The organism is Bacillus sp. FJAT-27225 (genome assembly GCF_001685025.1).
Taxonomy (GTDB): Bacteria; Bacillota; Bacilli; order Bacillales; family Cytobacillaceae; genus Bacillus_D.
The window spans coordinates 687,700-745,370 of sequence record NZ_MAYU01000012.1; the positions used below are offsets into that span (position 1 = coordinate 687,700).

The following is a 57,671-nucleotide window of genomic DNA, read 5'->3' on the forward strand; positions in this document are numbered from 1 at the left end:
TCATCAGTCCATAAAGATAAATCGTGTCCATAGGCAAACCGTTCAATAAATCCATCTCTGCCATCACCCCCCGATTGTCTTCCCTTTTATTGTACATTAGGGTATACGGGTAAAAACAGAAAAAGTTTCAATAAATGAAAAATTTGTAAACATTTTCTAAAGATTTCATCCTCCTTTTGCCGCATTTTAGTGAATCTTGAAATGCACAGTTTTCCTGCGGAGCATTTGATGCTCAATTTCATAACGGCCCGTCCCTGTTTACTTGCAGTTCATATCGGGTAAAGAATCAATAACACATCCGAAGGGAGTGCAGCGTGATGGAACCAATTGATTATTTGGCATGGGTTGTGCCAACTCTGTTGGGGGTTTCGTTCGTGGCATCGCTCTATGTCGTATCAAAAAAGCCGAAATATTTGACCGAAAAAGTATCGCGACGCAAAATTACAGACTAATATAAAGAAACGCGCTGGCCACCAGATTGGCTCAGCGCGTTTTAGTTTATGAGTTTTCCAATTGTTTTTTAATGTTAATATAGTACATATAGCGAAAATGTGTACAGGGGGAGAACGGCTTGAGGTTATTAATTGTAGAAGATGAACAAAACATCCGTGACCTGCTTAAACTTTATTTAAAAAAACATTTTGACATAACCGAAGCTGATAACGGCAGGGACGGGCTGCGGCTCTCCCTTGAGCAGGACTTCGATTTTATTATTCTGGACATGTTCATGCCGGAAATGGATGGCTTGGAAGTTTGGAGAAACCTTCGCATTCAAAAAGATACACCAATTCTCATCCTGACCGCCCAGTACTCCGAGGAACTTGAGGAGGCAGGAAAAGAGGCAGATACGCATTATATCCTAAAGCCGTTCAGCCCAAAGAACGTAGCCGCACATATCCTCCAAACCCTCAGTTTAACGGGGAGTTAATTCTATTCTTCAATTCCATTCTTTTGAAAGACAAACCAGTTAAAATGGCAAAACGAAGAGCCGGCCAGTAGTGGCCGGCTCCTCTTTTGATTCGTCTCACAAGCAGCGTCCACCTCACACGGACAAATGGAGAGAAAAGTCACGGCAGGGGTCTGACCCCTCTCCCCCGTCTACAACTCCGGCTGGATCATGTTGAGGAATTGCCTGGTCCGTTCGTGTTTTGGGTTTGTGAAGATGTTCTCGGGTTTGTCGCGTTCGAGGACGACACCGTGGTCCATAAAGATGACTTCATTGGCTGCTTCCCGGGCGAAACGCATTTCGTGGGTGACGACGATCATCGTCATCCCTTCAATGGCCAAGTCCTTCATAACCTTCAAAACCTCACCGACAAGTTCAGGGTCAAGCGCGGATGTTGGTTCATCGAATAGCATCACTTCCGGCTCCATCGCAAGCGCCCGGGCAATGCCGACACGCTGCTGCTGGCCGCCAGACAATTGATGCGGATAATAATCGAGCTTGTCGCCGAGCCCTACTTTTTGCAAAAGCATTGCAGCCTTCTGGCGGGCATTTTCTTTGTTTTCGCCTTTGACAACAACCGGCCCTTCCATGACATTTTCAAGGGCCGTCATGTGCGGGAACAGGTTGTAACTCTGGAACACCATCCCGGTCAGGCGCCGGAACGAAGCGATTGCTTTGTTCGGTACAGGTTTACCGTTAAAATCGAGTGTCTGCCCCGAAATCGAGATGCTCCCCTTCGTCGGTGTTTCCAGCACATTCAGGCAGCGAAGCAAGGTTGTTTTACCCGAGCCAGACGGGCCAATCACGACTACTACCTGCCCTTTTTCCACTTCCAAATCAATGCCTTTAAGCACTTGAAGGTCGCCGAATTGCTTATGCAAGCCTTTAATTGATATCATTTGCCTTCCCCCTCTCCATTATTTGACATACCGGTCAAACCTCGCTTCCAATTTCCCCTGGAAGATGGAAAGGATGAAGCAGACAATCCAGTAAAGCAGGGCAGCCTGTAAGTAAAGCAGCAGGAATTCATAATTGGTTGATGCGATTTCCTGCGCGCGCCGGAACATTTCCGTAACGAGAATCGTCGCGGCTAGCGACGTATCCTTCACAAGGCCTATGAATGAATTTGATAATGGCGGAACGGAAACCCTGGCGGCCTGGGGCAGGATGATTCTTTTTAAAAGCTGCGGATAGGTCATCCCGATGGAATAACCGGCTTCCCATTGTCCCTTCGGAATCGAGAGGACCGCAGCCCGAATGATTTCGGACGCATATGCACCGACTGAAAGTGAAAAACCGATAATCGCTGCCGGGAATGGGTCAATGACGACACCCATTGTCGGTAACCCATAAAACAGGATAAAGAGCTGCACGAGAAGTGGCGTGCCTCTAATCGCAGAAACATAGACTCGCGCTATATACTGGAGCGGTTTGATATGCGAAATCCTGGCCAGTGCAGTCAGCACGGCCAGGACCAGCCCGATGACGAAGGAAATAAGCGTCAGCGGGATTGTATATTGAATAAGCCCTTCCAGAAGCGGCATCCAAGAGTTTTTCGCAATGTTGACAAGCCGGTCCATCCGTTCAGGGTCGGCAAAAATACTATTTAAGTACATTCTCACCAAACCATTTCTTGGAGATTTCGTCGTACGTACCGTCTTCAATCATTTCGTTCAGCGCCTTGTTGACTTCTTCAACAAGAGTCTCGCTTCCCTTGCGGAACATCAGGCCGCTCTGGGAAGCATCTTCAGATTCAGCTCTCACTTCAACCTGTGCATCCGGACGGTTCTTTTTAAAATCAAGGAACGCGATTTTGTCATTGATCGTTGCATCGACTCGCTTAGAGTTCAGTAGCTCAACCGCCTGGTTAAAGCTATCTATCCCAACAACCTCGGCGCCAAGATCCTTTGCCAATTGCCCATAATTACTAGTCAAAGTCTGGGCAGATTTCTTTCCTTTAATGTCTTCAAATGATTGTATATCTTTATTGTCAGTCCGTGTAATCAGAACCGCTGCAGATGTAATGTATGGTTCAGAGAACAAATATTTCTCCTGGCGGTCAGGACGGATCCCTACCTGGTTTGCAATCATGTCAAAACGTTTCGCATCAAGTCCCGCAAAAATTGCATCCCAATTCGTTTCCTGAAATTCAACGTCAACTCCGAGACGCTTTCCAACCTCGCGGGCAATTTCAACGTCAAAGCCAGTCAGCTCGCCTTTATCATTATGAAATGAGAACGGAGCATATGTACCTTCCGTACCAACGACCAATTTGCCTTCATCCTTAACCTTCGCCAGCAAATCGTCCTTGTTTGCAGTTTCTTCTTTATTCGTATCGCCTTTATTGCCGCCGCCATTGTTGGCATTGTCATTCGAGCCGCACGCAGCAAGCACTAACACCATGCTCAATAGCAGTACAAAAAACAATGATAATTTCTTCAAAAGTAAAACCCCCTAAATCATATTGGATTGGTCAACATTCCTCATAATAGTACACGCCCAGCCACCTTGTCAAAGAAATTATTTCTGTATATTTTACCCTGCTTGGTCACAGTTAATCGTTTAATTTGGAAATCGGATCTTCGTGCTCTAAATATGGCTTTTTTATTGTTTATCTACATGCCATTAGCCGGCCTGGCCTCAAAGACATTTTCATTTTTTGACATAGGGTTTTGTCCTGGAAATCGCTGCTCGAGGACATGATCACACTTCTGACACGGGGTTTGTCCTTGAAACTCTTGCTCAAGAACATGTTCACATTTCCGACATGGGGTTTTGTCCTTGAAACTCATGCTCAAGGACATTATCACATTTCCGAGACGGGGTTTCGTCCTTGAGCCCCTTCAAACTGCACCATTTTATTTTCCGAACTTGTTTGCTTCGTCATCCACAAAAGCCTATTTTTTGAAATTTAAAGAAAAATTATCCATTTTTGGTATCAATGTGATATCATTATGATAACAAGCAAATAAGGAGGAGATCGGAATGCAGGAAAAAGATGTGTTTAAGTTGAACGGTTTTGCCGGGTTGGGGATTTTTATCCTGGTTGTTGCCGCTGCGGTGTATTTTCTTGTCCAATTCGGAATGACAGGAAGCCTGGTCTGGGCAGTAATCGGCATAATCCTTGCGGCTGCTGCTTTTTTAATTATGACCGGCTTCACGATTATTCAGCCGAATCAAGCGATGGCACTGACATTGTTCGGAAGTTATCTCGGTGTCATCAAGAAGGAAGGCTTTTGGCTAACGGTTCCGCTAAGTGTCCGTAAGAAGGTGTCACTTAGGGTACTCAACTTCAACAGCGACAGGCTCAAAGTTAATGACCTCGAAGGAAATCCAATTGAAATTGCTGCAGTTGTCGTTTATAAGGTTTTTGACACAGCGAAGGCCGTGTTTGATGTCGAAGATTATAAAACATTTGTCCACACGCAAAGTGAAACGGGCCTCAGGCATATTGCCAGCCAGTATCCGTATGACAACTTCAACAATGACTACGAAATTTCGCTCCGCCAGCATTCGGACGAAGTAGGCGAGGAGCTCACAAAGGATTTGCAGGCACGGCTTAAGGTTGCCGGCGTTGAAGTAATTGAAGCACGGATTATGCACCTTGCATATGCAAGTGAAATTGCGTCTGCCATGCTGCAAAGGCAGCAGGCGAAAGCGGTCCTGGCAGCAAGGAAGGTGATTGTCGACGGAGCGGTCGGCATGGTCAAGTCGGCGATTGAGCAGCTGAGCAATGAGGGCGTTGTTGAGCTGGACGAAGAAAAGAAAGCGCAAATGGTCAATAATCTGATGGTCGCCCTCGTTTCCGAAAAAGGCAATCAGCCAATCGTCAATACCGGATCGATTTATTAAGGTTGTGATGGCATGGCGGATAAGAAAAAGTTCCTTCTTCGGATCGACCAAAAGACATATGATGCACTTGAACGGTGGGCAAGCGATGAATTCCGGAGTGTGAACGCCCAGATTGAGGTCATTTTAAAAAATGCACTAAAGGAAAATGGCAGACTTAAGAAGGAAAAATAATGAAAGGGCCAGTCCGCACTATTAGCGGCTGGCCCTTGTTATTTAGGCTGCACTTAACTTAGCAGCAATCGCCTTGAAGAAGGCGGCTACTGACTTTCGAAGCGGGCCGTAGAAGAATATGCCGCTCACGAGCAATAGCATGCCGAACATGAATGTCTTGATATCGGCTGTCCCGGCAGCAATGATCCAGATTGAGTAAATCGTTGAAACCACGGCAATGACTCCGTCGGTTATCCGTGCCTTTTCACCAATCGCATACGTATCTCCGGTGACCACCAGCTTCAATTGATACATAGAAGCAATGAAGTATGGAATCAGGTACGACAGGGTTGCGATGAAGATGATGAAGTCGAACGCCTGTGAGATCGAGTTTGATATGGTTGAAAAAATAAACAGCTGTCCGAGTGAGTTCGTGATGATTAACGAACGGACCGGGATGCCCTTTTCATTTTCTTTTAAAAACGATGGCAGGAAGATGCCCTGTTTTGCGGCCTGGTATGGAACTTCGGCGCTGAGCATCACCCATCCAAGCGTCGAGCCGAACAAGCTGATCAAACCTAATACGGCAAGTGCCTGGCCGCCAATCGGGCCGACAAAAGCAGTAATTGCATCAATCAATGGTTTTTCAGACGCAATCAATGCATCCTGGCTAAGCATGCCCATCACAAGCGCTGAAATTCCAACGTAAATCGCAAGTGCGATCAACAGTCCAAGAATTGTGGCGCGCTTTACATCAACTTGCTTTTTCGCGCGTGATGCAAACACCATCGCGGATTCGACCCCGATAAACGCCCAAAGCGTCGTCAATGCCGCTGAGTTGACCTGGCCCAGCAAGCCAAGCGAATTCCCCTGCGCGTCTATACGAGGTTCAACCATTGGCAAAATATTCGTTTTGTCAAAAGCAAACAGGCCGATCAAAATGAAAATGATGAAGCCGGCTACTTTTGCGGCAGTCGCCAAGAAATTCAGCCTGCCGGCATTTTCAATACCGCGCATGACAATCGTATGAGTTGTCCATAAAAGCAGTGTACAAACAATAAATGTCAGCACGTTTCCGACTTTAAGCGTAAAACTTCCAATAGTAAACCAGTCAGCCTGGCTTGTTAAAATCGGGAAGAACGTTGACAGGTAGCCCGCAAACGTTGTAATAATGGCAATGTTTCCGACGAGGTTCCCAATCCAGTAGCCCCAGCTTGCCATGAAACCTGAAAGCTTCGATGCGTGTGTGCCCTGCTTGAACAAGTCTTTCGCATAAATTTGCGGACCGCCGCCAAGTTCAGGCTTGCGGATCGCCAGGTTCCCAAAAACGAGCGCGACCATCAGTACCCCAAATCCCGTCAGTATCCAAGCCATCAGAACGCCAGCCGGACTTGCTGCTTCCGAAAGTGAACGCGGCAGCATAAAGATGCCCGAGCCCACCATATTTCCAACGACTAAAGCCGTCAACACCCATAATCCTAATTTTCCGTTCTTGCCCATCTATGATGTCCCCTTCCTTGTTGTATGTTCGGAGCTATCTTATTTGTTACAGCGAATTGCCGATTTACTGCTAATGCTGTTGGCAGAATGATTTGTTAATCTACGAACTAAGCGTTGGTGGACTTTTTGTAACCCGCCAACTGTCAATTAATCTACGAACTAAGCGTTGGTGGAGTTTCTGAAACCTGCCAACCGTCAATTAATCCACGAACTAAGCGGTGGTGGACTTTTTGTAACCGGCCAACCGTTAATTAATCCACGAACTAAGTGTTGGTGGACTTTTTGTAACCCGCCAACCGTCAATTAATCCACGAACTAAGTGTTGTATTGAGCCGGCAGTTACTCCTGGCAGGGCACCAACCAAGACTGAGAGTCAATTTCATTCTATCCCGAGGACTGGTTTGTCCTGAATTTCTGTAAATCTGTCCTGTATCTTCCGGGAGATGTCCTGAATATATAAAGTTGTCCTGTCTCAATTGAGCCGGCAGTTACTCCATAATAAAAATAAAAAACACACCCTGATACGAGTGTGTTTGCGCCGCATCAGACAAAACGGATAGTTCACCATGGCGGTTGCCATGACAGTCCTGCACCTGTTCGGATACAGTCCCAGCCGACTGCAGGCAGGTCCCTGCAGCGCTTCGGCGGTTTTTCCTTTTGTCCAGCCTCGTTGGGAATTCCTGTCCCTCTTCTGGAGTACTCTTAAAAACCGCGACCTCTACCTCATCTTGAACTGATGAGGATTATTGAATTAAGTTGTTGTTCCGGACATATGCCCAAATCAGTGCGCTATCAATGTGGATGGCGCTCCCAGAGTAAGCCAGGAGGCACATCTGTGCCAAACTCGATGGCGTATGCGGACAATAGGCACTGCTTTAAATGACTATACAATGATAAAGCCCTCGCTCTTCTCTGTCAAAGGTAATTTCTGTATGCAGGCTTGGAGCGTAGGCCCATTTTTCCAAAAGGAAGGGGTTAAAGGGCTTGTTTCTGTTTGGTGCTCTGGTTGATAAATTGGGTTATTTCCGAGACCGCTCCGGTAATTTCGATGGTGGCACCCTCCTCGATTACCGGTGTGAGCGAGATCATGTAATAACGGTGTTTGATTTGGACCATGAAAGTATGGCTTTCGGAATAGTCCCAGCTGGAGGTGCAGTAATCCATGATTTCACCGCCTGTGGCCGGAAGCAGATCCTCGACGGGGGTTCCGGGCAATTGGCTCGGAGGGAAGCCGAACTCGCGGATTAATCCGCCCTCGATATACGTAATAGTGAAGATGCCATCTTTTTTTGTAAAAGAGAAGACAGCGCCCGGGTTTTTCTTAATGATTGATTCCGCTGCAGCGGCTTCCTGTTTGTATTCATCTATTGGCAGAAGGATTTCATAGACTCCTTTAAGAATGAAATAGTAGCCGAGCACCTTGAAGATGTGCCCTGAGAAGTTGTCGAGGTCGAACACGCTCCGGTAGACGGTGAAAATGAGTTCGGACAGGAACAACAGGGTGAACGCCATTCCAAGGTTCAGGTAAACTGTATGTTTGTTCAGATAATATTTGTACAGGCAAATGACAAGTGCCGCTAGATGCATAGAAGAAATGATGTATTCGAGTATATTTTTGAGTGGCGTTGTACCCCGGCCTTCAATGACCAGCTGGGGCAGCGACTGTTCAAATGTAAAAACAAATAGTGTGATAAGAGCGGTTGTCGCGAGTGACGCCGCTACAGTTGGCCAGCGCCAGTCCCGGGTCAGCTTCCGGTCTTTCATGAGCATGATTATGACCATAAGCCCGGCCTCAAGCGCCCTCCCTGCAATCCAGAAATAGGTTGCCTTTTGGACGGAGCTTTCGGTGATGAAGAATGGCATGCCTTTGAAGGTCAGCGTATGGAACAAATCGACAAGCCCGACTGTGTAAAAGGTGAACATGAGCCAGAGTGCGGCCATGGATTTGCTTTTCTCGTATGTTTTCCAGCAGTACAGGAAGATGGTCATTGACACAGCGATACTGAAAAATTCCAGGACGGTATGGAAAGAAACATAGTTGACTGGGTCATAAATTTCCGAGAGCTGCGGGTGGAAGACGTGAATCATCATCAATGCGACGATTGCTGCGGTTGCATAGGTGAGAAATCTGGTTTCGGCTAATGAATTTTTCAAACTTGCCACCTCCCCGTGGGCTGGTTTTCTTTCATTATAAAGGTTGGAATGACGTACAAACGTTTGAGAATATAGCATCTTTATGAATTTTGAAAAATTTGGAATGATGTTCTAGTTTCCATGTTTGCAATAGTGCCCATTAGTTTAGCGTTTTTTTGTGTATGAGGTTGGAAACTGCTTAAAGAAAACGTTTAGGAATCTGAAATTTTGATTATTTTAATATAGTTTTATTCATCCAATAATGCTCGGATTTCCTCAATTCGGGTCAACTTCTGTTGCTCGGTCGTTATTGTTTCACGTCCGTAAGCTGCATAATCCAGTACCCGCCATCTCAAGGACCTCTCCTATGAAAAAATAGTATCAGCTGCTCGGACAAGGGTTTTGGGATCGGAATAATTGGCATCATACGGATAATCACGAATATCCATCTCAGCCGAAGCTTTTGAATCGAGGAGAAGGGTATTGGATTTTATTATAAAAAGTGCGGCTGCTGCTGCCAGGAGAAATGCAGCGAGGATAAGTGGCTTCTTTTTCATGGATGTGTTCCTTCCTTAGATGCTTGTTTCTCCATTATATCCGGAAGGAGATTTGGTGGATGTGAATTTTTTCGGAACGTTGTCGGGGAGTGGGATGTCTCTGGTATACGAATTGTTCAGGAGGCGGAGAAGAAAGCTTTACGGCTTCCATACATCGGAAAATTTCCCATAAGAAAGGCCGTCCCTCATGAAAGCGGACGGCCCCTTTATTAGCGAAGCTTTGAGCCAAGTCTCTTGAAGATTTTTCCGACAGCATTCGCTTTTTCATACTCGATTTCTTTAATAAGGTCCCTGAATTTTAGTTGGCGGATTTTTTTCAGGCGGCTGCGGTATTCCTTGTTTTCCCATATCGGATTTCCTTCACGGGAAAGATAGTTTTTCAGGACAAGCAGGAGGGCTTCATTGTCCCTATACTGGAAGACAGCCCAATGGATAAAGTCCATTGTTAATTCGTTGTTGGCTTGCTTACTGATGAAGCGGAGCATGTCTGCAAAAATAGGAACTCCGTCTGCATCGAAAGCAAGGGCTACGAGAGGAAAGTCTGCTTTGCCCATCTTCTTTGAAAGAATGTTCCGGAGCGCTTCCCTCGCTTGCTCCTGTTCCTTCCAGGAGAGCTTGTCAAAATCGCTGATGTCCCTCCTTATCACTGCTGAGAGGACTTCCAAAATGCTGACTTTTGACATTAGTTCGCTGTTGAGTTCCTTTTTGTAGGAAGGCGGCTTCTGGCCAAACAATAGTGTAAATTGCTCAATTTCTTTAATGGTAACCTTCCGGGAATCAATCGCTTGCAGCAGGTTTTGCAGCATAAATTCTTCGACCTGCTCCGTAAACCTTGAGATGCCGCCGATGGATTGCTTCATTTCCTGAACAAAACGAATTGTCTCAATTACTGTGTCAAACGGTGTACGCGCACCTTCCAGAACGTCACCCAGTTTGTTCAGTACCCATCCCGCCATTACCGGACTCTCTGCAAGTGGCGGCGCCAATTCAAGCGTATTCCTCAATTGATTTAGAATATCCTCAAGCCTTGTGAGCGGGCCGAACCGGCCTGATAAGTAGGAAGCGAGATGCTCCTCGAGATTTTCTTCATCAAAATGGTTCAGCAGCCCGCTTAAATAGACAGAATCCTGTTCAAGCACCGACCATAGGCCGGAAATGGACGGTTTTCCAAGATGATATTGAAGCGTATCGACAATGAATTGCTCAACGGCGTGATGGTGGATGTGCCCTGAAAAATCCAGTGCCAGGCGCAGGATTTGCGGCGCATCCTCATGGTCTTCCGCCCGTTTTTCGAATGCAAGCAATGCAGGGAACATCATTAGTAGTTCCCGCTTCCTTTCTGTTTCGGCAGACAGGAAGTGAAGGAGCGCCGAAAGCATGCCACGACGATTTCTTTTATAATAAAAGGTGTTTTGATTTTTATAGTCCGCATAGATTGCAGCCAGGCTGTAATAGTTGGCCATTTCGAGCTCTTCGTTCGGGACAAGCCCTGAGAGTGCTTTTTCACAAAAAGCAAAGAACTCATCCATACTCCGGCCTGATTTCTCGTAGGCCGATGCGAGTTCAAGAAATTCATGGGTCTGGCCGCTGATGTTGACACCGGTTACGCTTCCTGCAGCGAGGTCGAACAGGTACTGCTTGTCGAGCTCAGGGCTGTTGCTGTTCAGGATGTCCCTTTCAATAAAAGAAACATGTATGTACTTCCTGCTTTCGGCCGCGCTTGAATAAGTGGTTGCTCCAAGCCTTCTCCGGACTGGATAGGGAAGGTAGTGGGCAATCAGCTCAAGCAGCTTCATTCCATAGCGGGCATACTCACGGACGTCACAGCCGAGTGAAATAAACACTTTCTTCTTGCCTGTTGCAGCTGAAAAAACAGCAAACAGCAGCTCTTTGAAAAGCTGGTCGTTCAGTCCAAGTGCCGAGAACAGACTTTCTCGTTCGGAAATGGCGTCTCCTTCTTCACACGGAATATCGAACAGTTCAGCGAGCTCGAGCGGGTAGTCCGCAGAGTAGTTGGTCTGGAACCCCTTGGCCCTGAAAAGCTTTTCCGGTTTTTCGATAAAAATCTCCTTTTCGCTCCTGGGAACAACATAGTTATGGACAAAGTAGGTGCTGCGCTGGCCGGTAAAATCAGCTGGCACATAGACAGATTTTCCAATCACGATCTCCCCTGTTTCGGGCTGGAAAAAGGTGATGATTTCCGGATAAAGGGTTGTATCTTTTTCCCGCCGTCTTGCCAGGGCTGCGGGCGGGTCGTATGTACAGAACGAATGGATGGTCTTTTTAACAAAGTTCTTATCAAGGCTTGGTGAAATCGAGACGGTGTCATACCCATCCGATTTTAAAAAGATGCCTCCTCGCGCTCGAGTGTAGTATTGCTGCTGAATCATTGACTGCGGCCTCCTTCAATATAGCCCAGCTTATGAAGAAGCCAGACGAACGGCTCATCGACCCTGATCGGGTTGATGACCCCGGTGACCTGCTGGTCGATTGGATTGCTGCCAAGCGCGGACACCGCGAAATAAGAGGCTTCATTGAAATAGACGTCCATCGTATCGACAAACGGACTGTCAACCTCTTCGAGAAAGCGGCGGACCTCGCCATTGATATTTTCATATTCGTCCAAGTTAAGGAAATCTCTGTGAACGACATTCCGGAATACATTGCTGTTCGGGCGAATATAGTCGCCATCCTCTTCCTTCAGGGCATGAAGGAGATCGCTTTTGGTGAGGACAACTGCTGTCGGGATGCCGGTCTTGCCATTATCCTCGTGGGAAATGAAATTTTCATAAAGCGAAATCGCAACATCGCGCGGGTCTGCACCCTGTGCGACGACTTCGCCAGGGTTTTCACCCATTTTAAAAAGCAGCCTGCTGCGAATCGAGCGGATTTGCATCGGGTCGACGAGGAACAGGATACCTGCCGAGTTTTTAATATGGGCGGCATGAAGTTCCATGTAGTCGGTATCGGTCATTGCCTCACCGGCAACGTCAAAGAATACAAGCGTCAGCGGGGCTTTCGTGTCATCCTTGAATTTGAATTGAAAAATAAGCGGCTCCTGCCGTTGGGTCGAGCGGGTCGAAGTAAGCAGTTCACCCTCCTCAAAAAGCGGGAGTTCATAATTATTCCTGAAGCGCTCGCTAATTTTATTATCAAGCGGAATACAGGCAGCATTGAAATTCCTCGCTGTTGTATTCTGGATTGTATGGATGAGCGATGCCAGGTAAACCGATTTGCCGACGGACGTGGCCCCGACGAACGAGACAATATTGCTTGGGAATTTTCCGGCCGTTGATGGCAGGTTGTTGTGGCAGTTCGGGCAGAGGCGTTTCCTTGTCACAACACTGTATTTGTCGGAAATCCCGGTCAGGACGTTGTCTGTGTAGATTTTATTTTCCTGGGGGATGGTTGCCGGGTTGATGACAGCTTCCATGTCGCCAGTCCGGTCGAGCTGGAATTTTTCCCTGTAGTCGCTCAAGAGTTCGTCTTCCTGGAGCATATACGCTTCATCGTCTGTCCGGTGATGGGCGGCCCGGAAGACGACCTTTTCCGGATGGAACTTTGAAAAGCAGTACGGGCAGACAATATCATAATAGGCGGGCCGTTCCTTGACTGCCTTCTTTCCGCCAAACAGTTCTTTTAATTTTCCAATCATCAGTTCTCCCCCTGTTCCGGTATCAGCTCGAAATGCTGCGCCGATTGTTTGCCATTTGTAAAAAAGATACGAATATAATCATGTTTGTCCAGCGGGATTTCCGGCTGCGGGTTGAGCCCTGGCTCGAAATCATGCTGAAACGTATAGACTCTGCCATCTTGGAGGGAAGCAGGCGGTTCCCCGCTTTTTTTTACATAACAGATGGAGTCCCTCGAGACTGGGACCTCGGCCCTTATGACAATCTGCGCCTGTTTTCTCGAACTGAACAGCTTTCGTTTATAGTGAATCGAATAGTAAATCTTCGCTTTTCCGGATGTGAATGTGAGTGTATTCCGGTCATTTTCCTGCTTAAGCAGCTGCAGCGTACCTTCCGTCTTAATGGCGGGGAATATCCGCACTATGTATCTGCCAATGGTGTCTGCCTTTGTTGTATAAGCTTTCCTCGCTTTGTACTCTTCTCGGGTATACAGCTTAAGGTGTTGTTCGGTTAAATCTTCGGCGGGAAGTGCGGCTTCGGTGTTTGCCTTGTAAATGTAGACGAAGTCAATCCCTTTCGGCCACTGCCAGGTCAGAACGAGCTCCCCGTCACGGAGTTCGTGCTGCAGGTTGTAGATTTCATATTCCGTTGATGGGATCTCGGCCCAAATCATAGTGGTCCTCCTTTTTTGGGTAGGCGGTATTTGAAACTTTTTCCGGCCCTTGCATGAATGTGGCTACGCTCGCAACGCCTGTTTATTCAGCTGATGAACCGTTCCGTTTTCTTGAATGAGGGTCTCGTTTCCACTAAAACCCCTTCCGTTCATGTCCGCCTTGCACGCCATAGCTTTTGTCGTGTATATCCGGGCCGCCGCGGCGCATCAGTGAGCCGCTGCTGAATTTTTCCCGGACAGGGATGATCAGTGTTCCGAATCCTGCTACGATGGCCAGCAGGATATTCGATGCGAGCCTGATGAAAATTCCTGTTTCCGGGATGAGTTTGAACCCGATTTCCACCAAAAGTCCAGCGAGCAGTCCGCAGCCGAGTCCGGACAGCGTAAAGCTTTTAGCAAGAAAGCGGTTGTCAAACACAGCGCCTAGCGCAAGTCCGATCAGGCCGCCAATCAATGTGTAAAACAGGACTCTGAGCACCGAAAGCCAGGTGCTGTCAAGAAGCGGTCCGCGCCTTTCGTCAACGAGCAGCCGGTCGGCGTTGTTCAAATAAATCGTTTCAAAAACGTTCGAAAGTTCATCGGCATTTCGTACGTCATAATAAGCTCCGCCGGTTTCAGCAGAAATATCCCGGAGAAGTCCGGAGCCTTCAATGTCAAAGCGGCTCATGCCGATCGTGTTCACAGCAATATCCGCATCCTTATACGGCTTCAATGCTGAAGGAAGATTCACTTTGCTGTAACCGTCCGAAAACAGGATGACCATCGGCTTCCTGCCGCTTTCTTCATTTGCCTTAATCTCATCCATTGCGGCCGCCAGCGCTGCTTCAATATTCGTTTCACCGACTGCTTGAAGCTCGCCAATCCGTTCCACTGCTTCGGCCCGTGCGCCGCTGTCCGAAATTGGGAACATCTGCTGAGTAACGGCTGCCTCGTCATTGAAGGAAATGACCGCTGCCCGGTGGGTATCCTTCATGGTGGAAATCAAATTCTGTGCAGCCTTGAAGCTTTTGCGGTCAGGGTCTGTATTAAGCATGCTCTCGGAAATGTCGAGGGCAACAACAATGTCATCAGGAGGCATTTGTTTTGATAAATTGATTGAATACAAGAATTGAAAGAGTGTTCCTGCTAAAAATAATAGGATAAACGTCGCGGGTACGAGCACTTTCCAGGAGAAGCCGGCGTATTCAGTGCGCCAGCCCCGGCCATTAACCACGGGTGAAATTAGTTCGGCAAGCAGCGCGAAAAGCCCGACAAGCAGGGCAAGCACGCCAAAATAGATGCCAATCAGAATCGGGCTCGGTACAACTCCGTAAAGGCCGGCCAGAATGAATTCCCCGGCAACCGTACCGGCTATGCCAGCCGCGATGCTAAAGATGAGCAGCAATAAGCTGAATTTACGAATGTGCATGATTGCTAGTCTCCCTGCTTTTCAAAGATTCCGGCTGCGCCGGGGTGGATGTATAGTTTACTTTGTGACAGTATTAAGATTTGTTTAGCCGGGTTGTGTTGGCAAGGCTCATTTTAAGCCTAATCTCTACCTAGTATAGTAAGCCGTTTGATTGCGATTTCGCTTATCTAAGCTTCAGTGGCCGTCTGATTTTCGCCTTCCTTGGCCACCGTTTCCGCCAAATAATCCGGATGCAGCCCGAAGCCCATTTTCCGATAGCCATCATAGTACTTCATATTGTTCCGCCAATACATGAGATCAGATGAACGAAAACCGCCTAACAGGGACAGCTTTGCGATGCCGCTGCTCTTTTTCTGATGAATGCAGCCAACCTTGTATTGGCGAAGGTCACTTTCCTTACCGACCGCGTACTTGACGAAGTTTGAGTAAAAGTCACCGAAGAAGTATTTTTCCTCGTATTGATGAGGCGTCATTGATTGCAGCTCAATCTGGACGGACGATTGGGAAAGCAAGCGCCTGTATAGCTCTTTAAATAAATCTTCCTTTGACAAGATATCCCGATTCCCATATTCAGTCTTTGCATTTGCCCGCTCCAGCAACTCGTCCTCGAAGCCGCGATGGAATTCGTCTTCAGTTAGAATTTCGTCCGAACAGATAGCCAGAAGCCTCGCCATGAATGCTTCCAGTCCCTCCTCCAACTTGCCGAAGAAGCGCTCCTGGGCAAGGAATGAAGTTCCCCTTCTTTCCTTCAGCCTTTTCACGACTGCTCCTACAACTGTTTCATAGTATTCAGGAACATTTTTTCCAAGGTATTGGTCGGCTTCATGAAGGCTATCATTAGCAGCTTCGGACAAGATTTGGCCGGCTTCGTTTAGCAGGGCCATGGTTCTCGCAAGCTGCCTGTTTTTTCCAATCAACGCTTCCTCATATTGGGTTAGAATCTCAAGCCTTGCGTTTAGGGCAGCCTCCGCAAGCTTTGCCCCGTAAATAGCGCTATATAGGTACTCAATGAAATTTCTGATGTTCTTTTTATCCGAAAATGGGAGGTGGATTTTCTTGAAATCACTCATGTCCACCGTTTGCATGTAAAGCTCCGAGACTCTGTAGCCCGCCTCCTCCGCCTGACGCCTTGTTGAGCTTATCAGCTTTCTTACTGCCCTTAGTGCACCTTCTTCGTTTTCCTCACTCGTCCAGCTGTAGGCGCAATACAGGCCATAACTGTTGTTATCGACAATACTGCTATCAATCCTGGCATTCAGCCGGGCCGCAAAATCCTTTTCTGCGAGGGTATCACGAAGCGGTGTTTCAACATTTGCGGTAAAAAACCTGCGGGCTGCCTCTCCGGCTATCTCTTCCTCTGCATCAAGGACGGTCAGCCGTTTGATAGCAGAATATGAGCCAGGCAGCTGGATTAAGATCGACTCCATATCGGCGAGGATTTCCCTGCCTGGCATAACTTCTGCAACCAGCCTGTTTAGGTGTTCCTCATCCAGTCCAAATAATTTCAGGATCCGCTCCTGAGGCTGGCTGGCCGCTTGCCGGAACGAATCCGAGGCTATTTTGAAAAAATGCCATGCTGCATGCAGGGCAATTGTTCGATTCGGCCGTTTTACCTTGGAAAAAGCAGCGCTCGTATATGCAGGCGTATGTTCATTTCCCTGGACGGCTTTTCGGAATTGCTCATTGTTATACGAGTCCATATGTTCATCGTACTCGGCAATGATTTTTCGGTTTTTCAAGAGATTGATATAAGAGATGATTTCGCAATTTTTCCAGTTTGCTTCGGGCAATATCCGCCCGTTTTCGTCCTTGTCGCTCAGCAGGTAAGCAAGATTGAATAGCGGAAACCCATGTTGATGCTTAACCGGCAGCCTTAAATCACCTGCGGCAAGCTGGATGTCCTTTTCAAAACTGAAATTTCCGGATTGATAATAGTCCAGCTCCTTCAGGAAGCTTATGCCGAGCGAAGTTGCAAAGTCATCGCCTTCGTACTTTTCTTTTATAAGCCCCAAAAAATCAACCTCGACCATCTTAAACGAATCGTTGAGGATGCTCCTGAATAAAAGCGTCAGCTCGGGAACAAGCGCATTCAGCGGATCATCGATATGGGTAACGACAGAAATAGTGACCTTCTGCAGAGAGGTGTACAGCCTTCCCTGCTCAGCAACCTTGTTCGCAAGCATGCGGAAGGACCGGTTCAGCTCAATGAGGACAGCTTCATCATGGTGGAACGCCTGATACACTTCCTGCCTGGCATTCCTTTTGTCCTCAGGAGCTCCCGGCATTTTGACGGACACCGTTTCCCTGTAGTTTGCCGGACTAGTCTGATACGCATGGAAATACGCTACACCAGGGGAATTGTGCCAATTCACATCGTTGATTTTGGCTGTCGCCTCCAAAGCCCAGCCGGCCTGGTCACCAATAAACATGAAAATGACTGGGTTGTTGATGCTCCGCTGTTCATCCTCCGCGCGATTTCGTTTTTCCTGCCGGCCTGAATAGTCATCTATGTATTTCTGAAGCACCCTGTCCATGCTGTCCCTCCTTGCTGCTCTTTTTTGACTGGAGCCGGCCACAAGGCATGTGCGTTGCGGCCGTTAATCCATTGGGTTTATAACTTTCTATTTTTTCTTTTTGATAAGATGAACTTATTAGTTTTACATTTGATTTCCGCTTCAGGCGCTTCGCTTTCCGCGGGCGGCCTGGGAGCCTCCTCGGCGTGAGCGCCTGCGGGGTCTCCCACTGACCTTTTCTCCCGCAGGAGTCTTCGCGCCTTCCGCTCCAATTATATTAGATTCTTTAGTTCATCTTATATAAGAGTTTTTTCGATATTTGATATCTGCCCAGGACACTTCCTGTGCTCGAAGCTTGTTTTATCCTTGAACTCCTTGCTCAAGTACACTTTTACTTTCCTCTCACAGGGTTTAGTCCTTGACGCCTTTTCCACTGAAAATATAGGCGCTCCCCGCTATCCTGAATTTACCAAATTAGCTATCGAGAACCGTCCCTCTTAACGAGAGCTAACTCCTTTTAGGGAGGTGAGCATGTTGTTAAGGGTGATCATGGTGTCTTTGTAGAAGGTGTACATGTCTTCGCCTTCCATGTAGTCGTCGCGTTCGTAGTCTAGCTTGCCTTTGTTGCGTTCGAATGCGGAGGCGAGCTCTTGCAGGGTTGCGATCAGCTCAGTGGCATCTTCGCTTTGGGTCAGTTCATCGCGACGCCTGGCTGCTTTGCGGACGAGCGCGGTTTTGCGCTGCTCGTTAAGAAGCTGGAATGACTTGAACACCTCGTACTCAACGAATTCAGGGTTGCTCATTATGTTCGCGAACGGCTCCCATGGGTCTTCTTCAAGTTCCTTGTCGTAGACGTAGAGTGCACCTTTTTTCTGGATTGTCTTCGTATACATCGCTTCAATGTATTCCTTGAGCAGCTGTTCGCGGCTGCGCTGGCTGTCAATGTAGGCTGACAGCGTGGCAATTAATTCCTCAAGAGCCCGGTATTTCTTCACTTCTTCCTTCATCCGGTCGACTAGGCGCGGCGAGCGGATAAAGTTTTCTTTGGCCATCATTTCGTTGATGCTGCCAAAGATGTCAGTCGCAGGTTCTTTGGCAAGGCCGCCGTTGAACAAGTCCTGAAGCTGCCTAACAAAGCGCTTCAGCTCGCCAATGCTGGTCTTTTCAAGCTGTTTGGGGTCAATATTGCTTTCAAAAAGCAGTGCTTCGACCGAGAACGACTTCGTAAACACACAGGCATAGCGTGCGCTGGAATTTGTATCTATGTCCTTCTCGACAATTGCCCCGTATCTGCGTGCCTCGTCGAACATATTTCGGATCCGGTTGTTGTATTCGCGAAGCCTTGGATTTTCATACGTATCGCCCCATGACTGCTCAGGAATTGGTGATGGCAAGTATGCCCAGTTCACTTTTTCGGTCTGGACAAGGTGGCGCCCGATGCCTTCTTTATCAAGGATTGTGCTTTCGTATGCGGCTTCATAGTTTTTAAGCGGCGTATAGGCGAACAGCGGAATTCCGTTCTTTGTATTTAGCCAGAAAATCCGGTTTTTCAATTCACTTTCTTTTACCGTAAAGCTTGCATGGCTTAAGGCAACACGCTGGTAATTCCGGATCCCCTTCAAAATGTTAGGCGCTTTGGCCGGAACGGACACAAATCCCCAGTGCGGGAAGTTGAGATTGCCAATCGAGTTTTGCAGGTCAAACACTGGCAAGGCATCATTATCAAGCTGGCGGGCAATTTTTTGCTCAATGATTTTGTCAATCGGCTCATCCTCGCCGTATTTCAGGCGCAAGAAGTCTTCCATCGACTTTGTAATAAGCTCGCCGAACTGCTCGGATAAAAATTCGGAAATTGAGCCAATGACATCAATATCCGTTTCCTTCACCCAGTTAACGGAGCGCTCTACCAGCATTTGCGACCATTCGCGGACAAGCTGCTCGCCGTCCTTTGAATCAAACATTCTCTGGATTTCCCGCGCGACGTCAGGAACAGACACAAGCTGCCAATAGTAGGTAACCTCGTTCGCAGTCTTCACTTCTTGGCCGTTCACCAGGATGTCGGCATTCTTTTGGAAAATTCCTTTCAGCGTTTCAAGGATTTCGCGGTACACATCATAAATCCGGTTGTTCTCGTTGTTGAGGAGCTGGTACAAATCCTCATAAAACGTGATCATTTCTTCAATGCGGGCCTTGTCGGCGCGGGCATAATATTCATTGCGCTTCGCCTCGATATAGGCGTTCTTTTTCTTTTCTTTTGAAATAAACGCGCTCCGTGCATCCTCAAAGCGGCCATACGCATAATCCTGCTCTCCCTGGATATCGCGCGGCAGGCGGGCGAGCCGGTCCTGAAGCCCGGTAATGTACACCTGAATCGTCTTCAGAAGGCAGAAGCCTTTATTTGAATATACGAGTTTTGAGGCATAGATTGGCCCCTGTTTCGGATTAAGGAAAAGGCGCTCCATTTGGGCTCGGAACTCTTCGACGATTTCCCCTGGTAGCTGTTTCGTGCATTTCCGATACTGGTCCTTTGCCTTTTCCAAGTAATCACGCGTCAATTCCTCATCAAGGTTAACGATTTGCTTGATGACATTGTTATAGGAAAATCGTTCTGAGTTCTCATAGCCCGAGAGCGGTTCCGGCACGCGCTCATTGAAGCGGCGGTGGATGGAATCCGGGTCGATTCGCAGGCGCTCTGCGAACTGGTCAACATCATTCTGGTCCGGGTTCGCGTCGAACATTGAATTCATTTTTTCAAAAAGCTTATAGCCGACGTATGTCGTCATTTCCTCAATCGGAATCTCAGCGAGCGAGGCACCGATAATGTTGTACTCATAGTTGGCAGGGTACAACTTTTGCATATTGGCAATGTTGGTTCTGATGTTGCTGATATAGTCATGGATGGCAAATTCATCGCCGGTTTTTTCTTCGTTGGCCATAAAGTTGGTAATATTCTCGGCCGCCACATTCATGCAGTAGTCATACGCATTTTCAAGAAGCTTGCCGTCAATATTCGTTGCCGAAATCAAATGGCACAGGTTAAACGGCGGCATCGACGAATTCACCGTAAGCGCGCTGCCGTACTGGGCCTGGAAACGCTCTTTGCGCTCCTCGGCGTTCATCCAGTAATCCAGCTCCTTAAGTGCTGCAAAGCCGTTCTTCTGGATATAGTCCTTTGTCTGCGTATTCAGGCCGCGGCGGGCAAGGTTGACGTCCGGGGTGAACAAATAGCCGAGCAAATGGACGCGGTCAACACCGGCCGGACCGAATTTCCTTTCAATAATCCCGCGGACAATATAGGAAATGTCGAGATAGCTGCCGCTCCCGGTTCCTCCGGACAAGCCTGTCAGCAGGAACACATACAGCTTTTTATTCGTTCCTTCAAGCAATGCTTCAATTTTGGTGCTGATGCTGTGGACAACCTGATTGATTTTTGTAAAAAGAAGCAGCCTTCCTGCCTGGCGGACACCGGAGGCGCCGTTAATGCCGTCTGTGATTGTCAGCTCGGGTGAAAGCCAGTCGGTTATGTAAGCCGGCAACAGGCTTCGGCTTTGCAACGTCGCGCCAATCTGTGGATTGGACAGGAGCACAAATTCCTTGATCGGGTCGAGGCCGATGCCTTTGTGCTTTTTGTTGATTTCCGTTTCATTCGTTTCAAAGGCCAGGTATTCAATATTGTCGGGTTTCTCGGCTTTCTTTTTCGTAAGCGGGTCCTGAGGAAGCTTGAATTTGCGGTTGATTTGATATTTCAGGCGCAGCAGCGCGTCAATTCCGGTTCCGCCCAGGCCGATGACAAGCATCGGATTGTCAATCGTATCTACACGTATTTTATCGGAGACGATTCCGCCGCCCATTGATACATCAAGCTGTTCAATATGCTCTCTAACGCTAGCTTTCATTATGTTCTCCCCTTTGTCTGAAGGTTAACTTATATATTCAAGATAAATAGATTTATTGACTTGTTTCAGGACGATGCGAAGGCGGTCATTTTTCCTGATGTTCAGTCCTTTGGACGCGTCAATCGCACGCCCGCCTTTTTCAATCGTGGCATTTGAACTGTTAATAAGGACAAGTGAGTCGCCCGGGCCTGGTTTTATCTGAATCGAGTTCGTCTCCGCGAATTCAGGTGCGAGTGACAGCAGCTGATGAAGCTTGAACCTGCCCTTGAACACGTTCAGTTTCCGGTATTGCGGGCTGGTACGCTCGCCTGTATCCTCATCCTTGACCTCCACAACCATTTGTCCGCTGAAGCCTCGGTTTGCTTGCTTTGCCCTCGTAATCAGGAACCAAATCACCCCAAGCAATACAAGTGCGCCAAGGACGCCGAGGAGTACAGTCATCCACGGAAACGGCTCCTCCGGCTGAGCTGGTTTTGCGGCTGCAGGTGCGGCCTGGGATTTCGTTGTTGATAGTTTCAAAGGCTCGCTTTCTTTTGTAAAACTAGCGTCCTCTGCCCTGGCAACAATCTCATAGTTGCCATCTTCCGGGATTTTATATTCACCGCTAAAGCCCGAATCGCTCGAGGCAAGCGGGACTTCCTCTGTCTTGCCAGTATCCGTATTTTTGACCAGGAGCGCACCTGTCATGGGTTCATAGAATTCCTTGCCTTCTACTTTGTTTCCGCTGTCCATAAAAGAGGCTTCAAATTTGACCGTATCCCCACTTTTATACGTTTTTGCACCCGCAGCGGAGAGCGTCAGCTCGAGATCATAGTTGAAGACGAGATTGATATCGATTTTGTCCTCCTTAACACCCTTAACGCTGAGCGTCCAGTCGCCTGCAGCCGGCCTGATCAACTTCAGCATCGTATAACTTTTCGACTTTGATAAAACGACATCGTCGGAAGGGATTTTAACCGCCTTGCCGGACTGGTCGATAAGCTTCACATCAACAGGCTTCGAGGACATGATGGAAATGTTCCCCTCAAGAACGCTTTCGTTCGGGACATTGATTTTGATGTCCTGCCATTCGCCGTTCGCAGTGAACTGGTCGACAGGGACAATTTTTAGCTTAAGATGGTTTGCAAAAATTTCACTTAGAATGCCCGGCAGGCTGTCAGCACTTTTCGTTTCGAAATATTTTCCGCCAGTACTGTTAGCAATGTTCTGAAGCACCGATTTATTAAGCGTGCCATCGGCGTTCAAGCCAATTGTATAGACGGGGTAGCCTTTAGCTTTGGCAGCCTCGACCGCTTTTTCCAAATCAGCGTCGGCATCTTTCAGGGTCCTCGGCTTTTTTTCATCGAGGTCGTTGTTTCCGTCTGCCAAAAGGACAATCAGCGGAGCGTAACCATCCTCGTGCCCGACGTCGAGAACATTGACAGCCTCCCCTACACCTACAGAAATATCTGTAAACGGATAGCGCCCGACCGAATCAATGAATTCCTTCAGGATTTTCTTGTCTTGTTCAGAACTAATTTTGACAAGTGACTTTTCGCGGATGATCTCGTCTGTATAGGCAAGAACACCAATTTTATCGCCCTCAAGAGAGGACATATCGATGAACATCTTCATTGCCTCATTGCTTATTTTCCCGGGGTCGCTGTCGAGCATCGAACGGGAAACGTCGACGACCAGCACACCTTCAATCCGATTTTGGGAAGTCTCGGCAGCAGCCGGCTGAGCCAGGATGCCGACAGTAAGGATAAATGCAACTATTAAGCTGAAAATCTTTTTATACATAAGCGTGAACCTCCGATGCAGTCCAGATTCGACAAAACTAGTATTTTCTTACCATTTTACCACTAATGGATGATTTTACCCACAATGAAAATAAATAGAAATATAGGTTACAATTGCTATAATGAAAAGACGAACGTAAACGGAAAAAAGATACACTTCGCGGGGGGAAATCCATGTACAAATTATTTTTCACAGCGTTCCTGCTGGTGATTGCGGGCCGCACACTTTGGATTCTTATTGGAAACAAGCGAAAGACAGGCAGTTACCAAGACCTTGACGAGCGGCTTGTTAAAAAGCTGAATGAAGGTGAGTTCCATGGCTAAGCAGGCTGTCCAGATTTCCGGGAAAAAGCGGACCCTCCATCTTTTTCAAAAGCTGAAAATGTGTAAAAAATGCAACCGCTATTCGGTTTTGAAGGATGAGACGTGCCCGAAATGCGGTTCAACCTATACATACGCCGAACAACTGGCAAGATCCTTATTCCGGACGAAGCTCCTGAATGAGGCAGCGATGATTTTAATTCTCGTATCACTCGGTATCATCTTTTCGACCACACTCGACTCACTTTATTACTGCCTGATTGCCGGGGTGCTGTTTTGCATTGGGTATGTGGTGATGACCGCCATGTTTCTGAAAAGCGAGTACTATTTACAGCTCGAGAAACTGCTTGAGTCAGATTCGCTGCGGATTCAGCGCGGCATCATGTTCGACAGCGAACAGGCACGGATCGACATTAGAGAAAACCGGGTTGCCGATGCTTACGATAAGCTGACTGAAATCAGCGATTTTATTAAAAATGACCAAATTCGGATACGGCGCATCATGGCATTGAATGACATCGAGCTGCGGAAGGATATGGAGCTTGAGCTTGACTCTCTCGTCCCGTCCGCCTACGACAAGGACTTCATGAATTATGCGCTCGAGGCCATCCGGCTTGACCGTTCACTTGTCACAAGGAATGTGATTGGCTACTTCATCGATTACCGGTACGAGATTGAGCGGGATTTTGGCCTTGACGCACTGATCAATGTGGCCGGGTCCGCGGTTCGGGCAAAGCTGTACATCCAGGAGTTCGCCGGGTTCCTCCTTGAATTCCTTGAATATTTGCCAAAGGACCGGCTGCTCCGCCTATGCCGGATTTTGGAAGCTGATCCGGAGGAAAATTGGGGTCCGTTAAAGCTAAGGGCTCGGCAGACCGCTGAGCGGAGGTTCGGCTTTGACCCTGAGTTCAGGGAACTCTATAGGACGGCGGTGCCTGTGCAGTAGCTGGACGGGTCGCGTAGGAATCTGGGTGAAAATACAACAGTTGGGCGTTGGCCCGTTTTTTTAGAAAAGCTGGCATTCGCCCGCATGTTTGGCGAATGGCATAGCTTTTCTTATGCGTTAGGTAAGTATAGATTTATACTTTCCTATTAGCCAAAAAAGAGAGGATCTTGGAAATGTCTTTTCGTAATCGTTTGACTTCATATAGAAAGATGAGCCTGTCAAGGAACATGCTGCTGATTATCCTGGCTGTTTGCCTGGTTGGGGTAGGGTCGAAAATTGTCCTCGCGCATGAAAAGATTGCGACTTTTAACGAGGCGGATGCGCTTTATGCTGCCGGCAAGATGCGTGCGGCCGAGGAGAAATTCCGGCTCGCTAAGCTGAATGTGTCGGTCCGCGACCACAATGATGTGATCAATACGCGTCTGGCAGAGCTGTCGCCGATTCGCGAGATGGTGGAACAACTGGATGAGCAGGCGGCAGATTATATTGATGATGATAATCTGGCCGGCCTGGTTGAAACGGAAGCCTCCTATCAGGAGCACCGGAACAAGTGGCAGAATGGGACGCCTGCCGAAGCTGATATGTTTGGCGAGATGATTGCTTACACCAAGCTTGATCAGGATTTGAAAAATTATTTTGTAAAGCAGATAGAGAGCCTGTTCGCGAAGCTCAAGGGCAGTCTCCATGCCGATGAAGAGCTGACTGTGTTCAACAGCCTATCAATGATTCCGCCTTCGTATTACGGAGGAGAATCGAAAAAAGTTTCCACTATCGAAAAGAATTTTACGGCGTACTTTTCCGGAAGGCTTGATAAGCTATTGACTGCCGAGTCGTTTTATCCGGCTGTCCAGGAGGGCGAGCGCCAGTTTGACAGGCTGAAGGAATTCAAGCTGGAATCGCAGTGGCTGTTTGATACGCTGGACAGCTTTTTGCTTGGGATGCTAACGGGTCCTTTTGATGAGAAGGACTATAAGACATTTGTTCACCGCGCCAAGGATTCAAGCGACCTTGAAGCTGATATGAAGGATAGCAATGCATTTGCATTTAGGGCTTCGTCTCTAGCAGGACTTGAACGGACAGCGCGGCAGCTTGCCAGCAATCATAAGTATGAGAAAGCGATTGAAATTTATACGGCGCTCAGTGTGATGACGGATTATTCAAAACAGATCGCGGCACTTGAGAGTGAATGGGATCTTCATGAACCAATCCGCGTTCTGAAGCGAAAGTATCCGGATGAAAAGTTTGTTACGGTCATTGACGGCAGGAATGGGTTTGAAGCGGACAGCTATCTTGCGGCCATTTCCGAGGGCGGAATTCTTTATTTTGGAAAAATTAGCGGAGGTTCTGCTGACGGAGATGCGGTTGATGGCGATTGGGATGGAAATGGAATCGCCGATGCGGATGAGGACAGGGATGGTAACGGAGTTCGTGATGGCAATCAAGATTCTGACGGTGATGGAGTTCCGGACAGTGAGGAAGATAAGAACCGGAATGGGATACCGGATGCGGACGAAGATTCAGATGGCGCGGGGACGATGGGAATTCGAAGGGTCAGCATGGATGTCGTGACCAGTTCGGAGCCTGTATCGCTTCCAGTTAAGAAACTGCAGTTCTCCACCTCGTTTGGTTCGGGCCCGAATCCGGTGATTTACTTTGAGAGTGGCTCACAAGTTCGTGAAAACCGCTATGTTGCATATGAGGTGCGAAGCGAAAACCTGGCGAAGATTCTGGATATTGAAGCAGATGGACTGAAGGCCGAATCGGCTGAAGTGCTGATCGCTGACAATCCGACAGGGGACGGCGAGGGCAAAAGGGCGTACTTTGCACTCGATTATGACGGGTATTACGCATTTGATAAGGTGCTCGTCGACTATGTTGATATTGATGCCGTCGACCTGGCAAGCTATAAGGGAAAGAAGGTCCGTTTAACTGAAACGGTCGAGATTGTTAAAGACGGATACGGCTGGGCAAAGGTGAATGAGGTGTACGATGAGGAGCTCGGCCACTGGGTGTCGGAATACGTTTTAATTCAATGGAACGGCGAATTGACCCCCTACTGGAGCTATACGTTTATAGGCACCTATACAAAAAATGCCAAGGTTACGGATGAAAATTTGTTGGAGCGCAGCTTTCCGGTGCTCGTAGTTGAGGAAGTTGAATAGGCTGGAATAGTGAAATTTCATTTGGCCAGAGAAGCCGGCAGTGGGAATGGTGATGAACTATGGAGATGGCGATGTATGTTCTTGGGTTTTACGCCTTTGTTCTGACAGTGGAATGGATGCTGCGGAAGCGATTTGAGATTGGCCATGCGGATTGGGGTTTTTATAGACCCATTAATTCTGTTCACAAAAGGATTGAAAGGTTAATCCTGCTATTGTTTATGATTGGATTATGGTTTTTTAAAGGGTCAGCGCCATTTTTCATTATCATCGTGTTATTATCCATGCTGGTTCGGACATTTATGGAATGGAAGTATAAAAAGGAAAGCAAGGAATATCTTTTAACTCTATTCTCTGGGTTTAATTTCTTGTTGTTTCTGTGGATCGCGAGCCTGCTGGGGTTTATTTAATCAAAATAAAGAGAGAGGCTGCCCATTGGGTCAGCCTCTCTTTCATTTTACATTGGGTCCATAGAAAAAAGTGGTCTTCGCATCCTTCATTGAAGACGGGAACAGCTCCCTTTTGCACACCACTTCGTTTAGTCACGCCACCAGTCATCGAACATGTTTGCCGGTGTATGGCGCTTATGCTCAGAAATGAGGAAGCGCTTTTCAATTTTCGCAGCGTCCTCTTCTGGAATTTGCTTTCCTTCGAGGTAATCGTCGATCACGTCATAGGAAATGCCCAGCTCGGTCTCGTCAGACTGGCCAGGTTTTTGGTCAAGCAGGTCAGCTGTCGGCACTTTCAAATACAAACGTTCAACAGCACCAAGCTCAATAAGTAGTTGCTTGCCCTGGCGCTTGTTCAGGCCTGTCAGCGGAAGCACATCCGCCCCGCCATCTCCATGCTTTGTAAAGAAACCGGTCACCGCCTCGGCCCCATGGTCGGTCCCAATCACCAGCAGCCCATCCATTCCGGCAAACGCATACTGCGCAATCATCCTAAGTCGCGCTTTTACATTGCCTTTCTGGAAGTCAGCAAGATCCTGACCTTCAGTAGACTTGTTGTACTCCTGCTCCATCGCATCAACCGTAGATTTGATATTGAACACATACTCCTCATCCGCTTTGATAAAATCAAGCGCCAGCTGAGCATCGTCTTCATCATGCTGTACACCATATGGGAGACGGACTGCGACGAACTTCGCATGACGGCCTTCGGCACGGAGCTCTTCAGCCGCAAGCTGGGCGAGCTTCCCGGCAAGCGTCGAATCCTGCCCGCCGCTAATTCCGAGCACGAATCCTTTTGCATGCGCCTTAATCAAATAATTTTTCAGGAAATCTACCCGTTTTCGGATTTCTTCCTTCGGGTCAATCTCAGGTTTCACATGAAGTTCGGAAATAATCCTTTGTTGAATGCTCATTGCAAACCCTCCTACTAATACATCTAATTTCCTTATTCTATCATGGCTAAAGGGGACGGTTCTACTTGGTCTACAGAGAGGGCAATCTCTTTCTCCCCTGCTTTCGCCAACCCATCGTAAAAGATCGTTTTTTCTGCTAATCATAACCTAATTAGATTAAACTCCTTGTGCACACGTCAGATTAATCTATTTGAATGGTTTCAGTGAGCAACTCTCTTTCCGAAACCTCTCCACTTTGCAGGCTTCAATGGCACTCGAAACTACCTTCTCCTTCGGGCTCAAATGATAACCGCCCCCGTACACCTAAAGCACTCCCGAGAAAAGGCGTGCGAAGGATTCCTTCATGCGGTTCCAAAGGCCGCGTTTGTAGAATTCAACGGCGCCGATTCGTTCTGAATCCTCCATATCCTCTTCATAGTGCGCAACCAGATCACGGATTGAGCTTGTCCCGTACAGGAACACGTTCACCTCGAAGTTGAGGTGAAAGCTGCGCATGTCCATGTTGGCAGTCCCAATTGACGCAAGGTTTCCATCAATGATGATAACCTTCTGGTGCAGGAATCCTTTTTTATACGAATAAATTTCGACGCCGTTGCGGAGCAGCTCGGAGAAATACGAGCGAGTCGCATATTGGGTCAGGAAGCTGTCGTTTATTTCCGGGACCATAACCCGTACCTCAATCCCTTTGGAAGCAGCAATCCTAAGCGCCGTCCTAATCGCTTCATCCGGAACAAAGTATGGTGTCGCAATCCAGATTGACTGGGTTGCACCTGCCATCATTGCATAGTAAAAATCACTCATGATGCCCTGCTGCGTATCCGGTCCGCTCGCGACAACCTGAATTGCACCATCGAGTGTGCCGTCGTCAATCGGATACTTCTTCGCATGTTCATAATCGAGGACCTTCTCTCTGCTGACATACTCCCAGTCGAGCAGAAACACTGTATGAAGCGTATAGACCGCTTCCCCTTTCAGCATCAAGTGTGTGTCGCGCCAATAACCGATTTTGCTATCGAGGCCAAGGTATTCAACCCCGACATTCAAGCCGCCAACAAAGCCGATTTTTCCATCAATAATGATAATCTTCCGGTGATTGCGGAAATTGAATTTCTGGTTAAAAAACCCGAATTTAAGCGGAGAGAACGGCAGCGCCTTAATTCCGGCTTCTTTCATAACACGCAAATCCGCTGACGACAGGCTTAAGCTGCCTGCCGCATCATAAATGAACCGGACCTCGACTCCAGCCTTTGCCTTTTCAATTAAAATATCAATAATCTCCTTGCCAAGCCGGTCCGAACGAAAAATATAATATTCAATGTGGATGAACGACTCGGCTGCCCGAAGGTGTTCAATGATTTGCCCAAACGTCTCTTCGCCATTTTTCAAAACAACTGACCGGGAAGCAGTTGATATCGGTGTCATGGCAGCTTTGCGGGCAAACTTGGCGAAATTCTCCTGATTCTCCACAAAAAACGTCAGGTCCGGCGATGTCTCCGAGCGCATCATCCGCTCCCACTGATTCCGGTTCAGCTGCCTTTTATTCTTGAACAAGTACCCCTTCAAATAAAGCTGGCCCGAGTACAGGTAAAAAATATAGCCCAGCACCGGGATGAATACGAGCACATAAATCCACACAAGCGTGTGCGGTGCCGAGCGGTTTTCCAGACACAGGGAAATAACACTGACCAGGATAATTCCCGCATATAATAGCCCGCACCCCAGCTTCCACCAGGGTCCAATGTTTGTATACACAATCATATACAAACAAACGGTCAGTGCAATCACAAATACAAACTCAATCCGCCGTTTTAACATTCTCTTCTCTCCGTGTCCAATGCAGTCTACTTTCCCTATACATATACCCTTTATCTTTTGCAAAAAAAACATATGCCAACCGTACCCTGGCCAGCGCTCACTCAGGGAAGGACGTGCCGGCCTATTTTCTACATACTCAGGAAGGAAAACCGAACCCGGACAGCGAAAGAAATATAGTTGCCAGAAAGATTGGTCTGTGGGCTTGTTGAAACTCTGAAGATTGAAATGAGGGATTACAAATGGGTTTATTTTTTATGACAGCAACAGAAACCGAAATGGAAGAAATCTACGAGCTTGCCGGGGTAAACCGCCGCGAGGCTACCAATCATAATGCTGAAGACAACCGCGAGCGGATGATTGAAGCCTATGAGCATTCAGCTAAATACGGGGCTTACTTCCGCTGCCTGATGGATGGTGAGACGCTCGTTGGCTGGGTGTATGTTGATAAAGCCTATGATTACCTGACCGGGGATGAAGTCGGCTGGATTAGCGATATTTTCGTCAAGCCAAAATACCGCGGGCGCGGCTATTCCAAAATGCTAATTGACGAGGCCCTGAAAGAGTTCAGGGAGAATGGCTACCAGGAAGCCGGCCTGAATGTATACGTCCACAATGAAGTTGCGATGAAGCTCTATGAAAAAATGGGCTTCCGGGATGTCAATAAATTCATGAAAAGACCGTTATAAGAAAGAGGCAGGGAGATCCCGGCCTCTTTCAGTTTTTTAATATGAAAGCACGAAAATTCAAGCAAAACGACTCAAAAGTTTTATTAATGACTTTGTCACTGAATTTTTCACCACAAAGTCACTTAGACCTTTTATTAATGACTTTGTCACAAATTTTTTCAACGTAAAGTCACTTAGAGCCTGTTTTAGTGACTTTGTCACAACTTTTCTCTCTGCAAAGTCACTTAGATCTTTTACATTTCCCCACGCCAAGCCAACATCTATGCCCCTGCATACCTCGCAAAATACGATTTTGCTTCTGACAGGTCGTTTGTTCCGTGAACGAGGACACGGCCGTCTTTGAAAAATACCATCGAAACTTTCTCGTCAGGCTGGAATTTCAAAAGAAAGGGATTGGCAGCTGTCACTTTGCCGGCTTCCTTCAAAACGGCAGCGAGCTTCTCGAGCTCGACCCCTTGCTTTTTCCGCGGATTAATTTGGACGGTGTCGCGTCCGCACAGGGCTGAAAAAGCAACCTGCTTGTCGGAGGACCTGTCCAGGAAATCGAATTGCTTGTGAACGCAGCATGGGCATTCCGGGTTGCGGCCTTTCGAGATGTCCATTTGCATGGCCGAGTTGTACCAGATATCAATTTGCTCGAGATTCGGATTGTGCGGAGCGCCAACAAGAATTTTCAGCGCTTCCATCGCCTCGAATGAACCAATGATTTCCGTGATTGGCGACAGCACCCCGATCGTATCGCATGTCTCTCCAAGTCCGGTCTGGGCATCCGGGAACAAACAGCGATAACACGGCGTCGTGCCCGGAATAATGGTTGCAAACATTCCCCGCGAGCTGACCGCCCCGCCGTATACCCACGGAATATTAAACTTTACCGCAATATCATTCATTAAATAGCGGATCGAAAAATTGTCGGTCCCATCGACGATCACATCGACATCGCCAAGCAGTTCCTCGGCATTGTCGAGGTTCACATCGGCAATCACCTCTTCAATTGTAATCTCCGAGTTGATAGAGCGAAGCTTTTGAGCAGCCGCAACTGCCTTAGGTAAATTTTTTCGGGCATCGTCCTCTGTGTAAAGCGTCTGGCGCTGCAGGTTTGACAACTCAACAAGATCACGGTCAATCAGCCTGACAAACCCGACCCCGGAACGGACGAGGTGGTTGGCAATAACCGTACCAAGCGCTCCCATCCCGACGATTGCCGCCCGGCTTTCGAGCAGCTTTCGCTGTCCTGCTTCTCCAATCGGCTTAAATAAAATCTGGCGTGAATAGCGTTCCAATCCGTTCATCGTATCCCTCATCTCAAAAGTGTTCTGTTACCTCTTACTATAGCTGTCTGTTGTCCTTTTTTCGAGCAGTTTGAAATTTCCACATATTGTGTAACGGCTCATATCTAAGCCAAAAAGGCTCATATATGCGCTAAAATGGTTCAAATCTCCAAGAAAAATAATATTCAAAAAATTTCAATTTGTTTTAGTCAATAGGAGGAATATGACAATATGGTGTCGAATCTAATTAAACGTACATGCAGTTTTTAGGCTATTAGGCAAGTATACTGCCTAAAGCAAAAGAAAAACGTTACATTCGCTGAAACTACTTGCGAATGCCGGTTTTTCTAAGATTTGAAACTAATTCATGTAAGGGGGTAAGCAAATCAATGACTCTTGGCGGCTTCAAAAACAAGGAAGCAGTAGTTGATTTGACGAATGGCACAGTTGAGTACCGAAGCATCAACGAAGAAGATGCACGAAAGTACATTGGCGGGCGCGGGCTTGGGGTTAAGTACGTGCTTGACAACGGGCCGGAAGTGGAACCGCTTTCGGACGAAAATATCCTCTGCTTTATGACAGGCCCGGTAACAGGTTCCCGTTCCTCCATGAGTGGACGCCTTTGTGTAGTCACAAAGTCCCCGCTGACCGGAACTGTAACGGATTCCCATATCGGCGGCTGGACAGCAGCTCGCCTGAAGTGGGCTGGATTTGACAACGTTATTTTTAAAGGAAAAAGCGACAAGCCAGTCTACCTCTATATCGAGGACGGAAAGGCTGAACTCCGTGATGCTTCGACCGTCTGGGGACAAAGCACACGTGCAACCGTCCAGGCAATGAAGGACGAGTACGGCGCAGAAAATCTCAGTGTGATCACAATCGGTCAGGCCGGTGAAAACAAAGTCCTTTTCTCGTCGTTCATCAATGAACATGACCGAGCTGCAGGGCGCGGCGGTACAGCTGCTGTTGCGGGCTACAAGCTGCTGAAGGGAATCGTCATCAAGGCGGCCCAGAAAGGCAATATGCCAGTTCCTGCCCAAGCTGAGGAATATCAAAAAGCAAACAAAAAAGCAGTCAAAGCGATCCTTGAAGGCGGCTTGACTGCACCGAATAAAGGCGGCTTGTCCGTTTACGGAACAAACGTCCTCACAAACCTGATTAATGAAGTCGGCGCCCTGCCGACAAAGAACTCCCAGCTGACTAACTGGGATCAGGCTGAGTTACATAGCGGCGAGTATGTCAACAAGCACCTGCTTGTTGCAAACAATACGTGCCACGCCTGCCCTGTCGGCTGTAAGATTGAAGTTGAGGTTAAGGATGGCCCGTACAGGACACGCGTTGAGAGCTTCGAGTTTGAATCGTCCTGGTCGCTTGGCTCGAACTGCCTGCTTAGCGATGCAAAAGCAATCGCATACCTGATTGACCGCTGTAACGAGTATGGCCTTGATACAATCGAACTTGGCCACGCCTTCTCTGTCACGATGGAAGCTTCCGAAAAAGGCTTGATCGAAGAGAAGCTTGAGTGGGGCGATGCTGATGGAATGATCGAGCTGACCAGGAAGATAGCGTACCGCGAAGGCCTTGGCGGCGTTCTTGCTGAAGGGCCTGCGCGTGCGGCTGCCCTTTGGAATGCGCCTGAGCTTTCAATGTCGGTTAAAGGCCAATCGATTCCGGCGTACGACCCACGCGGCATCCAGGGTATCGGCCTTGGCTATGCAACGAGCAACCGCGGTGCCTGCCACCTGCGCGGCTACACAGTTGCAGCTGAGATTGCCGGAATTCCTGAGCCGGTTGACCGTTTGGCAGCTGAAGGAAAAGGCGAGCTTCTTAAAATATTCCAGGATCTGCTCGCATTCTCCGACTCTATGAACATTTGTAAATTCTCTTCGTTCTCCGAAAACGCCGAGCATTATGCTGAGCAATACAGCACCATGACCGGTAATACCTTGACTGCCGATGAAGTCATGAAGGCCGGAGAGCGGATTTACAACCTTGAGCGCTACTACAATAACCTTGCCGGCTTCGACAAGCGTGAGGATGACTTCCTGCCGAAGCGCTTCACCGAAGAGCCTGCGACTGGCAACAGCGCCGGCCATGTAAGCCGCATGGATATCATGCTTGAAGAATACTATCAGGTTCGCGGCTGGAGAGACGGCGTCGTTCCTGAAGAAAAGCTTCGTGAATTAGGCATCCTGCCAACTGCCGAAGCGCCAGGAACACAGTTGGTTTAAATCCTTTTTGAAAGATAAGATCGGGCTTCCGTGTGTGAATGCATGCGGGAGCTTTTTCACGTTAGGGGGATTGTGGATGATTGAAATGAGAAAAGTTGAGCTATTTGGGCAGGAGCGGACTGTCCGGATTTTTTTGCCAAAAGGGTATGGCGACTCAGGCGTTCGTTATCCAGTTCTCTATATGCATGACGGGCAAAATGTTTTTCGGGATGAGGAAGCGATTGGCGGCGGGGTTTCTTTGAAGCTCGAGGGGTATCTCGATGATGCTGGGATTGGCTTGATAGTAGTGGCGATTGATACGCCGCCTACGGTTGAAGATCGGCTTGACCAGTACTGCCCGTGGCCATGCGGCGAATACAGCCGGCTGCTGTCTGGCACGCTTAGCCCTCATGGCGGCAAGGGCGATGGCTATATTGAATTTATCGTCGGCCAACTGAAACCGCTGATCGACAGCACCTACCAGACAGCCCCGGATGAAACATTGATGGCTGGCTGCTCGCTCGGCGGTTTGATAACGCTCCGGGCAGCGTTCCTGTATCCAGGCATTTTCAAGCGAGTTGCCGCAATTTCGGGGGCTTTTTGGAGAAATCAGGAGGCTGTGGAAGAAATGATTACAGAATCCAAGCAGCTCGGAATTGAAAAAATGTATCTTGACTGCGGCACTACTGAAGTGGCAAATGACGAGCGCATCAGTGCTGGATTTCTGGAATCAAATCAGGCCGTGTACTCCTTGCTGAAAAATAAGGTAGCGGATTCCCGCTTCGAGGTCATTGAAGGCGCTGCTCACCACTATTCTTTTTTTGCAAAAAGAATGCCGGCGATACTGGGTTACTTGCTTTCATAATGTGTAAATTGAATGCTCTAGAAGAGAAGTTGAAGACGAAACTCCTAGATAGAAAAGGAAAATTTAATTGAAAAGGGTGGGCAGCTGGAAGGCACTAACGTACGACCTGTATTGGTAACGTTTTAGCTTCTAAGGACATTCAAAATGTAACCAATAAGTCGTATTGGTAACGTTTTGGGTTTCAGGGTCATGTGAAATATAACCAACAAGGTGTATTGATAACATTTTGGCCTCCAGAAACGTGTGAAATGTAACCAATATGGTGTGGACGATAAGAGCAACGAAAAAAGACTGCCCAAATTCTTTTTATTTGGACAGACCCACCGTTATTTCCTTTCTGGTACATTTTCCGAAAAGCCCACCTGAGAAACAACGATTCCGGCAAGAATCAAGAGCATTCCGACCCACTGAGCGAGGACAACCTGCTCCCCTACGATTAAGTAAGACGCAATGATTCCGACTGGCAGCTCGAATGCACTGAGAATCGAGGTAAGCGTTCCGCCGATTTTTGGAGCCCCATATGTAAAAAGCACCGGCGGAATCGTTTGAGCAAGCAGCCCTAGCAGGATTCCCCAGCCACGAACCTCTCCGAACGGATTCATCTCGGCAGGAGGGGTTGTGGCTGCAAATCCAACGACCAACAAGACCATTGTCCCGCCTACCATCAGGAACGTTTTATAAAAAGAGGGAATCGAATTTGGCAGTACGGAAGCCCCGGTCAGGAAGACTAAGTAACAAATAGCGGCAAGAAATCCGTAGAGCACTCCAGCCAAATTCACAGAACCTGCATCAATAGAGGTGATTTGCAAAACAAACAATGTCCCGGCGAGTACGAGTATCACGGCCAGTATTTCGTTGCGGCGGGCCTTCCTTTTAAAAACAAATCTTTCAATGATAAGGCCGATCCAGGTGAACTGAAACAGCATGACCAGCGAAATGGCTGTTGGTACATAGGCAAGGCTGGCGTATAGCGCAAGGCTCGTTCCGCCGAGTCCAACTCCTCCAACCACTAAAAGCTTGCCAAAATCCTTAAGCGAAACTTTGCTGAACGACCTTGTCACAAGAACGAGCACCAATAGCCCCAACGAGCCGTACACATATTGGCTTACCGTTAGTTCTGCGTACTGAAAATCAGCATCGTACGCTAATTTGATAATGGTATTGACGAACCCGTACAGAGAGGCCGCAATTAATACAGATAGAATCCCGATGCCTTTTTTCACAAAATCATCCTTAAAAATCTAGTTTACCAAACTGAGAAAATGCTGATTGAACCGCTCGGCATCGACTTCGAGCGCTACCTCGATGTTTGGTGCTTCACCAGGCAGACTAACCGTTTTTCCGATCGTCTCGGATTCGGAACAGTCGACGCGGATATGCATCGGCTTTGTTTTTATAAAAGCAGGATCAATGACTGCACCGACCGCAAGCGGGTCATGGAGCGCACAGCCATTGATTCCCTGCGTTAAATAGGCGTTCATATAAAAGCCGACGATTTGGTACAAAAACCCGCTAAGCGGAGTGCCGATATTTTGCCATTCCTCTAGCTGTTCCTTTGGAAGCAGCGTCTGCATGGTCACGTCCAAACCGACCATTGTAACAGGCAATCCCGATTGGAACACAAAGTCGGCGGCTTCCGGGTCGGTGTAAATATTTGCTTCCGCATGAGGGGTGATATTACCTTTCACAGTTGCAGCACCGCCCATGACGACAACCCGCTTGACCTTCTCGATTATCGCTGGCTCTTTCTCTATTGCTAACGCTAGATTGGTGAGGCTGCCGACACAGATGAGCGTGACCTCGCCCGGATACCGAAGAACATTTTCAGCCATGACGTCTGCTGCATGCTTTCCTGTCGGTTCTATTTTTGGCAGTGGCAGGGAATGATTGCCCATTCCGTCCTCGCCGTGAATATGAACCGCCGGCTCCTTAAGATGTCCGCGCTTCCAAGGCGTGTGCGCCCCCATGCTTACTGGAATATCCTCACGCCCCAATAGCTCAAGCAGCTGCAGCGTGTTCCGGGTCGCTCCCTCAACAGAAGTATTACCGAAGCAGGTGGTCAGGCCGAGCAGTTCAATCTCGCTAGCCCGTGCCGCATATACAATTGCCATCGCATCATCAATGCCTGTATCAACATCAAGAATTACTTTTTCAGTCATATTATAACCCCATTCCTATATGTATTATCTTTTCCTAAAAAAACGAAAAACTTGGCCGCGATCAACCAAGTTTTCTGCGGATATAAAGTGAAACTTCAATCAGTGGGGGTTTCATCCCCCACTGATTGTTAGTTGAACCAATCGGGCTTTTACGGGCTGTTATCCCCCACCCCTTTAGGTGGGGGTCTTACAGCCCGTTAATGCGGGATATAGCTTCTCTGCCACATAACTTGCTGCCAAACCGATTAGGAAAGGAAGAATTGAACCCGTTTGAACGAAAAATCCTTCTGCATCGTTCGTGTATTCATACTTGAACATAAGTGCCGGGATTCTGAAGGTATAGCCAATCCCGTAGAGCAGGCCTGTTACTAACAGAAAAGCACCTATCGTCACGAGAAACCGTTTCACAACCATTCCCCCTATCCGCCAACCCTTGTCGTTTTGTAGCGGTAGTTTTTGATAAGCTCGGTGAGTACATCCTCGGTTTCCGCCTTGAAGCGGATATGTACAGCGTTAACCTTAAAGGTTTTTGTAAAAGAAAGCTCCTGTTCGGAAAGGATTTCACCGCTCCAGTCGCCTGCATCATACACAAGCGGCATTGAGTCTGTTTTCCGGACGGCGCCGAGCTCTTCAAAATACATGCCGAGATGGTTAAGGTTGATTCCCCGGAATTCCAGGACAGATTCCTTCATCTCAGCCACCCGCAACCGGCGGGAACAGTGCGAATTGATCAGTTTCACTTACTTCCGTTTGGAGGTCGTTCAAATGAACAATATTCCTGCCGTTAATATACACTTGAACAAAATCCTTCAGCGTCCGTTCCGCCGTAAAAATTTCCTCTTCAATCGGAGGGAACATTTCCACCATCTTCTCCAGAACGTCGATCACCCGATTTCCATCAGGCTGGACGTTTACCGTCATGCCGCCGCAAATATCGCGGAGATTCGCAAACACCTTCACCACCATCAAAAACTCCCCCTTTACCATCCATCTTAAGGGAAACTTGCCTGAATGTCACCTGGCAAAGAGGGGTTGCCGCGAAGTTGTGACCGCAAACAAGAACCGTCCCTTTTAGCCAAAGTTACTTTTACTCGGTTACAATTAAACTACCAATTCGCCTTAAAGGAGCCTTTTTGAATGATTACGATCTCGAAAGCTGCCACGGATGATGTAGAGACCATTTTGACTATTGGCAACGAAGCCACCCTCGCCCTCCATCGAAAAGGAATAAATCAATGGGAGTACCCGTGGCCAATGGAAATGGTTCAGGGGGCGGCGCAAACTGGTGAAGCATATCTACTCTTAAAGGACGGTTTCCCGGCAGGCTCGTTTTTTCTTGGAAAAATAGATGAATTGGGCGAGGTGCCTATACGAAAGGCCAGCCTCTATCTTTCGAAGATTGCCGTCCTTCCGAAGTTTCAGGGGGAAGGTCTCGGCATGCACATCATTGAATGGGTATGGTCTTTTTCAAAAAAAGCAGGAAGCCCGATGTATTTGGACTGCTGGGCTGGCAACGAGAAATTGAAGCAATTTTATTTGGCGGCAGGGCTCGAGTATATCGGTGATTTTTCTGAAGAGGACTATTTCATTAGCGTCTTTAAGGGTGAGTAAAATGGCAGCGGTTCTTTTTACGTGGCGAATTATTAGCATTTGCGGTGGTGAAACACATAACGCGATTATTTCTCCACCGCTGAAAATCACAAACTTCCAAGCTGCTATTTAGCATATAACACAAGTAACTCCTGGTCTCCCCTACCCGAACAGTTAGTAAGAATATATCGTTTCGCAAAATCATCAGCGTCTATTTTAATACCTTCGCACATATAGGTGCTGATTTCCTCTCCATCAACGCTGAAATGAACATTAATACCGCTATCTTTATTGTATTTGAGCTTACGTACACCCTCCTGGCCTTCAACTCCATATTCAATGAACCGAAGCTCAGCATTCTGCCCTTTTTCCACATCGGCAGCAAACTCGTCCAGCGCCAGGAGATTTTCATAGGTGCCGTGATTGTTAACCACCTTGCTGACGAACAAATCACATCCTCCTAAAACAATCACAATTGTACAGATTAGTAGATTCTTCATGATTTCGCCTCCGATTTATTTGACGAACGCCTCTCAGATTTATGACACAGAAACAGGAATTTTTGCAGTATTGTAGAATAGTTAATTAACTGCTTACAGGGAGGGTTATGATGGAACGACATGAATTTTGGGCATTGATTGAAAAGTCGAAAGGAAAAGAAAATCAGGCAGAGTGGCTGACAGAGGAATTAGCCAAACGCAACGCCCAAGAAATCATCGATTTTGAATTTTGGTTTCAGGGGCTGCTGAATGAAAGCTATCAATCCAACCTTTGGGCTGCCGCCTATATTGTGATGGGTGGATGTTCGGATGACTCATTTGACTATTTCCGCGGCTGGCTGATTGGACAAGGAGAAGAAGCTTATAACCAAGTGATGGCGAACCCGGAATACTTGGCTGACTATATTGAAGAGGACAATCTCGGCGAGGAAGGCGTTCCCGAGTACGAGGAACTTCTCTCCGTCGGGCTCGATGCCTATAGCTTGAAAAAGACAGGCGACACCGAGTGGGATGATGACACCTACGATGAATTGCAGCAGGCATTGGACAAAAAAGGCCTCAAGCCGCAAACCGATATCGACCTTGATTGGGACGAAGACGACCTCGAAGACATGTACCCAAGGTTATGGGAGCGTTTCGGGGAAGAACCGCTTGGCTATTAAAGGCTCCGCAAATGGGGCCCGGTTCTCCACCAGCACCCTTCGTAAATGAATAACTTAAGTGAGCGAGGACATATTGGCATGCCTGTAATCCTTGTTCACGGGCATTTTCACTTTTCAACATGGTGTTTTGTCCTTGAGTCGCAAGGCCAAGGACATTTTCACACTTTGCCATGACGTTTTGTCCTTACATGACACGCTCCAGCAATTTGTTTTCGCACGCTAATGAGGGCAGTTCTTGTTTCCGACCGCTAACAAGAACCGTCCCCATTAGCCAATAAACACACTCAAAAATACTAGAATCAAAAATATAACAGACCCCACATTTACGAAGTTCACGTTTAATGATAGAAAGGTTCTTTTAAAAGAATGACCGGCCTTTAACCCTTCGTAGCTCGCAGCAATCTCCGACTCGGCAAAATTCTCAGCCAGGCCGCCACTGCTTGAAAAATAGAGTGAGAAAAACGAAGCACCTACCCCAACATAAAACATCGCATCGATTAATGTTAATCCAAATTTTTCAGATAAAAAGTAACTTATTGCAGCCAAAACAGCAATCACCACTAACGTCAGCAACGCAAATCGCAGCACCTTCACGATTCATGCATCCCCTTTCCCACCAACTCCTCTTTGTCATAATTTTACCATTTATTCTATTTTGTTGAAAACATAAAAAAAGGCCCGAAACCCTAACAGGGCCCCGGGCATTCTATAAAATTACGCTTGTTCAATAACACCTTTCACAAGTTCGACAAAGTTGGCGCGGACCTTTCCGGCAACTTCAATGACTTCATCATGGTTCAGCGGCTGATCAAGGACACCTGCCGCCATATTGGTCAGGCAGGAAATGCCGAGTACCTTCATGCCGCCATGAACCGCGACAATGACTTCAGGAACCGTCGACATCCCAACCGCATCGGCGCCAAGCATGCGGACCATCCGAATTTCAGCGGGAGTTTCATATGTTGGGCCGCTCAGCCATGCATACACGCCTTCACGAAGCGTCATGCCTTTCTCTTCCGTGACTTTATAGGCTAGCGCACGCAACTCCCGGTTATATGCATTCGTCATATCCGGGAACCGTGTCCCAAGCTCATCATTGTTCGGGCCAATAAGCGGGTTCGTGCCAACAAGATTGAGATGGTCGGTAATCAGCATCAAATCCCCCGGAGTATAATTCGTGTTCACCGAACCTGAAGCATTCGTAATCAACAGAGTTTCCACCCCAAGCGCCTTCAAAACGCGAACCGGGAACGTAACCTCACTAAGCGAATACCCTTCGTAATAATGGAAACGGCCTTTCATGGCGACAACTGTCTTGCCTTTCAATTGACCGATTACAAGCTCATTCGCATGGCCGATTGCCTCGGATTTTGCGAAATAAGGAATTTCACTGTAAGGAATATGAACCGCGTCTTCAATCTCATCTGCCAGCCCACCTAGGCCGGAGCCTAGAATCAGGCCAATCTCGGGGCGATGGCTTGTTTTTTCATAAATAGAATCTCTTGCTTCATTAATCTTTTGCAAAGTGTGCATCTTCATTCCTCCTAACTATATGGACTGTACTAGTATACCCAACTTCCACATACAAGAAAAAGAGGGCAAACGCTGCCCCCTAAATAAAAAACTATTCGAACAACTTCTTGAACTCCCCGTAGCCTTCTTCTTCAAGCTTATCCTTTGGTACGAAGCGAAGCGCTGCCGAGTTAATACAGTAACGCGCATGGTCAGGACCCGGCCCATCATCGAACACATGGCCAAGATGCGAATCGGCCGTCTTCGAACGAACTTCAATCCGCCTCATTCCGTACGACGTATCGAGCTTCTCCGCAATCTCCGTACGCCGGATTGGCTTCGTAAAGCTAGGCCAGCCGCAGCCTGCATCGTACTTGTCGGTCGAACTGAACAACGGCTCTCCCGAAACAATATCAACGTAAATGCCATCCTCTTCTAGGTCCCAAAACTCATTCCTAAACGGAGGCTCCGTCCCATTGTTCTGCGTCACCTCATACTGCATCGGCGTCAACTCCCGGCGCAGCTCCTCATCACTTTTCTTCTTCTTCCAGGTCGCGCGGATAAACGGCGCCCGTCCTGACCCTTCTTTATACATGTTGTAGTGGAACGAATTCTTTTTATAATAATCCTGGTGCCTCTCCTCAGCCGGATAAAACGTCTTCGCCGGCAGGATTTCCGTCACAATCGGCTTGCTAAACCTGCCGCTCGCCTCAAGCTCCTGCTTCGACTGCTCAGCCAACTGGCGCTGCTCCTCGCTATGGTAAAAAATTGCCGCCCGGTACGACAGCCCACGGTCATTGAACTGGCCGCCCGGGTCCGTCGGGTCAATCTGCTGCCAATACAGCTCAAGCAGCTTCTTGTATGGAAACACATCTGGATCAAACGTAATCTGCACTGCCTCATAATGCCCCGTCGTATCCGAGCAAACCTCCTCATACGTCGGATTCTCCGTGTGGCCGCCCGTATACCCGGACACCACCTTCTCAATCCCCGGCTGCTCATCAAACGGCTGCACCATACACCAGAAACAGCCACCCGCAAACGTCGCTAACTCTGCCATTTTACAACACTCCTTTTTTTTGAAAAATTGGCCGACGCTCCATGCTGCCAGCCTCTAACCAGACTCCTACGCCACCCATTTGGCACGTTTTTGCTATATGAATCACAATTTGCTCTCGTTGTTACTCTGTTTGGCTCAATGAATGACATCTTGATGCCTTTGGACGCTTGAGTTGTCATTCATCACCTTTATGAATGACATCTTGATGCCTTTCTACCCTCGAGTTGTCATTCATCACCTTTATGAATGACATCTTGATGCCTTTCTACCCTCGAGTTGTCATTCATCACCTTTATGAATGACATCTTGATGCCTTTCTACCCTCGAGTTGTCATTCATCACCTTTATGAATGACATCTTGATGCCTTTCTACCCTCGAGTTGTCATTCATCACCTTTATGAATGACATCTTGATGCCTTTCTACCCTCGAGTTGTCATTCATCACCTTTATGAATGACATCTTGATGCCTTTCTACCCTCGAGTTGTCATTCATCACCTTTATGAATGACATCTTGATGCCTTTCTACCCTCGAGTTGTCATTCATCACCTTTATGAATGACATCTTGATGCCTTTCTACCCTCGAGTTGTCATTCATCACCTTTATGAATGACATCTTGATGCCTTTCTACCCTCGAGTTGTCATTCATCACCTTTATGAATGACATCTTGATGCCTTTCTACCCTCGAGTTGTCATTCATCACCTTTATGAATGACATCTTGATGCCTTTCTACCCTCGAGTTGTCATTCATCACCTTTATGAATGACATCTTGATGCCTTTCTACCCTCGAGTTGTCATTCATCACCTTTATGAATGATATCTTGAGGCCTTTGGACGCTCGAGTTGTCATTCGTCACCGATTGTCCGATGCCAGTGCTGCTATTCTTTACTCCCGCGCCTCAGCCACGTAAACCCGATATATAAAAACACGAATCCAATTGCCAACAAAATCAGTTTGCCCTGAATTGTCGACTCTGTAACCTGATAAACGGAATATGCCTCGATGATCAGGGCAGGAATTTTACCAAGAGTGCTTGAACCAACAAAGGTGCTGATACCGATTGTGCCAATTGCAGCCACGAAGGTCACCAGGCCGGACGGGACAAATGGAAGCAGCCGCAGGCCGAATACAAGAAAAAAAGCTTCCTTTCCGCGTGCCTGGAGCAGTCTGTTGACCCATTGCTTATCTGGCAGCCTCTCTCCGGCCCATTTCCTGAAGCCTTTGCGGTAGAGTACAAATGATACCGCTGCCCCGACAGCTTCACCAAGCGCAGAAATGACAGTGCCCTCAACAAGCCCGAACACAACGATATTCGCTGCGGTCAGGAACACGCTCGGAACAACGCCGAGAATGCTGATGACAATGTTGAGGAAGACACTAACCGCCATTGCTGCACCGCGATACGTTTGTAAAAGCTCAATCACCCACTGCTCCATCCTATTACCCCATTGCTACACTTTCACGCGTCAGTTCGGCATAAAAACCATCTATATCAAGTATACCTAAAACCCAATCCCATATGAAAATAATTGCCCAAAATTCATAAAGCCACCAGAAACTAAAGAATATTTTTCCAAAGCCTCTTTCTTATTATGTCACACCGTGATATAGTCGTATCATGACATATCTAGCTGCGATACAAATTGTGTATAAGTGAGGTGGCCGCTTTGACCATGGAAAAGGTCCTTAAAAAATACATACCGATGACAGAAACAGCATTTTATATTCTCCTGTCTTTATCCACTCCAAGGCATGGCTATGGAATTGTAAAACATGTCGAGGACATTTCGAATTCACGGATACAGCTCGGATCCGGGACAGTCTACGGTACTTTGACAAAGATGCAAAAAGATGGGGTTATCACGGTATTTGCCGATGAAGAACGAAAAACAGTATATGAGATTACTGAGGTTGGAAGGCAGTTGATAGCGGCCGAGATTCAGAGGCTTAAGGAGCTTTACGGAAATGCGATTAAATACGAGGGGGCTTTTTTATGAAAAAAGCATTTAGGCCGTATTGGAGCTACGATATTCAAAAGACTGAAACTTGGCTTTCGGCTATGGCCGAACGAGGTTACTTTCTTGAAGGATTGAATCGCAGCACACGCACTTTTTCGTTTAGGCAGGGCAGCCCCAAATCCATTACCTATCGGATTGGATATGACAAGGTCAAAGGAACGTCATTGCCTAGATCTCTAGTAAATGAAGGCTGGCAACAAGTCCTGCATACGGGGAATTGGGATTTTCTCGCGAATGAACTGCCTCTGGAACAAATCAAGACCTCCCCTGTCCGTGAAGGCATCGTTAAAAGGAACAGGATACACACGTACATATTCGCTGGCATCGTACTCTATTTTACTTTCCTGCTTGTTTTTAACCTTTCAATGTTCGCATTTACCCTGCTCGAAGATGTACCAGTTGAGGTTGTTCCGAGTCCGATGTGGGCTTTTACATATACGGCATTTGCTTTGGCAGTTGTTGTGTATATCCTTTGTCTCTATCAAATTCTGTTGATTTATAAAACAAACAAATCGCTGCTCAATGGTCATAACAAGAAGTACTCCCGTGCCAGCATGAATAAGGAGGATGAACGGGAGTTGAAACGCTCAGGCCAACTGGTCGTTAAACGAAAGTTCGGCTGGATGTATTCTCCAGATCGGCTCGAAGAATGGCTCGAAGCGATGGAAGCCCGCGGGTACAACCTGTATCGGGTCAGCCGGACAGGTACTGCCTTTTACTTTACAATTGGGAACCCCCGCAATGTCCGTTATTGTGCCGATTATCAAAACATGGCGAATGAGAACTATTTTACTATGCACAGGGACGCAGGCTGGACAAGTGTTTTTATGTCCAATTCAGTTTTGACAAAATGGACGATTTGGAGCCGGGAGTATCCAGACGCTGAACAACCGCCTCAATTGTATAGTGATAAATCACATCGTTTAAAACATGCGAAAAGGATAGCAATCACCCACACAGTTATCTTTTTACCTATAGTCATTATGTATCTATTTAATATTGTGGCGTTCACCACCTATACAGCTTCCAACGGAATGACCAGGCTAAACCTGTTTAACACGGTTATGTTCATTATCTGTATTATTATTTTTGGCTCGTTTACAGTTCGAACATGGCTGTTTTACTGGAGGCTTAGAAGGACATATGACTTTTAAAAGGTGCAAAAAAGGGAAAACAGGCTGCTCTGTTTTCCCTTTTTTTAGAGTAAGCCCGAAACCATGGCGATCTGATAAAGTCAAAACACCTAGTACATCACCGTAATTTCTGTTTCCTCGGCGCCCAAAATCTCCTCCAACCGTTTCCCATCAATCCTGGCGTTGGCAAACATCGCCTCGATGTCGGCATAATATTCGCTGTAGCGGTCAAGCCCCCGGACAATCACCCATCCTTCAGGCTCATGATAGACGCCCCACATTGAGTCCCCGTACGCAAATTCAAACTCCCGTCCACTCCGAAGGTCGTCTTTCAGCATGCTGTATTCAACCATGTGGACGATAGTCATCTTTTCATAAATCTTCAAGTCCTCGCCGCGCAAATACACGGTGATTGGCATTGTTCCCTCAAACTGGACCTGGATTACTTCCTGCTCCGGTCTGCTGTGCTTCATGTATGCGCCTTTGGACCGATACAACACCTGGGCTGATTTCCAATCCTTGACGCCCGCCTCCTCAATGTCTGTAAGCGACTCGTAAGCTGCTTCTCGCGCAGCCTCTGTTGAATAACCCGCTTTCTCCATGGCCAACCTCTCCAGCGTGTTGCTGAGTTCCGTAAGAGATTCCATTAGGGCAAGTTCCTTGTAGGCTGCTGTTTCAGCCAGTTCAAAATGCACCTCGGCTTCATGAATGTTTCCGCCGGTTACATTGATTCGAAAGCCCATCCATGGAACAACCTCGCCAGTGGCAGGCAGTTTCCGAGAACCACTGGAAAAGACGTATAACTCGTCATCAGGATAAACCAACTCTTGCATGAACGTTGCCGCAACCAGCTCCTTTTTTGCCGCTTCCATCTCTTCCTCAGTTATATTGAACTTCTCATCGATTCCGTGAATTTTATTAAAATCATACCTGCTGATTACTCCGCCCGACGAAACATAGGTGAGGATGTCGCCTTTTTCCGCTTCTCCTGCAAGGCTGTACTCCACGAGCAGCTTGACTTCGGTGAATGCCATATCCTCATCAATATACGACCGCGTGCCAAGCACCCGCCCCTTCACAACCGTGTCACTGTTGAACATATAGTCCTTGAGGCCAGAGTTGATGGCAATATCACTCATTTTCATTGATTTAGTGTCTTCGGAAGCCGGAAGCCCTTCACGTATGACCGCAAACCCCTGGGCAGCGAGCTCAGCCTTTGTCTTCGCAACATCAACCTTTGGCCCCGGCTGTTTCACCACTGCTGACTCATCTGCCACAAGCGACATTTCTTCTTTTTGAAAAAGGGAGTACAAGCTAGCTGTGACTGAAAGAACAAGTATAACTGCTGACAGAAGAAGGCCAGGCAACCGCCTTTTTCCTCGAGCGTCCGATTTCGCTTTTCGGATGGCCGTTTCCACTACCCCATCTGGTATCGGCTTTGTATCATAGCATTCTTCCTCCTTGATTCGAGTTTTTATATACTCGTCAAATTCTTTCTCGTTCACTTTGCTCACTTCCCTTCCCCAAGCATTTTCCTTAGCTCGGCCCGTGCATCAAACAGCTTGGATTTTACTGTCCCAATCGGCATATTCAGAAGTACAGCAATCTCTTTTTGTGTCATCTCTTCGTAATAGAACAGGATTGCAATCAACCTCAGCCCCGGATTCAACATGTCAAAGAGCTGGCGGATTTCGGTTTTATGAAAATTGGCATCATCGCCGCCGGGCTCCTTTAATGCGTGGCTTTGTATCGGTGGGCGTTTTCGAATGATGTCATTGCATTGATTAATCAGGATCCTCGTCAGCCAGGTTTTCATATAGTTGGGTTCTTTTAATGTTCTACTAGATTTGAAGGCTTTAAAAATCATTTCCTGGACTGCATCCTCCACATCAGCATCCGAGCGGAGGAACCGCCTGGCGATGCGGGTGAAGTAATGTTTATGTTCATAGATCGTGCTAATCAGCTGATGTTCTGTCTCTGTCGGCAACCCCTCGCCCCCTTTATTTCTATTAGACAATAAATTCGGGGAAAGGGTTGGAAAATTTTATAAAAAAATCAAAATAAAAAAGCATATCCCCGTTTAAGGGATACGCCCAAATAGTTAGTCATTTTATTAAAAGTCACGCACACTGTCTCTTGCAATAAACTTGTAGTCTACCTGGATGCTGGTTTCTTCGGCGTTGCCATTGATTATGCGCTGCAGCATAAGTGCCGCTTGCCTGCCCATTTCAAAGAAATCCTGTTCAATCGTAGTTAAGGCCGGCTGGGTGAATTCGCTAATTAGGAGCCCATCGAAACCAGTTATCGACACATCCTCCGGAATTCTTAAGCCCGCTTCCTTGACAGCTTTTATGACGCCAAGAGCCATTAGGTCACTGAAGCACAGGAAGGCGGACGGCTTTCTGTTTTTCAAAAAATCCACAGTGAGTTCATATGCCTTTTCCTCGGTAAAATCTGCATGTATAATATCTTCTTCACGTAAAGCCATTCCAAATTCCTTCATTGCTTCCCTTACCCCGGCAAGGCGTTCGCTGTTTACCCAGGCTTCTGCCTTCCCTGCAACCACAACGATATCTTTGTGGTTCTGCCTCAGCAAATGCAGCGCCATTTCCTTCGTGGCAGCCATGTTATCGGTTGATACACTTCCGATATATTCACTGTCCATTGCGATTTTCACGTCCACGAGAACACACGGGAAATGAGAACCAATCAATTCAAGAAAGAAAGGATCATCGGTCCGGACTCCTACAAGGATTGCTCCGCCAATATTCCGTTCCCTGCAAAAAGCGGCATAACTCTTCTTTTTTTGCTTTTGGGAATCAATCATATAGATAGCCAGCTCATACTCATTTTGCTCGACCGCTGTATAAACACCTTTAAATAGCTGAAATGAGTTATTGCTATCCTTTACGCCGCTGTCAATAAATCCCGATGTGATCAGCCCGATTGTGTAAGCTTTTTTCGACGATAGATTCTTAGCGACAATGTTTGGGGAATAATTCAATTTCTTTGCTACTTCAAGAATTCGCTTCTTCGTCTTTTCACTAACATCCGGGTAGTTGTTGAAAGCTTTGGAAACAATGCTTATCGAAACCCCAGCTTCTTTTGCCACATCTTTAATGGTAGCCAACATCAACCCTTCTTTCATGTACGCTTTTTTTCAAAGTATCGGATAACACAAGCAGTGTCAATCTATTATTTTTCCAAAAATTTTCTTTTCAGTGATTGCAAATCGAGCTCGGCTGTGTCTTCCAGCACAAGGTCTGCCCCTGCTTCTACCATGACTTCCTTCGTACCGACTCCAACCGCATACATTCCAGCGTCCTTGATTGCTTGAATTCCCGCGGTCGCGTCCTCAATCCCAATGCATTCGGAAGGATGTACGGAAAGCTTTTCAGCTGCACGCAGAAAAATGTCAGGAGCAGGCTTTCCTTTGGCCACTTCATCCGGATTGACGACTGTTTCGAAGTAGTCCGTAATCTCCAGGTAATCCAAGATGGCCGGTGCATTTTTGCTTGCGGAGGCAAGGCCAATCTTTATGTTGTTTTCTTTTAACTGTTCAAGGAATTCTTTAATTCCAGGAAAAATATCATCCGGCTTCATTTCGGAAAGGAGCTGGACATAGTTGGCATTTTTCACTGTCGCAAGCTCAATTTTCTCCGCATTGCTGTACTTACCGGCCACTCCGCCATGCTCGAGGATTTTTTCCAGGCTCTCCATCCGGCTGATTCCTTTGAGCTCTTCATTAAATTCCCTGCTAAAATCGATGCCGATACTGTTCGCCAGTTCCTTCCAGGCCAGATAATGCCATTCCGCTGTATCGACAATTACTCCATCCAGGTCGAAAATAATTGCTTTTACCATTTCTCCCATCCTTTATAACTTTTTTACTAAGAAGTTCTTCACCAAAAGAAGTTTGTTGATTTCCACTGCACAAAGGGAAGCTCCTTAGAATATTCATCGCAGAGACAGGTGCTTTTTGCCTGTCTCGAGGATGCTCGCTTTCCGCGGGGCATGCGGTGAGCCTGTCTTGCTTGTCCCGCAGGAGTCTCGGGTACCCGAAAGATACCAATACAACCTATTGGACACATTCGATTCTCTCCAGTACCCGAAACGATGCCAATACAATCTATTGGGCACATTTCGATTGTCTCCGCTACCCAAAACGATGCCAATACAATTTATTGGACACATTTCACCTGTCTCCGGTACCCAAAACGATGCCAATACAATCTATTGGACACATTTCCACTTCAATCAACTTGTTCTTTATATTAAAACCAAGAACTTAGAGTGAAAACTACACTATCATCAACACTTCTATTTTATCCCAGCAGTCTGGTCATTGGTGGTTATGAAGTATTTGTTCAGCACGATGTAAATAATGAAAATCGGGATAATCGACACGATTGCACCTGCCATGATGACATCCCAGGCGGTTGCGTTCCTGAATGTTTTTGCAAGAGCATTCAATCCCTGAGTGAGCATATATTTATCCGGGCTGGAAATGAACAGAAGCGGCTTCATAAATTCATTCCAAACACCCATGAAAACAAATACTGCCTGAGTTGCAACAGCAGCCTTCGCGTTTGGCAGGACAATTCTGAAGAAAGTCCCGATTTTCGTAAGCCCGTCCATTGTTGCGGCTTCTTCAACATCCCTTGGGAAATTGATAAAGAACTGCCTCATCATGAAGATGTACGCAATATTGAACATCATCGTGAGGACAATTGAAGCATGGGTGTCGACAAGCCCCAGATTCGTAATGACAATATAGAGAGGAATCATCGTTACCTGGGCAGGGACCATGATCAAAGCAAGCAGGAAACTAAACAGAAGCTTGCGTCCTTTAAAATCGATCCGAGCCAGCGCATATCCTGCCATTGTATTTACGACAAGATTTATTAAAGTTGTGACAAGGGCAACAATCAGTGAGTTCATGACCCATGTTGGAAGCTGGGAATCAAACACTTTTTGATAACCGCTCGTACTCCATTCCTGCGGGAGGAATGTCCCGCCCCCAGCAATTTCAGCGGTCGTCTTAAAGGAAGTCAGGATACTCCAGGCAAATGGGACTAACGTTAATAAGCAATAAAATATTAACAGAGTGTATACTATAGCTTTCAATTTAGTATTTTTCTTTACCATCATCCATTCACCTCATCTGCTTTTAATATTTTATTGACAGTGTAAGTTACAAGGAAGATGATGGTTCCCAATACGAATGCCAAGGCAGTTGCACGGCCCATATCATTGCTATTGAACGCCAGTTGATAAATATAAAGCGAGAACGTCAGCGTGGAATTCTGCGGCCCGCCGGTTCCATTCGATAAAATAAAGGCTTGGTCAAAAATTTGAAAACAGCCCACAATTCCCATTGTTAAAACATAAAATGTAATAGGCGCGATTTGAGGGATGGTGACATGACGGAACTTTTGGAAAGAAGAAGCACCGTCCAGAGAAGCTGCTTCATATAAGCTTTCCGGGATGTCCTGCAAACCTGACAGGAAGACAATCATGAAATGGGGGATCGTTGAGAAAATATTCATAATCATAATGACTGTCAGGGCAAGGCTTGGGTCTGTAATGAAGTGCATCCTTACTCCGAAAATATCATCAATTAAGTTTACAACCAAACCGTTGTTATTGAAAAGCCACATAAAAATGAGTGTCATGGCCGCGGATGACGTTAAAGTCGGGATAAACATAATCGTCAGGAAGGCTCTGCTGAATTTCACTTTCGTGTTCAAAAAGGCGGCGAGGATAAGAGCAAGGGTGGTCTGGATAGGAACCACGAATACTACATATCGGAATGTATTTTTGAACGAGGCCCAGAACTTGGGGTCCTCAAATATTTTTCTAAAGTTATCGAGTCCAATAAACGTCTTGGCACCTGACAGAATATCGACTTTAAAGAACATCAGAAAAAACGCATAGAGAATCGGAATCAGTGTAAACACAAAAATTGCAACCAATGCAGGTGCCATGAATGAATACCCCTGCACGTTATGAAGGCGCTTCTTGGCCATTTTTTTCACCTCTTATTTCAAGAGAAGTAGATAGGGGCAGGAAAACGTCCCCGCCCCCTTGGGATTACTAGTATTGCTGCGTCTGCGCTAAACTGGCGCTTCCACTTTTCTTTATTCCTTGAACTCGTTGCGCAAGGACATTGTCACACTTCCGACATGACGGTTTGTCCTTGAACTCGTTACTCTGAACTCTTACTGCTGTCTAGCAATTTCGTCGTTTGCTTCTTTTTCTGCGTCTTTCATTGCTTGTTCAACGGATTTGTCACCGTTGAGTGCGGCAAGGAACTGGTTGTCAAACGACTGGGAAATAACAGGCAGGGTTACGCCGGAAGACCAAACCGTACCATATTCAGCGCCATCAACATGCGGCTTCAGGACTGGATCTTCGGTTACTTTCATTTCTTCGGCAACCGATGCGCGTGAAGGCAATGTACCAGAGCCTTCGCTCCATTGCTTCAGTCCATCGCCAGTCATGTAATTGATAAATTCAACAGCGCCTTCTTTATTGTCTGTATCCTTTGAGATCGCATAGCCAACTGTAAAGGTCATCGTCTGCTGTTTGCCGTTTATTGTCGGAGCTGGCAGGACTTCATATTTTACGTCACTGTAGTCCGCTTTTAGGGCACTCAGCACCCAGTTTCCTTCGATCATGAAGACTGTTTTGTTCGTTCCAAATGCTGCTCCTGCCCAGTCAACGCCCAAATCATTTTTTGGATGGGCAAGATAGCCTTCTTTTTGTCCATCAACAAGGGATTGCAGATACTTAAGAGCTTCCGGATTTGAAGTGAAGTCTGCATTTCCATCTTCTTTAACAGGATTCAGGCCAGCTGCAAGCAATGAGCTCAAATGGCGTGCCAGTGTGTTATCGACGACCATGGCTGCCTGCCCTTTATCCAATTTGGCCTGGACTTGTTTCGAGAAAGCAAGGAGGCCTTCCCAATCTGAAGGAATATCTTCTACGTTAAAGCCCGTTTTTGTTAATAGATCTGTATTTACATAGAGTGCAAGTGTTGAATAATCTTTTGGCACAGCATACAATTTGCCCTCATCATCTTTGAAAGCATCAAGTTGAGGTGTATAGAAATCATCCTGGTTTTTAATATCACCTGAAATATCAGTCAGGACGCCAGACTTAATGAAGCGAGGTGCGGCATATGCTTCCATATAAAATACATCTGGAGCATTTTTGGCTGCGAATCTTGATGTAATGGTATCAAGGAAATTATCCTGAATCACTTCTACCTTTACATCCTTGCCTGATGATTCTTCAAAGCTTTTGATTGTTGCTTCAAGTGCATTTGTTTCGGCTGGAGAAGAGCCCCATACAGCAAGAGTAATTTCATCTTTCTTTGATGAACCCGATGAATTTTCACCTGATGAACTGCAGGCAGCAAGGCCAACCATCAGGGATGTTGCAAGAGCAAAAGCAGCAAACTTTTTCATTTAGATACCCCCATATATTTTTTATTTACCCGCGTACGCAATCGCTGTTTCGCCGGTAAATGTGTAGCTTTTTCCAAAAACCTCAATCTCTACAGTGGAATCATTCTCATACTTGATGTGTAACGACTCTTGATCGATGTGAACATGGAGCGGGCTTCCTTGCCAGTGAATGGTAAAGTTTAACTCGTTCCATTGCTTTGGAAGGCGCGGGTTGATGCGAAGCTTGCCATCTAGCATCCTCACTCCACCGAAGCCAAGGACAACCGCCTGCCAAATGCCGCCCATGGAGGCTGCATGGACACCTGCGTCAGATGTATGCATAGCCGGGCCAAGGTCGATTTCTGCCGCACGCCTGAAAAGGGAATAGGCCATGTCTGTATCACCAAGGTCGTTTGCAAGAATGGCATGGGTTGACAAGCTTAATGATGAATCATGCAGTGTCTTTGGCTCATAGTAATTGAAATTGGCTTGCTTGACTTCCTGGCTGAACCTGTTTTCAAGAAGCAGGAACAAAATCATGGTATCGGCCTGCTTGGATACCTGGATTTCATTTACTTGTTCAAGGTTGTAGTCGAGGAAAAGGCTTCCAACCTTGGTTTGATTTTTGTATTTTTCTAGATTGATTTTTTTCTTGTTTAAATATGTGTCATCCTGAGGAATGACCAAATCCTCTTCTCTAGGCTGCGGCAGGTAAATCTTTTCTACCTTGTCCTTCCAAAGGAGATAGGAATCGGCCAAGTTTAACCGTCCTTGCAGCCCTTCCAAAATGCCAGGGTTGGTTTTCTTCAGTTCTTCATAATAGTTTATTGCAAGCTCGATATTGAAGTGGGCCATATGATTTGTAAATGCATTATTGTCAACATGCTCTTTGTACTCGTCCGGCCCGACAACATTGTTGATATGGTACTCCTGCTTTTCTTCGTTCCATTCAAGCCGGCTCGCCCAGAATCTCGCTGTGTCAAAAATCATTTCATAGCCATAGTTGTCCATGAAATCCTGGTCATGGCTAATTTTGTAGTATTGCCATACAGCATAGGCGATGTCTGACGTAATATGCTGCTCAATGAAACCGGACCAAATTTTCGTTTGCTCACCGGTAACGATATCAACAGCCCCCCATATAGGAGTTACCTCTCCATCCGTCGGCCATGCTGCTTCCCAGGGATACATTGCACCTTCATAGCCGTTTTCAAGTGCTTTCTTCCTTGCTCCTGCAAGCCCATGATAGCGGTATTTCAAGAGTGATTTTGCTACTTCCGGGTTCGAGTAGATGAAGAACGGAAGAATGAACACTTCTGTGTCCCAGAATGAGTGGCCTTTATAGCCCTCGCCGCTCAACGCCTTGGCACCGATACCCATTCGTTCATCGTGGGCAGGTGTCATGATTGTCAGGTGATAGAGTGCAAATCTCAGAGCAAGTATGTCGTAGGGCTCGTCACTTTTTAGGGTGAAATTGTATTTTTTCCAAACCTTTTCTTCCCATGCAGCTTTGCTGTCCAAAAATAAAAATTCATAGCCTTTTGCGTATGCGGCTTGCAAGTTTGCTAGGGACCTTTCCCTCAATTCGGCAAGGCTATAGCTGTCACTGGAGGATGAAAAATCCTTGTCACGGCTCGTATGTACCGTCGATAGCTTTTCAAGTGAGAGACAATCGTTTGGCTGGAGTTCTGCTTTAAATTGCAGCCATACCTTCCGGCGATCCATCACCATCAACGGTTCATTTTTTACTTCATTACCGTTTACGCTAAGTTTGTGTACTGTGTTTACCACCACATCAATTTTTGTTTCTGTCGTCGTCTGGATGGATTGAACAAATTTCTTGTCAAAAATCCTTTTTTCACCTTCATGAAAATGCTGCGAACCTGAATTTGTCATTTGTGCATTGACTCCGGAATCGATAACAATTGAGACGGGATCAGTCAAAGCTTCAATTTCAATCTTCTTACCAATAAGATGAAGATTATCGAGTGATACAAATCTCCTAAACTGGAAACGAAGCTGTTTTCCTTTTGGCGAAGTCCATATGAAGCTTCTTGTCAGTTCAGCTGTTTTTAAATTAAGCTGCTTGACATATTCTTTTGTTTCGCCGAATTCAAGACTGAAGCGCTGGCCGTCAACCCGAATGTCCAATCTTGTTACATCCGCAATGTTCGGCAGTTCGGTCACTTCATATTCATCAAACTTGTTGAAGGTTCCTGCAATAAACAGGTTTCTCGTTTCCTGGAGATAAGGTTCTTCCATGGATGAGCGTAAGCCCATGTATCCGTTGCCTAGATACATAATAGATTCGCTTTTTCCTAGAGTATCAGTGGAAAATCCAACATCAGAGACAATCCAGTTCTGATATTCTCCTGTTCCTAAGTTATACTTCATCATGTTGTTAAACCCTTCCCTTTCCAAAAACGTTTTAGACCAGTGGCAAAAAAGGTGGTTAGTACGCAACACGACACGGCACATTTTTGTCAGCGTTTACACTAAAACGTTTTAGTTTCTTCTTAAAAAATAAAAGCTACTCTACATGGCTAGTATTGTTTTCTTTTAGAATAAGGAATTATGATTCCAGCCACATGATTATTTACTTAACGAAAACGTTTTAGATACGCTCACAAGTTAAGTATATTTTCAGAAATTAAGAATGTCAACTTTTTAAATCTAAAGTGTATATACAAGTTGGAATTATGCAAAAAGTTCAAGCCTTTTAAGTCCGTCCATCTTTAACACATTCTTCTTAAAAACAAGAAAGGAGCATCGCTCATGCAGCGATGCCCTGTAGGTAAAGGAGTGTTTTTTTTCTAAAAAAGAACTGAGTCCTTTATTTTTGCTTGCCGTACTTAAGCTTCATTGCTTCAGCCATGAGTTCTGGGAAGTCGGTATTTTCAAGCAAGCCACGGAACAGGTCAGCACCTGGCCCGAAAGCGTATACCGGGATATCAACACCAGTGTGGTCGGTGGTTGCCCAGCCTACACGTGCACGTTCGGAGACTAGTTGGTTAATCGCGATTCCTGCATCCTTGGCAGACTGAATCTTTGCGGCTTCTGCATCAGTCACGTCTAGGCCAGTGTACTGTTTAACAACATTCTTAACATTGCTGCGGTTAGCATCAAGCTTGCTTGCCATAAAGTCGCCAGTTGCAGTTATATTTCGAAGAACTTCTACATTGGCATTGCCGACGGACATGCCGCCAGTGTCATGGTCACCAGCAATGACTACAAGAGTATTCTTGTCTTTTTTGGCAAAGGCAAGGGCCTTCTCAACTGCTTTTTCGAACGCTTCCGAATCCTTCATTGCCCAGGCGGCATCATTGTCGTGGCCGGCCCAGTCAATTTGGCTGCCTTCAACCATCAGGAAGAAGCCGTCTTTGTCTTTTTTCAGTACATCCAATGCAGATTGGGTCATTTCAGCCAGGCTCGGCTCATTTGTCTCATCACGATCCAGTTCAGGTGCGAGCGCATCGCTGGCAAACAGGCCAATCAATTTATCGGACTTGCCCACAGAACTGGCAAGTGCTGATTTATCGGATACTACATTGTACCCATCTTGTTTCGCTTCAGTTAATAAGGCGTCTGGGAAGTATCTTTTACCGCCGCCAAGAATGACGTCTACACCATTCTCAATCAGCTGCGGAGCAATTCCTGCTTCATCTGCACGAGTAGGTACGTGGGACGCGAATACAGCTGGTGTAGCGTGTGTGATTGTTGATGTGGCAACAAGCCCGGTTGCCTTTCCCTTTTCCTCAACAGTCTCAAGAATTGTTTTTAGTTCTTCGCCATCTGGCGAGGTGCTGATCATACCATTATTTGTTTTGACACCAGTTGCCATCGCGGTGCCAGCTGCCGCAGAATCGGTTACTTTTGAGTTCGCTGAGTATGTACGGTGCATTCCTACCAGGATGGAATCCATAGCGCTCTCTTCACCCTTAAACCATCGGTAATTGGTTGCGTATGACGCAGAGTAGCCGTCCGGGATCATGAAAATCACATTTTTTGCTTTTCCTTTTGGATTGTACGTACTTCCGGCTTCGGCACTATTGCCATTAAACGATGTTCCTGCAAATGCGCCAATTGCCATTGCTGAAATTGCTGCTACAGATAATGCTTTCTTAACCGTTTTTTTCATTTACTTATCCCTCCTGGTTATGTAGTACGCATCCAGTATAGAAAGTTCGTGTGAAAAACCCGTTAATCATTGGTAAATATTCAGTAAACAGACAAAAAGAGGAGTTTCAGACTATGAGTATAGCCTTTCTTAGTTCGTTAGACTTATTCCTGATGGTATCGACCCATTTTTCCAAATAATAAGAACATATACGTGAAAATTACGGGTAAAGAGGAAATGAATCAAGATTAGGAGGTATGACATGAAGGCCGTTACATTTCAAGGTGCAAAAGATATTCAAGTAAAGAATGTAGATGATCCAAGGATTGAAAAGCCGGATGATATTATTGTCCGGATTACATCGACAGCAATCTGTGGGTCGGATTTGCATATTTATGTAGGTGCATTGCCGACTCATCCTGGCTATGTGATTGGCCATGAGCCAATGGGAATTGTCGAGGAGGTTGGGCCTGAGGTCACGAAGGTGAAGAAGGGCGACCGGGTTATCATTCCGTTCAACATTTCCTGCGGCGATTGTTTTTTCTGCCAGCACGATATGGAGAGCCAGTGCGATAATTCGAATCCGAACCCGCTCCTGGATTCGGCAGCTTATTTCGGTTTTACAGAACGGTATGGGAATTACCCGGGCGGACAAGCTGAATATTTGCGCGTGCCGTACGGGAATTTCATGCCATTCGTAATTCCTGAATCGTGTGAGCTTGAGGATGATGCTCTTCTGTTCATGTCGGATGTGCTGCCAACTGCATGGTGGAGCGTTGAGAATGC

General features: G+C 46.9%; 52 protein-coding genes, 1 pseudogene and 1 riboswitch (2 of these 54 only partly in view). Of the genes and pseudogenes, 16 read left to right on the forward strand and 37 right to left on the reverse strand.

The features are described from left to right. On the reverse strand, positions 1-55 hold the beginning of the coding sequence (locus A8F94_RS10770) for a hypothetical protein (protein ID WP_066199588.1). It extends 488 nt beyond the left edge of the window; 55 of the gene's 543 nt are visible here — the first part of the coding sequence; its start codon is at positions 53-55; the stop codon falls past the left edge of the window. A 262-nt stretch (positions 56-317) separates the two neighbouring features. Between A8F94_RS10770 and A8F94_RS26370 the strand changes: the two genes are divergently transcribed. Both A8F94_RS26370 and A8F94_RS10775 read left to right on the forward strand, forming a co-directional pair. Then, positions 318-452 (forward strand): hypothetical protein, encoded by a 135-nt coding sequence (locus tag A8F94_RS26370; RefSeq protein WP_302621307.1) that lies wholly within the window; start codon positions 318-320, stop codon positions 450-452. Positions 453-571: 119 nt separating this feature from the next. Then, positions 572-928 (forward strand): response regulator transcription factor, encoded by a 357-nt coding sequence (locus A8F94_RS10775; RefSeq protein WP_066199592.1) that lies wholly within the window; start codon positions 572-574, stop codon positions 926-928. A 170-nt stretch (positions 929-1,098) separates the two neighbouring features. Here the strand turns inward: A8F94_RS10775 and A8F94_RS10780 are convergent, their stop codons facing one another. From A8F94_RS10780 to A8F94_RS10790, 3 genes are read right to left on the reverse strand one after another with little or no spacing between them, the layout of a single operon-like run. Further along, the gene (locus A8F94_RS10780) at positions 1,099-1,845 is read right to left on the reverse strand and encodes an amino acid ABC transporter ATP-binding protein (RefSeq protein ID WP_066199594.1); all 747 of its coding nucleotides are present in this window, start codon (positions 1,843-1,845) and stop codon (positions 1,099-1,101) included. Positions 1,846-1,863: 18 nt separating this feature from the next. Then, a complete protein-coding gene (locus tag A8F94_RS10785; protein WP_066199597.1) occupies positions 1,864-2,562 on the reverse strand; it encodes an amino acid ABC transporter permease in 699 nt (232 codons plus the stop codon). Then, on the reverse strand, positions 2,549-3,388 hold the full coding sequence (locus tag A8F94_RS10790; RefSeq protein ID WP_302621308.1) for an amino acid ABC transporter substrate-binding protein: 840 nt from the start codon (positions 3,386-3,388) through the stop codon (positions 2,549-2,551). Before A8F94_RS10790 ends, A8F94_RS10785 begins: the two co-directional genes overlap by 14 nt. 543 nt (positions 3,389-3,931) lie before the next feature. Between A8F94_RS10790 and A8F94_RS10795 the strand changes: the two genes are divergently transcribed. Both A8F94_RS10795 and A8F94_RS24990 read left to right on the forward strand, forming a co-directional pair. Further along, on the forward strand, positions 3,932-4,798 hold the full coding sequence (locus tag A8F94_RS10795; protein ID WP_066199600.1) for an SPFH domain-containing protein: 867 nt from the start codon (positions 3,932-3,934) through the stop codon (positions 4,796-4,798). A 12-nt stretch (positions 4,799-4,810) separates the two neighbouring features. Beyond that, positions 4,811-4,969, forward strand: coding sequence for an Arc family DNA-binding protein (locus A8F94_RS24990; protein ID WP_077247659.1), 159 nt, complete (start codon positions 4,811-4,813; stop codon positions 4,967-4,969). 42 nt (positions 4,970-5,011) lie between these two features. Here the strand turns inward: A8F94_RS24990 and A8F94_RS10800 are convergent, their stop codons facing one another. The 10 genes from A8F94_RS10800 to A8F94_RS10845 form a co-directional block, all read right to left on the reverse strand. After that, the gene (locus A8F94_RS10800) at positions 5,012-6,448 is read right to left on the reverse strand and encodes an amino acid permease (protein ID WP_066199603.1); all 1,437 of its coding nucleotides are present in this window, start codon (positions 6,446-6,448) and stop codon (positions 5,012-5,014) included. A 549-nt stretch (positions 6,449-6,997) separates the two neighbouring features. Beyond that, positions 6,998-7,177, reverse strand: a riboswitch (Lysine riboswitch). Positions 7,178-7,423: 246 nt separating this feature from the next. Then, positions 7,424-8,602, reverse strand: coding sequence for an MASE3 domain-containing protein (locus A8F94_RS10805; protein WP_066199606.1), 1,179 nt, complete (start codon positions 8,600-8,602; stop codon positions 7,424-7,426). Positions 8,603-8,946: 344 nt separating this feature from the next. Beyond that, on the reverse strand, positions 8,947-9,138 hold the full coding sequence (locus A8F94_RS10810; protein ID WP_066199610.1) for a hypothetical protein: 192 nt from the start codon (positions 9,136-9,138) through the stop codon (positions 8,947-8,949). Positions 9,139-9,347: 209 nt separating this feature from the next. Next, positions 9,348-11,528 (reverse strand): GAP1-N2 domain-containing protein, encoded by a 2,181-nt coding sequence (locus tag A8F94_RS10815; protein WP_066199613.1) that lies wholly within the window; start codon positions 11,526-11,528, stop codon positions 9,348-9,350. Then, complete coding sequence (locus tag A8F94_RS10820) at positions 11,525-12,793, reverse strand: TRAFAC clade GTPase domain-containing protein (RefSeq protein ID WP_066199616.1); 1,269 nt, start codon at positions 12,791-12,793, stop codon at positions 11,525-11,527. Before A8F94_RS10820 ends, A8F94_RS10815 begins: the two co-directional genes overlap by 4 nt. Further along, positions 12,793-13,443, reverse strand: a complete 651-nt coding sequence (locus A8F94_RS10825; protein WP_066199619.1) for a hypothetical protein — start codon at positions 13,441-13,443, stop codon at positions 12,793-12,795. The genes A8F94_RS10820 and A8F94_RS10825 overlap by 1 nt, the downstream gene beginning before the upstream one ends. 133 nt (positions 13,444-13,576) lie before the next feature. Then, positions 13,577-14,851: a vWA domain-containing protein gene (locus tag A8F94_RS10830; RefSeq protein ID WP_066199622.1), complete on the reverse strand. Its 1,275-nt coding sequence runs from the start codon at positions 14,849-14,851 to the stop codon at positions 13,577-13,579. Between the two features lie 167 nt (positions 14,852-15,018). Next, positions 15,019-17,385, reverse strand: coding sequence for a hypothetical protein (locus A8F94_RS10835; RefSeq protein ID WP_066199624.1), 2,367 nt, complete (start codon positions 17,383-17,385; stop codon positions 15,019-15,021). A 476-nt stretch (positions 17,386-17,861) separates the two neighbouring features. Next, positions 17,862-21,260: a tubulin-like doman-containing protein gene (locus A8F94_RS10840; protein ID WP_066199630.1), complete on the reverse strand. Its 3,399-nt coding sequence runs from the start codon at positions 21,258-21,260 to the stop codon at positions 17,862-17,864. A 24-nt stretch (positions 21,261-21,284) separates the two neighbouring features. Then, positions 21,285-23,042 carry a vWA domain-containing protein gene (locus A8F94_RS10845; RefSeq protein ID WP_066199633.1) on the reverse strand — a complete coding sequence of 586 codons (1,758 nt, stop codon included), beginning with the start codon at positions 23,040-23,042 and terminating at the stop codon, positions 21,285-21,287. 173 nt (positions 23,043-23,215) lie between these two features. Here A8F94_RS10845 and A8F94_RS25730 point away from each other — a divergent pair, with 173 nt between their 5' ends. The 4 genes from A8F94_RS25730 to A8F94_RS10860 all read left to right on the forward strand — a co-directional run bounded on the left by A8F94_RS25730 (position 23,216) and on the right by A8F94_RS10860 (position 26,877). Beyond that, positions 23,216-23,365: a hypothetical protein gene (locus tag A8F94_RS25730; protein ID WP_175384397.1), complete on the forward strand. Its 150-nt coding sequence runs from the start codon at positions 23,216-23,218 to the stop codon at positions 23,363-23,365. After that, positions 23,358-24,308: a hypothetical protein gene (locus A8F94_RS10850; protein ID WP_066199636.1), complete on the forward strand. Its 951-nt coding sequence runs from the start codon at positions 23,358-23,360 to the stop codon at positions 24,306-24,308. Before A8F94_RS25730 ends, A8F94_RS10850 begins: the two co-directional genes overlap by 8 nt. Positions 24,309-24,481: 173 nt before the next feature. Next, positions 24,482-26,470 (forward strand): hypothetical protein, encoded by a 1,989-nt coding sequence (locus A8F94_RS10855; RefSeq protein WP_066199639.1) that lies wholly within the window; start codon positions 24,482-24,484, stop codon positions 26,468-26,470. Between the two features lie 59 nt (positions 26,471-26,529). Continuing rightward, positions 26,530-26,877, forward strand: coding sequence for a DUF4181 domain-containing protein (locus A8F94_RS10860; RefSeq protein WP_066199641.1), 348 nt, complete (start codon positions 26,530-26,532; stop codon positions 26,875-26,877). Between the two features lie 128 nt (positions 26,878-27,005). Here A8F94_RS10860 and nadE read toward each other — a convergent pair whose 3' ends face one another. Both nadE and cls read right to left on the reverse strand, forming a co-directional pair. Continuing rightward, positions 27,006-27,830, reverse strand: coding sequence for an ammonia-dependent NAD(+) synthetase (gene nadE / locus A8F94_RS10865; protein ID WP_066199644.1), 825 nt, complete (start codon positions 27,828-27,830; stop codon positions 27,006-27,008). 303 nt (positions 27,831-28,133) lie between these two features. Further along, complete coding sequence (gene cls / locus A8F94_RS10870) at positions 28,134-29,645, reverse strand: cardiolipin synthase (RefSeq protein ID WP_066199647.1); 1,512 nt, start codon at positions 29,643-29,645, stop codon at positions 28,134-28,136. Positions 29,646-29,884: 239 nt separating this feature from the next. On the opposite strand from cls, the gene A8F94_RS10875 reads away from it, so the two are divergent. Further along, positions 29,885-30,331, forward strand: a complete 447-nt coding sequence (locus tag A8F94_RS10875) for a GNAT family N-acetyltransferase (protein WP_066199650.1) — start codon at positions 29,885-29,887, stop codon at positions 30,329-30,331. Between the two features lie 260 nt (positions 30,332-30,591). On the opposite strand, the gene A8F94_RS10885 is transcribed toward A8F94_RS10875, so the two are convergent. Further along, entirely contained in the window at positions 30,592-31,623 is a 1,032-nt protein-coding gene (locus A8F94_RS10885) for a ThiF family adenylyltransferase (protein ID WP_066199656.1), read from the reverse strand. A 368-nt stretch (positions 31,624-31,991) separates the two neighbouring features. On the opposite strand from A8F94_RS10885, the gene A8F94_RS10890 reads away from it, so the two are divergent. Next, positions 31,992-33,833 carry an aldehyde ferredoxin oxidoreductase family protein gene (locus A8F94_RS10890; protein WP_066199659.1) on the forward strand — a complete coding sequence of 614 codons (1,842 nt, stop codon included), beginning with the start codon at positions 31,992-31,994 and terminating at the stop codon, positions 33,831-33,833. A gap of 76 nt (positions 33,834-33,909) precedes the next feature. After that, positions 33,910-34,677 carry an alpha/beta hydrolase gene (locus A8F94_RS10895; RefSeq protein ID WP_066199662.1) on the forward strand — a complete coding sequence of 256 codons (768 nt, stop codon included), beginning with the start codon at positions 33,910-33,912 and terminating at the stop codon, positions 34,675-34,677. A gap of 326 nt (positions 34,678-35,003) precedes the next feature. Here the strand turns inward: A8F94_RS10895 and A8F94_RS10900 are convergent, their stop codons facing one another. The 5 genes from A8F94_RS10900 to A8F94_RS10920 all read right to left on the reverse strand — a co-directional run bounded on the left by A8F94_RS10900 (position 35,004) and on the right by A8F94_RS10920 (position 37,802). Next, positions 35,004-35,900 (reverse strand): EamA family transporter, encoded by an 897-nt coding sequence (locus tag A8F94_RS10900; RefSeq protein ID WP_066199665.1) that lies wholly within the window; start codon positions 35,898-35,900, stop codon positions 35,004-35,006. An 18-nt stretch (positions 35,901-35,918) separates the two neighbouring features. Further along, entirely contained in the window at positions 35,919-36,836 is a 918-nt protein-coding gene (locus A8F94_RS10905) for a nucleoside hydrolase (protein ID WP_066199667.1), read from the reverse strand. Positions 36,837-37,010: 174 nt separating this feature from the next. Then, positions 37,011-37,244 carry a hypothetical protein gene (locus A8F94_RS10910; protein WP_441294185.1) on the reverse strand — a complete coding sequence of 78 codons (234 nt, stop codon included), beginning with the start codon at positions 37,242-37,244 and terminating at the stop codon, positions 37,011-37,013. 11 nt (positions 37,245-37,255) lie between these two features. Then, positions 37,256-37,528: a hypothetical protein gene (locus A8F94_RS10915; protein WP_066199675.1), complete on the reverse strand. Its 273-nt coding sequence runs from the start codon at positions 37,526-37,528 to the stop codon at positions 37,256-37,258. Between the two features lies 1 nt (position 37,529). Beyond that, entirely contained in the window at positions 37,530-37,802 is a 273-nt protein-coding gene (locus A8F94_RS10920; RefSeq protein WP_066199679.1) for a ubiquitin-like small modifier protein 1, read from the reverse strand. Positions 37,803-37,973: 171 nt separating this feature from the next. Between A8F94_RS10920 and A8F94_RS10925 the strand changes: the two genes are divergently transcribed. Further along, positions 37,974-38,447, forward strand: a complete 474-nt coding sequence (locus tag A8F94_RS10925) for a GNAT family N-acetyltransferase (RefSeq protein WP_066199681.1) — start codon at positions 37,974-37,976, stop codon at positions 38,445-38,447. A 104-nt stretch (positions 38,448-38,551) separates the two neighbouring features. Here A8F94_RS10925 and A8F94_RS10930 read toward each other — a convergent pair whose 3' ends face one another. Beyond that, positions 38,552-38,926, reverse strand: coding sequence for a DUF4362 domain-containing protein (locus tag A8F94_RS10930; protein ID WP_066199687.1), 375 nt, complete (start codon positions 38,924-38,926; stop codon positions 38,552-38,554). A gap of 110 nt (positions 38,927-39,036) precedes the next feature. Between A8F94_RS10930 and A8F94_RS10935 the strand changes: the two genes are divergently transcribed. Then, positions 39,037-39,588, forward strand: coding sequence for a DUF4240 domain-containing protein (locus A8F94_RS10935; RefSeq protein ID WP_066199690.1), 552 nt, complete (start codon positions 39,037-39,039; stop codon positions 39,586-39,588). 267 nt (positions 39,589-39,855) lie between these two features. Here the strand turns inward: A8F94_RS10935 and A8F94_RS10940 are convergent, their stop codons facing one another. The 5 genes and pseudogenes from A8F94_RS10940 to A8F94_RS10955 form a co-directional block, all read right to left on the reverse strand. After that, entirely contained in the window at positions 39,856-40,182 is a 327-nt protein-coding gene (locus tag A8F94_RS10940; protein WP_066199691.1) for a hypothetical protein, read from the reverse strand. A 120-nt stretch (positions 40,183-40,302) separates the two neighbouring features. Next, positions 40,303-41,121 carry a purine-nucleoside phosphorylase gene (locus A8F94_RS10945; RefSeq protein ID WP_066199692.1) on the reverse strand — a complete coding sequence of 273 codons (819 nt, stop codon included), beginning with the start codon at positions 41,119-41,121 and terminating at the stop codon, positions 40,303-40,305. Positions 41,122-41,212: 91 nt separating this feature from the next. Continuing rightward, positions 41,213-41,662 (reverse strand): peptide-methionine (R)-S-oxide reductase MsrB, encoded by a 450-nt coding sequence (gene msrB / locus A8F94_RS26175; protein ID WP_302621313.1) that lies wholly within the window; start codon positions 41,660-41,662, stop codon positions 41,213-41,215. After that, a pseudogene (gene msrA, locus A8F94_RS26180) lies at positions 41,639-42,160 on the reverse strand (peptide-methionine (S)-S-oxide reductase MsrA); the annotation flags it as partial. The gene msrB and the pseudogene msrA, both read right to left, overlap by 24 nt. A gap of 884 nt (positions 42,161-43,044) precedes the next feature. Beyond that, the gene (locus tag A8F94_RS10955) at positions 43,045-43,602 is read right to left on the reverse strand and encodes a TVP38/TMEM64 family protein (RefSeq protein ID WP_066199697.1); all 558 of its coding nucleotides are present in this window, start codon (positions 43,600-43,602) and stop codon (positions 43,045-43,047) included. Between the two features lie 237 nt (positions 43,603-43,839). On the opposite strand from A8F94_RS10955, the gene A8F94_RS10960 reads away from it, so the two are divergent. Both A8F94_RS10960 and A8F94_RS10965 read left to right on the forward strand, forming a co-directional pair. Then, positions 43,840-44,163, forward strand: a complete 324-nt coding sequence (locus A8F94_RS10960) for a PadR family transcriptional regulator (protein WP_066199700.1) — start codon at positions 43,840-43,842, stop codon at positions 44,161-44,163. Further along, positions 44,160-45,338, forward strand: coding sequence for a DUF2812 domain-containing protein (locus A8F94_RS10965; protein WP_066199702.1), 1,179 nt, complete (start codon positions 44,160-44,162; stop codon positions 45,336-45,338). Before A8F94_RS10960 ends, A8F94_RS10965 begins: the two co-directional genes overlap by 4 nt. 89 nt (positions 45,339-45,427) lie before the next feature. Here A8F94_RS10965 and A8F94_RS10970 read toward each other — a convergent pair whose 3' ends face one another. From A8F94_RS10970 to A8F94_RS11010, 9 genes are all read right to left on the reverse strand, one after another. Further along, positions 45,428-46,831 carry a hypothetical protein gene (locus A8F94_RS10970; RefSeq protein WP_066199708.1) on the reverse strand — a complete coding sequence of 468 codons (1,404 nt, stop codon included), beginning with the start codon at positions 46,829-46,831 and terminating at the stop codon, positions 45,428-45,430. After that, on the reverse strand, positions 46,828-47,304 hold the full coding sequence (locus A8F94_RS10975; RefSeq protein ID WP_066199713.1) for an RNA polymerase sigma factor: 477 nt from the start codon (positions 47,302-47,304) through the stop codon (positions 46,828-46,830). The genes A8F94_RS10970 and A8F94_RS10975 overlap by 4 nt, the downstream gene beginning before the upstream one ends. 126 nt (positions 47,305-47,430) lie before the next feature. Continuing rightward, complete coding sequence (locus A8F94_RS10980) at positions 47,431-48,447, reverse strand: LacI family DNA-binding transcriptional regulator (RefSeq protein ID WP_066199714.1); 1,017 nt, start codon at positions 48,445-48,447, stop codon at positions 47,431-47,433. Between the two features lie 65 nt (positions 48,448-48,512). Continuing rightward, on the reverse strand, positions 48,513-49,190 hold the full coding sequence (pgmB, locus tag A8F94_RS10985) for a beta-phosphoglucomutase (protein WP_066199719.1): 678 nt from the start codon (positions 49,188-49,190) through the stop codon (positions 48,513-48,515). Between the two features lie 447 nt (positions 49,191-49,637). Next, complete coding sequence (locus A8F94_RS10990; protein ID WP_254660831.1) at positions 49,638-50,468, reverse strand: carbohydrate ABC transporter permease; 831 nt, start codon at positions 50,466-50,468, stop codon at positions 49,638-49,640. After that, positions 50,465-51,346, reverse strand: a complete 882-nt coding sequence (locus A8F94_RS10995; protein WP_066199724.1) for a carbohydrate ABC transporter permease — start codon at positions 51,344-51,346, stop codon at positions 50,465-50,467. The genes A8F94_RS10990 and A8F94_RS10995 overlap by 4 nt, the downstream gene beginning before the upstream one ends. Before the next feature lie 192 nt (positions 51,347-51,538). After that, on the reverse strand, positions 51,539-52,789 hold the full coding sequence (locus A8F94_RS11000) for an extracellular solute-binding protein (RefSeq protein WP_066199727.1): 1,251 nt from the start codon (positions 52,787-52,789) through the stop codon (positions 51,539-51,541). Between the two features lie 21 nt (positions 52,790-52,810). Then, positions 52,811-55,165, reverse strand: coding sequence for a glycoside hydrolase family 65 protein (locus A8F94_RS11005; protein WP_066199730.1), 2,355 nt, complete (start codon positions 55,163-55,165; stop codon positions 52,811-52,813). A 436-nt stretch (positions 55,166-55,601) separates the two neighbouring features. Then, on the reverse strand, positions 55,602-56,906 hold the full coding sequence (locus A8F94_RS11010; RefSeq protein WP_066199732.1) for an alkaline phosphatase: 1,305 nt from the start codon (positions 56,904-56,906) through the stop codon (positions 55,602-55,604). A gap of 241 nt (positions 56,907-57,147) precedes the next feature. On the opposite strand from A8F94_RS11010, the gene A8F94_RS11015 reads away from it, so the two are divergent. Further along, a protein-coding gene (locus A8F94_RS11015) for a zinc-dependent alcohol dehydrogenase (RefSeq protein ID WP_066199733.1) crosses the window boundary here: on the forward strand, positions 57,148-57,671 show its 5' end (the start). It continues 625 nt past the right edge of the window; 524 of the gene's 1,149 nt are visible here — the first part of the coding sequence; the start codon lies at positions 57,148-57,150; the stop codon falls past the right edge of the window.

Coding starts and splice junctions, on each gene's coding strand:
- A8F94_RS26370 (WP_302621307.1), top strand. CDS start 318: ATGGAACCAATTGATTATTTGGCATGGGTTGTGCCAACTCTGTTGGGG.
- A8F94_RS10780 (WP_066199594.1), bottom strand. CDS start 1,845: ATGATATCAATTAAAGGCTTGCATAAGCAATTCGGCGACCTTCAAGTG.
- A8F94_RS10785 (WP_066199597.1), bottom strand. CDS start 2,562: ATGTACTTAAATAGTATTTTTGCCGACCCTGAACGGATGGACCGGCTT.
- A8F94_RS10795 (WP_066199600.1), top strand. CDS start 3,932: ATGCAGGAAAAAGATGTGTTTAAGTTGAACGGTTTTGCCGGGTTGGGG.
- A8F94_RS24990 (WP_077247659.1), top strand. CDS start 4,811: ATGGCGGATAAGAAAAAGTTCCTTCTTCGGATCGACCAAAAGACATAT.
- A8F94_RS10800 (WP_066199603.1), bottom strand. CDS start 6,448: ATGGGCAAGAACGGAAAATTAGGATTATGGGTGTTGACGGCTTTAGTC.
- A8F94_RS10810 (WP_066199610.1), bottom strand. CDS start 9,138: ATGAAAAAGAAGCCACTTATCCTCGCTGCATTTCTCCTGGCAGCAGCA.
- A8F94_RS10815 (WP_066199613.1), bottom strand. CDS start 11,528: ATGATTCAGCAGCAATACTACACTCGAGCGCGAGGAGGCATCTTTTTA.
- A8F94_RS10820 (WP_066199616.1), bottom strand. CDS start 12,793: ATGATTGGAAAATTAAAAGAACTGTTTGGCGGAAAGAAGGCAGTCAAG.
- A8F94_RS10825 (WP_066199619.1), bottom strand. CDS start 13,443: ATGATTTGGGCCGAGATCCCATCAACGGAATATGAAATCTACAACCTG.
- A8F94_RS10830 (WP_066199622.1), bottom strand. CDS start 14,851: ATGCACATTCGTAAATTCAGCTTATTGCTGCTCATCTTTAGCATCGCG.
- A8F94_RS10835 (WP_066199624.1), bottom strand. CDS start 17,385: ATGGACAGGGTGCTTCAGAAATACATAGATGACTATTCAGGCCGGCAG.
- A8F94_RS10840 (WP_066199630.1), bottom strand. CDS start 21,260: ATGAAAGCTAGCGTTAGAGAGCATATTGAACAGCTTGATGTATCAATG.
- A8F94_RS10845 (WP_066199633.1), bottom strand. CDS start 23,042: ATGTATAAAAAGATTTTCAGCTTAATAGTTGCATTTATCCTTACTGTC.
- A8F94_RS25730 (WP_175384397.1), top strand. CDS start 23,216: ATGTACAAATTATTTTTCACAGCGTTCCTGCTGGTGATTGCGGGCCGC.
- A8F94_RS10850 (WP_066199636.1), top strand. CDS start 23,358: ATGGCTAAGCAGGCTGTCCAGATTTCCGGGAAAAAGCGGACCCTCCAT.
- A8F94_RS10855 (WP_066199639.1), top strand. CDS start 24,482: ATGTCTTTTCGTAATCGTTTGACTTCATATAGAAAGATGAGCCTGTCA.
- A8F94_RS10860 (WP_066199641.1), top strand. CDS start 26,530: ATGGAGATGGCGATGTATGTTCTTGGGTTTTACGCCTTTGTTCTGACA.
- nadE (WP_066199644.1), bottom strand. CDS start 27,830: ATGAGCATTCAACAAAGGATTATTTCCGAACTTCATGTGAAACCTGAG.
- cls (WP_066199647.1), bottom strand. CDS start 29,645: ATGTTAAAACGGCGGATTGAGTTTGTATTTGTGATTGCACTGACCGTT.
- A8F94_RS10875 (WP_066199650.1), top strand. CDS start 29,885: ATGGGTTTATTTTTTATGACAGCAACAGAAACCGAAATGGAAGAAATC.
- A8F94_RS10885 (WP_066199656.1), bottom strand. CDS start 31,623: ATGAACGGATTGGAACGCTATTCACGCCAGATTTTATTTAAGCCGATT.
- A8F94_RS10890 (WP_066199659.1), top strand. CDS start 31,992: ATGACTCTTGGCGGCTTCAAAAACAAGGAAGCAGTAGTTGATTTGACG.
- A8F94_RS10895 (WP_066199662.1), top strand. CDS start 33,910: ATGATTGAAATGAGAAAAGTTGAGCTATTTGGGCAGGAGCGGACTGTC.
- A8F94_RS10905 (WP_066199667.1), bottom strand. CDS start 36,836: ATGACTGAAAAAGTAATTCTTGATGTTGATACAGGCATTGATGATGCG.
- A8F94_RS10915 (WP_066199675.1), bottom strand. CDS start 37,528: ATGAAGGAATCTGTCCTGGAATTCCGGGGAATCAACCTTAACCATCTC.
- A8F94_RS10920 (WP_066199679.1), bottom strand. CDS start 37,802: ATGGTGGTGAAGGTGTTTGCGAATCTCCGCGATATTTGCGGCGGCATG.
- A8F94_RS10925 (WP_066199681.1), top strand. CDS start 37,974: ATGATTACGATCTCGAAAGCTGCCACGGATGATGTAGAGACCATTTTG.
- A8F94_RS10930 (WP_066199687.1), bottom strand. CDS start 38,926: ATGAAGAATCTACTAATCTGTACAATTGTGATTGTTTTAGGAGGATGT.
- A8F94_RS10935 (WP_066199690.1), top strand. CDS start 39,037: ATGGAACGACATGAATTTTGGGCATTGATTGAAAAGTCGAAAGGAAAA.
- A8F94_RS10945 (WP_066199692.1), bottom strand. CDS start 41,121: ATGCACACTTTGCAAAAGATTAATGAAGCAAGAGATTCTATTTATGAA.
- A8F94_RS10955 (WP_066199697.1), bottom strand. CDS start 43,602: ATGGAGCAGTGGGTGATTGAGCTTTTACAAACGTATCGCGGTGCAGCA.
- A8F94_RS10960 (WP_066199700.1), top strand. CDS start 43,840: ATGGAAAAGGTCCTTAAAAAATACATACCGATGACAGAAACAGCATTT.
- A8F94_RS10965 (WP_066199702.1), top strand. CDS start 44,160: ATGAAAAAAGCATTTAGGCCGTATTGGAGCTACGATATTCAAAAGACT.
- pgmB (WP_066199719.1), bottom strand. CDS start 49,190: ATGGGAGAAATGGTAAAAGCAATTATTTTCGACCTGGATGGAGTAATT.
- A8F94_RS10990 (WP_254660831.1), bottom strand. CDS start 50,468: ATGATGGTAAAGAAAAATACTAAATTGAAAGCTATAGTATACACTCTG.
- A8F94_RS10995 (WP_066199724.1), bottom strand. CDS start 51,346: ATGGCCAAGAAGCGCCTTCATAACGTGCAGGGGTATTCATTCATGGCA.
- A8F94_RS11000 (WP_066199727.1), bottom strand. CDS start 52,789: ATGAAAAAGTTTGCTGCTTTTGCTCTTGCAACATCCCTGATGGTTGGC.
- A8F94_RS11005 (WP_066199730.1), bottom strand. CDS start 55,165: ATGATGAAGTATAACTTAGGAACAGGAGAATATCAGAACTGGATTGTC.
- A8F94_RS11010 (WP_066199732.1), bottom strand. CDS start 56,906: ATGAAAAAAACGGTTAAGAAAGCATTATCTGTAGCAGCAATTTCAGCA.